The organism is Amycolatopsis sp. lyj-84, assembly GCF_046549075.1.
Classification (GTDB): Bacteria; Actinomycetota; Actinomycetes; order Mycobacteriales; family Pseudonocardiaceae; genus Amycolatopsis.
Map to the genome: position 1 here is coordinate 173,015 of NZ_JAJPWO010000006.1, position 56,940 is coordinate 229,954.

Here is a 56,940-nt window from a genome sequence, read left to right on the forward strand (position 1 = left end):
CGGCCGCGAGGGAAGAAAAGCCGGCCGGAAAATGCGGACGCGGCGGGCCCGTTCCGGGCCTGAGGTCACGGTGTCCCGGCGGATCGCCGGGCGCGGAATGGAATTTCACGGTTCGGGTCGAATCCGGTTTTCAGCATGTCAAGCCCCCAAAGCCGACTCACCCGCCCAGCGGCGGGTGATTGCCAATAACGCTGCCTTTTCATGAGTACCATCGCACGTCGGCCCGGGCAAGGATTCGTCCCTGATGCGCAATATGAGCCGATGGCATCTCGGGCCCGTCATCGAAATCGGCATTCCGATCGCCGCCCGCGCGGTCGGACATTTTCCGACAGAGCCGGAGCCCTTCAGTCCAGTTGGCGGTCTTCGCGCGTCTTCTTGGTGAGTGACCTGCCGACGTAGATCAGCCCGCCGGTCAGGACCACGATGTCGTCGAAGTAGACCGGGTCGGGCAACAGGTCGAACGGGAACACCGTGTAGGCCAGGGAAAGCCAGTAGGCGACCTTGGTCGGTACCGGCGTGTCCGGCTGATGCACCTGACGGTGTTTCCGGACCAGCTTGACCAAGAGGAACAGCGCGACCAGGACGAAGACGATGATCAGCACGACGGCCACGACACCGAGCGTCGTCCACAGAGACTCCACGCGACCCTCTCTCACCACGACGACAACCGAGCACGGCACCACCACGGTAGTGCACCGGCTCACCCGGCCGCCGGCTCACCGGGATTGGCGAGTTCATAGCGCGAGGTGGCGCCGGTTTTCCGCATGGAGTGGGCGATGTGTTGTTCGACCGTGCGAATCGACAGGCCCAGCCGGGTGGCGATCTGGGCGTTGGTGCGGCCGGCGCAGGCGAGCTGGGCGACCTCGGTCTCGCGCGGGGAGAGCGTGGAGCCGTAGCTCGGCCGCCCGCGGCGCCGGGGCTTGCGGGTGTCGAGTGTCTCCTGGGTGCGGCGCTCGGACACCGTGGCTCCCAGGGAACCGAAGATCCCGACGGCGACGGAGAGGTCATCGGTGTCCTGCCGCAGTTCGGTGTGGAGGTATCGGTCACGCCACACGTGTGTCGTCGCGATCCAGTACGGGCGGCCCACGTCGGTGAAGGAGTCCAGTGCGGTGTCGTAGCGGTTCAGCACGTCGTCGGGCGCACCGTGTCCCAGGTCGAGGTCTATCGCTTTGCCGAGGGCGAGGCTGGCCATCGCCGCGGGCGCGTCCTTGCCTTCGAGCCCGGTCTCCATGGCCGAGAGCAGGTCCGGGATCTGGTCGCGGTGTCCGGCGTTGTGCAGCAGTTCGACGGCGATGGGCGCGATTTCACTGGCCCATACCCAGATGCCGGTGTCGTGGATGACCCGCAACGCGGCGTCGAGTTCTCGTAGCGCCGCGGTTTTGGCTCCGCGGTGGTAGTGGTGACGGGCGAGCAGTGCCGCGGCGGTGGCGCCGACCGGCGGTGCGGCCGCCGCGCGGGGCCGGGCCGCGCTCACCTCCGAGAGCAGGGCGACCGCGGCCTGGTGGTCGCCGTGTTCCAGGGCGAGCGCTCCGGCGACGAGGCGGCATTCGGAGGCGACGAGGGGAAGCGAGTCGTACCGGTCGACGAGTGCTTCGGCGGTGATCCGGAGATCCCGCCAGTCGCCTCGTAACCAGTTCAGCAGCGCCGCCGCGACACGGAGTTGTTCGGACAGGTAGTCGGCCCCGAGCTGATGGGACCACGTGCGGCCGCGGGCGAGATAGCGCTTCGCGGCGGCGTAGTGGCCGAGCCAGCTGGTGCAGTCGGTGAGATTCAGGCAGCCGCGCATCCGCTGCCGGGCGAGGTGCGGGTCGTCGGTGTCGCCGGTGACGACTTCGGCGGCCTCCCACGCTTCGGGCGCGCCGATGGTCATCAGCGTGGTCAACCTGTTCACCTGGATGGTCGCGGCGGTCAGCGGATCGGGCAGGCAGGCCTGGCCGAGCCCGCCGTCGAGCCGCTCGAGCCAGCCGAGGTGCGTGTCGATGTGCCGGTGGCCGGTGTAGGGAATCGCGAGTGAGGACATCACTTTCAGCGCGAGGGACGGATCGCTGTCCTTGAGCTCGTCGGCGGCCTTCTCCAGCTCCCGGTAACCGTCCTCGTGTTCTCCGGTCTGGCTGAGCAGGAGAATTCCCAGGTTGTTGCGTAACTCGCCCCGGGTGGCCGCTGGTAGGGGGACCTCGGAGAGGATCTCGCGGACCGTGGAGACGATCTGGTCGCAGTCGAGACCGTCGAAGGCCGCGCGGCTCAGGGTGGTCGCGAGATGGACGCGGTCGGGGTCGCTGAGGTCGGCATGACGAAGCAGCGCCCGGAGCAACCGGACGGCGGTGCTCCAGTCGCCTTCGCTCAGCGCGATGTCGGCGTGATGACGGCTGTACTCGAGCCAGTGGCCGGTGTCGCCCGCTTGGCGGAGGTGATGAGCGGTGAAGACCGGGTCGTGCGGCCGTAGTGACGCGGCCGCACGGTGAAGTCCGCGTCGCAGGACGGGAGACGTCGACTCGTGGACGGCGCGCCGGGCCAGTTCGCGGTGCCAGCCGTACCGGTTCGGCCGTGTTTCCCGCAGGATCCCGATCTCGATCGCCTCCGGGAGTGCGACGCTGATCGCGCCTCGCCCCAGACCGGACAGCGTGCGCAACTCGTCCTCGGTGGCTCCCTCCGCGCAAAGGGCGGCGGCGCAGAGCACGGCTCGCACGTCTTTGCCGCACAACCGCAGTCGCTCGGCGTGGACGTCGAATACCGCCCTGGGCAGGCGTCCGCTCTTCTCTCGTACGAGAGCGCTGATCGCGTACGGCAGCCCTTCGGCCGAGGGCAGTGAACGGCTCAGCGAAGGGGAAAGCGGGCTTCGACCGGAAAGGGTTTCGGCCAGTTCGGTGGCTCGTGACTCGTCGAGCGGTCCGAGTGAAAGCGTTTCGACGGGAAAACCCGGACCGGCCAAGTGGGTCAGCCGAGGGGAATCGCCGTGAGGCCGATAGGTGAGCACCATCGACAACGCCGATGATCGCCGTGTGCACAGATAGCGCAGAAAAGCGCGGGTGGCGGAATCGCTCCACTGAAGGTCGTCGAGCAGCAATATCGTCGGCACCTTCGATGAGAAGAGTGCGCGCAAAGCGCGGAAACAGCGGGCGAGATCGGCTCGGGGATCGGGTAGGGGCGGAAGAGCGGCAGGCAGCCGATCGGCGAGTTCGGGCAGCCGCGGAGCCAGCGCGCCCAGAACGGCATCGCCTTGGCGGGGAACAAGTCTCGGGTCGCTGAGCGCGGCCTCCAGCAGCGGCTCGAGGTCGCCGGAAAAGGGCGCGCACCGTCCTGAGAGGACGAGCCGGGATTCCGCTGTGTACCGCGCGCGCAGCCGCTCCTGCAGACGGGTCTTGCCGACTCCCAGTTCCCCTTCCACCAGCACGACCGCGGACGCGCGAGCGACCAGGCCGGCGATCGCCTCCTCCGCCCGTCCCGAGTCCATCCCGACACCGTAAGCACGGGCAAGAGGGTGGGCAACCACAGAAAGTCTGCCGATCCGGCTGCCGTTTTAGTGCGTGGAACGAGACCTTTTCCTGCGTGCCGCCACGGATTGAAGTCCCCGCCCGCACTGCGGATCGTCAGGTGCCGAGATGAACGGACGTTTCATCGAGGAGGTTCCCCACCATGATCCGAAGTTCCCGGACGAGAATCGCGGCCACGATCGCGCTCGCCGTCGCGGTCACCGCCGTGTCCACCCAAGGGTCGTCCGCGGCATCGCTGACCGCCTCCGCGGCGAACGAGAGCGTGCGTGCTTACCTGGTGCTGACCACTCCCGGCGGCATCGACGCCGTCACCAAGGCGGTCACCGACAACGGCGGGCAGGTCCGGGCGGGCTACGCGCCGATCGGCGTCGTCCTCGCGCATTCGGGTGCCGACGACTTCGCCGCGAAGATGCGGAAGGTCTCCGGCGTCCAGAAAGTCGGTGACACCCGCGCCGGTTACGACGTGCCCGTCGAAGGCACCCGCCCGGCGGCCGCGGACCGGAACTCGGCCGCGCGCCGCTTCCTCGAACCCCAGCTGGGCAAGTCGATCGCCGCTCCCGCCGAGCCCGTCGACTGGAACATGCAGCAGATGGGCGCGGACAAGGCCTGGGCGATCAACCCGGGCAGCCGGAACGTCACCGTCGGCATCCTCGACACCGGCGTGCAGGGCACCCACGAGGACCTGCGGGACAACTTCGACGCCGCGAACTCGGTGTCCTGCCTCTACGGCAGGCCCGACACCAAACCCGGCGCGTGGGAACCCGATCCCGGTGCGCCCGCCGCCGGGCACGGTACCTCCGTCGCCGGAATCGTCGCGGCCGCGAAGAACGGCAAGGGCGTCGTCGGTGTCGCCCCGAACGTGCGGATCGCGGCGGTCAAGGTGATGGAACCGTCGGGGAACATGTTCCCGGAGAACGTGGTCTGCGGCCTGATGTGGTCGGCCGACCACGGTTTCGAGGTCACCAACAACAGCTACTACGTCGACCCGATCATGTTCAACAACCCCGGTGACCCCGACCAGGCCGCGGTGATCGAAGGCGTCCAGCGCGCCGTCGACTACGCCCGGGGCAAGGGCTCGGTCACCGTCGCGGCGGCGGGGAACTACTCGACCAACCTCGACAACGAGCCCGGCCTGTTCCTGCCCGGCGATCTGCCGAACGCCGTTTCGGTCACCGCCGACACGATCGACAAGAAGCTGGCGTACTACTCCAACTACGGCGTCGACACGGTCGAACTGACCGCTCCCGGCGGCGAAGGCTCCGCGATGGTCAACACCACCGCGCTGGGCGGCGGCTACACCACGTTCAACGGGACGTCCGCGTCTTCGCCGCACGCCGCCGGTGTCGTGGCCCTGCTGGCCTCGGCACATCCCCAAGCCACCCCCGACCAGCTGCGCACGATGCTGCTGACCCAGGCGATCGACACCCCCTGTCCGTCCGGCGATTCCCGCTGCACCGGCACCCCGGCGAAGAACTCGCACTTCGGTGAAGGCATCGCGAACGCCCTCGCCGCGGTGTCCGGCGGCACCAACCCCGAGCCGGAACCCGAGACTCCCGTCTACTCCACGGACTTCGAAACCGCGGGAGGCTGGAGCGTCAATCCCGCCGGCTCCGACACGGCGACCGCAGGCCGGTTCGAGGTGGCCGACCCCGCCGCGACGAACTTCAACTCGTTGACCATGCAGCGCGGTGACACCACCAGCGGCACACGCGCCCTCGTCACCGGCGCCGCGGCAGGCGCGGCGGTGGGGGACAACGACCTCGACGGCGGCGTCACCAGCGCGCTGTCCGCTCCGATCCAGTTGCCCGCCAACGGAAAGCTGTCCGTCTCCCTGTCGTGGTACCTCGGCTACCTGGCGAACTCAGCGGGCGCTGACTACCTCCGCGTCTGTGCCGTCACTGCTGAAGGCACGACCGTCCTGCTCGACAAGAAGACCGGTTCCGCCGACACCGCCGCGCAGTGGTCCACCGCGACCGCCGACCTGACCGCGCTGGCGGGCAAGACGATCCGGATTTCGGTCGAGGCCGCCGACGCCGCGGGCGGAAGCCTGGTCGAAGCGGGCGTGGACGACATCCGCATCACCCGCCGCTGACCGAGACCAGCGGGGTCCTCTCATCCCCGGGGACCCCGCTCCTTCCGCCCGCTCCCAGGAGACAACCATGCGCACACCCGCTCTCGCCGCGCTCCTCAGCGCAGCCACCCTCGCCCTGACCGCGCTACCGGCCGGGGCCGTGCTCCCCGCGCCACCGCCTGGTTCCCCGCCCGCCACGATGCTCGACGCGCTGTCCCGCGACCTCGGGATCAGCCATGACGCGGCCGCCTCGCGTCTTCTCGCGCAGGACGCGGCCGAAGAGATCAACCGCACCCTGCCCGCGTGGATCCGCGAACAGAGCCCCGGCTCGTGGCTCGACGAAGCGACCGGAAGGCTCCTGGTCGCCGTCACCGATGATCAGGCCGCGGCCCGGATCGCGGCGTCGGGCGCCACACCGGTGAAGGTCACCCGAGACCGCGCGGAACTCAAGCGGCTCAGCGCGGAAGTCGCCCGTCTCGCCGCCGGGGGAGTGCCGGGCCTGACCGGCTGGGGCATCGATCCGGTCACGGACACCGTCACCGTGCGGATCACCGCCGCCGCACGCGACCGGAGCAGCGAAAAGTTCGGCAAGGACGTCGCCGGGCTCGGCGACGGGGTGCGCATCACCTACGTGGCCGAACGCCCACGACCGCAAGGCGGCGACGTGCGGCCCGGCGGCCGGTGGCTTCCCGGCGGCGAAGCCAACTGCTCGATCGGATTCCCGGCCACCGACAGCGGAGGCGGCAGGCATTTCCTGACCGCCGGGCACTGCACCAACGACGTGGATCAGCCGGCCTGGGGCAATGACGGGCAACAGAACAGGATCGGCACGTCCAACGTCGGCGGCACACACAGCGTCTTCGGCCGCGAAGGAGACATGGGACTCGTCGGCGTCACCGAGTCGTCATGGCGGCTCTCGTCCTCGGTGAACACCTACGGCGGCCCCGCGGTCGATGTCACCGGCGCCACCGAACCCTTGGTCAACCAGGCCGTGTGCCACGCCGGTGTGACCGCCGGGTGGCAATGCGGCAAGGTGACCGCGGTCGACCAGACGGTCGTCTACACCGTGGCGACCCTTGAAGGAATCACCCACACCACCGCCTGCTCGCTCCCTGGTGACTCCGGAGGGGCCTGGCTCGCCGGGACCAGGGCTGTCGGGCTTCACTCCGGCGGCTACTCCTCCTGCTCGCCGGGAGGCGCCCGCGACCAATCCCTGTTCCAGCCGGTCGGCGAGGCACTCGGCAAATGGGGACTGACCCTGCACACCGCGGGCGGATCCGGGGACGGCCAAGCGCCCACGGCCCCGGCGTCCCTCCGCGCGAGTGGCATCACTTCGAGCACGGCGACCCTCGAATGGAACGCCTCCACGGACAACGTGGGCGTGGCCGGATACCGGATCTACAACGGCACCGCACTCGCCGGGACCAGCACGACCACCAAGGCCACCGTCGGCGACCTCGCCCCCGCGTCGAGCTACACCTTCACCGTCAAAGCCGTCGACGCCGCCGGGAACCTCTCGACGGCGAGCGCGCCGGTCACCGTGAAAACCAGCGCCGACGACACCGGCCGCACCTTCAGCGCCACCGCCAACGCTCCGATCCGCGATTTCCAGACCACGGCCAGCAAGGTGACTTCCACCGCCTCGGGAACGACCCGCGATCCGGTCACCGTGAGCATCAACGCGAGTCACAGCTGCATCGAAGATCTCGACATCACCCTCACCGGCCCCTCCGGCCAGAACCACGTGCTTCACCGCTACGGCGGCTACACGTGCCATCCCCTGACCGGCACCACCACCTATCGCGTCCAAACCACCGAACGAGCGGCCGGGACCTGGACGCTGTCCGTCCGTGACGGCGGCCCCGGCGACACCGGCACGCTCGAACGATGGTCTCTCGCACTCTGACCGACGGCGCGTGAACCAGGTGACCTGCGGCCCTAAGCGGCCGGACCGCGGTCCCTTTCCGGCTGCTTAGCCGTCGGACAGCGCATCGCGGGACCTTGATGCCGGTGTGCACGAGGCACGCCGGCATCAAGGAGGAGAAATGCGCACTCTTCGGTTCGTTTCCACGGCGTTGGGAGCCGCCGCCGTCGCGGCCCTGCTCGTCGCGTCACCGGCCTCGGCCGCTTCGGACGGGTCGGCGACGCTGAAGGCCGCCGGTGTCGACGCGGCGAAGCTCGCTCCGGGCTGGAAGGTCGCCGGGGACGAGGTCGTCTGGAACGGCGGTGAAATCACGCTGTCGCTCTCGGCCAAGGCACCCGGGGATTGCGCCGCGAACTACGTGTGCCTGTGGCAAGATCGTGATTTCGTCGGCAGGCGGCTGCAGTTCCAGTCGGCGGGCCTGAAGAATCTCGTCGATTACGGATTCAACGACCAGATGTCGTCCTGGTACAACCGGCGTGGGGTCGACGCCCGTTGGTACTACAACATCGGCAGCGGAACCAGCCGCTGCATGCAGGCCGGCGCCCGGTCGTCCTATGTCGGCAACGCCGACAACGACCAGGCGTCCTCGCTCAGGATCTACACTTCTGCCAGCGCCTGCTGAGCGCCTTTTCCTTCGAATGCCGGACGCTTCCCCCGGATATTTCTGACACTCTCGGTCAGGGGTGTTTCGAATAACGGGGGAGAAAAAGGTGAAGGAAATAGCATATTTCTATCGTTTGTTCGGTGAACCCGCGGCCGAGTGGCAGGGCACGGATCTGCCACTCGGCCCGCCGCAGGCACGCCGGGTCTTCGCGCTCCTGCTGATCGAGGCGGGCCGTCCGGTGTCCCGCGACAGGATCGTCGACGAGCTTTGGGGTGAAAATCCGCCGATTTCGGCGAAAGTTCAGGTCCAAGGGCTGATATCGGGCCTCCGCCGGGCTTTGCGTTCACCCAGGGGTGGTGGGCCGATCCTGACCAGGGGAGCGGCGTACCTGCTCGACGCGCGACCGGAGGAGACCGACACCGGCCGGTTCACCTGCCTCGCCGCCCAGGGCCGCGAACTCCTCGCGCGTGACTGCCATCGCGAGGCGGCCCAGCGGTTCCGGGACGCGCTCGAACTGTGGCGCGGGCCGGTGCTCGCCGGTATCCCGGCCGCGGCCGAGGTCGTCGCGCGCTGGGAGGAGGAACGTCTCGCAGCACTGGAGGGCCGGGCCGAGGCCGAACTCGAGCTCGGCGAGCACGATCGGCTGATCCCCGAACTCCGTGACGTGCTCGCCGAGGCGCCGTTCCGCGAGCGGGTCTGCGGGCAGCTGATGACCGCGCTCGCCCACGCCGGCCGGGTGGCCGAGGCGCTCGACGTCTACACCGGATGGCGCCGCAGGCTCGTCGACGAGCTCGGTGTCGAGCCGTCACCGGCGATCCGTGCGCTGCACTGCGAAATCCTGCGTGACGGCCAGGGCGGCGCGGCGCGTGAACATCCCGCGTACCAGGAGCCCGCGGTGCCCAGCCAGCTGCCGCCGGGCATCCCGGACTTCGTCGGGCGGGACGAGCTCATCGCGGACCTGCTCGCGGAACTGCGTCAGGACGACGGCCGCGACACCCCGCCGGTCCTGTTGCTGACCGGCGCCGGTGGGATCGGGAAGTCCACGCTGGCGATCAAGCTCGCGCACCAGGTCGCGGACGACTACCCGGACGGGAGGCTGTTCGCGGCCCTGCGCGGGACCACGTCCGAGCCGAGGTCGCCGGAGGCCGTACTCGCCGGATTCCTGCGCGCGTTCGGTGTTCCCACCGAGGTGATCCCCGGCGACATCGACGAAAGCGCCTGCCTGTTCCGCAGCCTGGTCCACGGGCGCCGTGTCCTGCTCGTCCTCGACGACGCCGCCGGTGAGGCCCAGCTGCGGCCGTTGCTGCCCGCCGGCCGTGGTTGCGCGGTGCTCGTCACGAGCCGGTTCGTCCTGGCCGGGCTCGAACTCGGCCGCCAGGTCCCGCTCGACGTCATGCCACCCTGCGACGCGAAGGCCCTGCTCGCGAAGCTCACCGAAATCGACGAGGATCCCGTTGCCGCTCAACGGGTTCTCGACCACTGCGACGGCCTGCCGCTGGCCTTGCGGATCGTCGGCAGCCGGATCGGCGACCACTCGGGCTGGCGGCTCGCCGACGCCGCGGGCGAGCTCTCCGTCGAACGGCGACGGCTGGATTGGCTGTGTGCAGGGGATCTCGCCGTTCGCGGCAGTGTTTCTCTCGGCTACCGGCAGCTCGCGCCGGATCGGCAGCGGCTGTTCCGCCGCCTGGGGTTGTTGCCCCCGGCCGATTTCCCCGCCTGGGCGGCCGCGCTGGCCGACAACGGCGAGCCCGAGACCGCGGCCCGCGCGCTCGAAGACCTGCGGCACCGGCACATGGTCCAGCCGGTCTCCCGGGAGACCGGCGTGCCCCGCTATCGCGTGCACGACCTCCTGCGCGCGTACGCGGTCGAGGAGGTCGCGGCCGAGCCGGAACGGGCCCGCGCGGACGCGACCGAACGGGTGCTCGGCGGATGGCTCTGGCTCGCGGAGAAGGCCGCGGATCGACTGTCCCGCAGCGTGTTGCGGCCGGAGCCGGGTGACGCGGCCAGGACCTCGCTCGACGAAAGGCTGGTGACCGAACCGCTTCCGTGGTTCCAGAGCGAACTTCCCGCGCTGGAGGCCGCCGTCTCGCACGCGGCGGACGCCGGGCTCGGGGAACTCGCCTGGGAACTCGCGGTCGTGACGGCGTCCTACTTCGACCACAGTGGACTGTACGCGGAATGGTCCCGGTGCCACCGGTGCGCGCTCGAGGCGGCGAGGGCGTCGGGCTGCGCACGTGGGGAAGCCGCGCTGCTGCGTGGAATCGGCCAGATCCACCTGTACCGGGACGACTTCCGGGAAGCGGGCGAGGCGTTCACCGAGTCGCGCCGGATCAGTGAACGGATCGGCGACCCGGCGGGGCGGGCAAGGGCGCTGACCGGGCTCTGCGTTCTCGCCCGCTCGGCCGGACGGCACGAGAAAGCGCGCGTGACCGCGAGGCGGGCGTTGGCCCTCTTCAGCGAGATCGGTGACGTCCTCGGCATGGCGCACGCCCACACGTCGCATGCTGTCGCGAGCGCCGAGCTCGGCCTGCTCGACGAGGCCGAAGCGGAACTGGACAAGGCGGCGCGGCTCTGCGCCGAACTGGGCGACCCGCATCGCACGGCGCTCGTCCTGCGCAGGCGGGGGCAACTGCATCTGCGGCGCCAGGACCGGCGGAGCGCGATGTCGTGCCTGCGCCGCGCGCTCGAACTGCTCGACTCGCTTTCCGACGAAATCTGCGCCGCGCGGGTCCGGCTCGATCTCGGGCGGGCCCGCGCGATGGCGGGGGACCGGCGGGCCCTCGGGAAGGTGCTGATCGGCACCCCGTAAGCTCCGTAGCGGCCCGCCGGTCCCCGGGCTCAGCCGCGCCAGCGCGCCGTCGGCAGCGCGGGGACCCGGTGACCCCGATGGCCGGTCATCTCCTCGTTCGCGAACAGGGCGTTGAGCACCGCCTCTTCGGTCGCCTGAACCACGGCCTCGAAGAACGGGTCGAGCCTGCCCCACGGAACGAACCGGAGGTTCTCGTACTCGGCCTCCTCCGTCCGCGGGAACCGGCTGGTGAGCGCGCCCGGGTTCGCCGTGCTGAACGCGAGGAAGAGGTCGCCGGAGAAATGCGAGCCCGTGGTGCCGGTGCGGGCGAGACCGAGCGGGACCCGGCGCGCGAGCGAGGTGCACTGGCTGGGCAGCAGGGGAGCGTCGGTCCCCACGATCACGATGACCGAGCCCGCCCCCGGCGGCGCCGTCCAGGCCTCCTCCAACGGATTGTCCGCGCTCAGTTCGAGCCCGACCCGCTCACCGGCGACGGTGAGTTCGCGGCGTGAGCCGAAGTTGGCCTGTACCAATACGCCCACGGTGTACTCGTCGTCTCCATAGGACACGACACGGGAGGACGTTCCGGTGCCGCCCTTGAAGCCGTAACAGGTCATCCCGGTGCCACCGCCGACGGAACCCTCGCTGACGGGACCGGCCGCCGCGGCGTCGATGGCGGCGATGGCGTGTCCGTTGTGGATGGTCGGTGCGGTGCTGTCGTTCAGGTAGCCGTCCCAGGTTTCGGCGACCACCGGCAGCAGCCATTCGGCGGCCACGTCAGGCCGTTCCCGCACCACCCAGTCGATCACGCCGCGGTGGCAGGCGCCGACGGCGTGCGTGGAGGTGATCAGCACCGGAAGGGTCAGCGACCCGGTCTCGGCCAGCCACGCGGTACCGGTCATCTCGCCGTTGCCGTTGAGGGCGTACGTCCCGGCCGCGCAGGGCACAGCGAAGTCCTCGTGCCCACGCGGCAGGACGGCGGTGACGCCGGTGCGCACCGATTCGCCTTCGACGAGTGTCGTGAAGCCGATTTCGACGCCGGGGACGTCGGTGAGCGCGTTGTGCTCGCCGGTCCGGCCGGGCAGGGGGACACCCAGATCGCGGGCGCGGGTCATGAACGGTCCTCCAGGGGATTCGTGGTGGCGGTGCGGACGTAGGACAGCAACATGGCTTCGGCGGTCGCGGTTTCGAGCGTCGGCACGGCCTGGGTGAGGTGCAGGCCGTAGCCGTCCTCCAGGGCGACCAGGTTCCGTGCGATGGCCACCGCGTCCGCGGTCAGGGTGAACTCGCCGGTGGCCGCGCCCGCTTCGAGGATGCCGGTGTAGATCCGCACCTGCTGCTCGTAGAGCGTGATGTGCCGGGCGGCGTACACGGGATCGCGGCGGGCGATGGTGCCGAGCTCGTAGAGCAGCACGCAGAGTTCGTCGCCGGGGCCGGTGGGCAGGCCGCTGCGGATCATCGACAGCAGCCGCTCGACCGGGCCCGCCTTCGCGCCCGCCGCCCGCTCCCTCTCCGAGCAGAACCGCGCCACCGCTTCGCGCTGCACCTCTTGGAGCAGGTCGGTGAGGGTGGGGAAGTAGTACAGGACCGAACCCGACGACAGGCCCGCGCCCTCGGCGATGTCCCGCAGCCGCAGGTTCAGCACGCCGCGTTCGAGGACGGCCCGTCTGGCCACCTCGATCAGTTCGGCCCGTCGTTCCGGTGCCTTGCTCGGTCTCGCCATGCCTCCATTCTTTGAATCTTCTTCAAAAAACGCAAGCCCTGAGCCGGATCAGGTCTTGACGTCACACGGTGAAGGGCCTTTGATGCGTGCTCAACAGTTCTTCGAAGGAGCTTCAAGGAACCCACCTTGTAGGAGGTCGGCCGTGTCCACTCCCGCCCTGCGCCGCGGTCTGCGCACCCTCGGCACACTGCTCATCACGCTCTCCGCGATCAGCCCCGCCTCGTCCGTCTTCATCATCGCGCCGGGGGTGATCTCCGGCGCCGGTACGGGTGCCTTCTACAGCTTCGTGGCCGCCGCGGTCGTCGGCGTGTTCATGGCCTTCGTCTACGCCGAACTCGCGTCCGCCTTCCCGCTGGCAGGCGGCGAGTACGCGATCGTCACCCGCACGCTCGGCCGCTTGCCAGGGTTCGCCGTACTGGGCCTGATGATCATCACGCAGGTGCTCATCGTCGCGGTGATCGCGCTCGGCGTCGGCACCTATCTCGGCGTGCTCCTGCCCGGCGTGCCCGGTCCGGTGATCGCCGCCGTGACCTGCGTGGTCGCGGCCGTCGTCGGGGTGTTCGACATCAAGCTCAACGCCTGGGTGACCGGCGTCTTCCTCGCCATCGAGATCCTCGCGCTGATCGTGGTCAGCGCGCTCGGGCTGTTCAACCCGGCGCGGTCGTTCAGTGAGCTGCTCGCGCATCCGGTCGCCTCCGACGGGAGCCCGGCGACGGTCGGTGCCATCGCGATCGCCACGTCGGTCGCGATCTTCGCCTACAACGGCTACGGCTCGGCGGTGTACTTCGGCGAGGAGACGCAGGACGCCTCCCGCGGGATCGCCCGCGCGATCCTGTTCGCACTCGGCATCACGGTGCTCGCCGAACTGATCCCGGTGACCGCGGTCCTGCTCGGCGCGCCCGACCTGAACGCGCTGTTCGCCTCGGAGAACATGCTGTCCTACTTCATCGACTCGCGCGGCGGCGGAACGCTCGACACCGTGCTCGGCCTGGCCGTCGCGCTCGCGATCATCAACGCGGTGCTGGCGATCGTGCTGATCAGCTCGCGGATGCTGTTCAGCAGCGGCCGCGACCGCGCGTGGCCGTCGCCGGTCAACCGCGCGCTGTCCGCGGTGCACCCGAAGTTCGGGACGCCGTGGGTGGCCACCGTCGGCACCGGCCTGGTGGCCGCGCTGCTCTGCTTCGTCGATCCGAAACTGCTGCTGGTGGTGACGAGTACGTCGATCGTGGCGGTCTACGCGGCGCTCTGTCTCGGCGCGATCGTCGGCCGCCGCACCGGGGCGACGGCGCACGCCAAGTACCGGATGCCGTGGTTCCCGGTCGCGCCGGTGCTGGCGCTGGCCGTCCTGGTGTTCGTGGTCTACCAGAACCTGCTCGACCCGGCGGTCGGACGGCCGAGCCTGATCGTCACGGCCTGCGTCGCCCTGCTGTCGATCGGGTACTACCTCCTGGTGCTGCGGCGGAAGGGCGGCTGGAAGCTCGCGGACGTCACCGAAGAGAAGGTCGCCGACGAGAAGGCGGAGGAGTCCGCCTGATCAGGTGTACTCCGCGATCTCCACGCCGTACGTCCCCGGCTCGAGCGCCTCGAAGATGTGCGGGATGTCGCCGGGGTAGCAGATGTAGTCGCCGGGCAGCAGTTCGACCGGTTCGTCCAGCGGTCCGACCTTGGCACGGCCGGCGCTGAGGATCACGTGCTCGACGATGCCGCTCATATGCGGATCCGAAAGCCGCGGCTTCCCGGGCTCGGCGCGAATCAGGTAGACGTCGCGCCGGGCTCCGGGCGGACAGGAACTGAGCAGCGTGCACGCGTAGTCGGCGTGTTCGGCGAACACCGTCGGCCCGCTGCCCGAGCGGATGACCTGCACGCGGGGGCGCTCGGGCTCGACCACCCGGGAGAACGGGACGTCGAGCGCGACGCACAGCGCCCAGATCGTCTCGACGCTCGGATTCCCCGAGCCGGACTCCAGCTGGGAGAGCGTGGACTTCGCGATGCCGGCGCGTTTGGCGACCTCGGTGAGGGACAGCCCGGTGCGGGCGCGTTCCCGGCGCAGTGAGGTGGCGATGACGTCCAGGGGTGCGCCGTCGGACGCGGTCGGGGACATGCGTTCGCTCCATCGGTCGTTTTGTTCGCCTTGACGAACACGGGTGCGTTCGTTCATTGTATGATGCTATGCGTTCGATATGGCGAACAACCACTCGTGTCCTGGGGCGCGATCTTCTCCGTGACATCGGGCTGGTCTGCCTCGCCGACACCATCGTCGGCATCTCCTACGGCGCGATCGCGGTCGGCTCCGGCTTCCCGATCTGGGCGCCGATGCTGCTTTCGGTGCTGGTCTTCGCCGGTGCCTCGCAGTTCATGTTCGTCGGCATCATCGCCGCGGGCGGCAGCCCGTTCGCGGCCGTCGCGGCGGGCCTGCTCGCCAACGCGCGGCATCTGCCGTTCGGCTTCGCGATCGGCGACGTCCTGGGGAAGCGGTGGTCGTCGAGGATCGTCGGCAGCCATCTGATGATCGACGAATCGGTGGCGTTCGCGCTGGCCCAGCGTGACGAAGAGCGGCGCCGGGCGGCGTACTGGGTGTGCGGGATCGGGCTGTTCGTCTGCTGGAACGTCGGCGTCCTCGCCGGGGCGTACGCCGGGACCGCGATCAGCGACACCGACGCCTTCGGTCTCGACGCGGCTTTCCCGGCGGTCCTGCTCGCGCTGGTCCTGCCGTCGCTGAAGGACCGCGCGACCCGCCTTCCGGTGTTCCTCGGCGTGGCCGTCGCGCTGGCCACGACGCCGTTCCTGCCCGCCGGGCTGCCCGTGCTGCTCGCACTGGTCGGCGTGCTGGCCGGAGTGGCCGCGAAGGAACCCGCCGAACGTGAACCCGAGGGAGTGCACTGATGGACCCGATGGACCTGATCATCGCGGGCGGCGTGCTCGCCGCCGGGACCTTCGCCTTCCGGTTCGCCGGACCGGTGCTGAAGGCGCGGTTCACCGTGTCGCCCAAGGCCGAGAAGCTGATGGCGCGTTCGGCCGTCGTGCTGCTGGCCGCGCTGGTCGCGGTCGCCGCGCTCACCGAGGGACACGAGTTCGCCGGATTCGCCCGGCCCGCCGGTGTCCTCGTCGGCGGCGTGCTCGCCTGGCGCAAGGCGCCGTTCGCGCTGGTCGTCGTCGCGGCCGCCGCGACCGCCGCCCTGCTGCGGCTCGCCGGGGTCCCCTGACCTGGCCGTTCCCCGGGACGCCTAAGCTGTCGGGAAGGTCTTTCGGGAGGTCGGGTGGCGATCGCGACGGGAGCACGGCCGGTGGTCGGCGTGCTCGCACTGCAGGGTGACGTGCGGGAGCACGCCGAGATGGTGGAGCGCGCCGGCGCGCGGGCCCTGCCCGTCCGCCGCGCGAGCGAACTGTCCGAAGTGGACGGTCTGGTGCTGCCGGGCGGCGAGTCGACGACCATGTCGAGGCTGCTCGAGAGCTTCGAACTGCTCGAACCGCTGCAGGAACGCATCGCGGACGGACTGCCCGCGTTCGGCTCGTGCGCGGGCATGATCCTGCTGGCCCGCCAGGCCCTCGACGGGCGGCCTGACCAGCGGCAACTCGGCGGACTCGACGTCGTCGTCCGGCGCAACGCGTTCGGGCGGCAGGTGGACTCGTTCGAAGCCGACCTCGACTTCACCGGTATCGAAGGCGGTCCGGTGCACGCTGTGTTCATCCGCGCCCCGTGGGTCGAAAAGGCGGGCGACGGGGTCGAGGTACTCGCCAGTGTCCCCGAAATGCCGGGGTCGGACGACGCGGCCGCTAGGATCGTCGCGGTCCGGCAGGGGGCGGTTCTCGCCACGTCGTTCCACCCCGAACTCACCGGGGACGAGCGCGTGCACAGGCTGTTCGTCGACCTCGTGCGGCAGGCTTAGTAAACCGACACTGTGCTCAGCGGCGGGCACAGGAGTAGATGGAGGAGAGATGAGCGGCCACTCCAAGTGGGCCACCACGAAGCACAAGAAGGCCAACCTGGACGCGAAGCGCGGCAAGCTCTTCGCCCGGTTGATCAAGAACATCGAGGTGGCGGGACGGACCGGCGGTGGCGACCCGGATGGCAACCCGACGCTCTACGACGCCATCCAGAAGGCCAAGAAGAACTCGGTCCCGCAGGACAACATCGAGCGCGCGCGCAAACGCGGCGCCGGTGAAGAAGCGGGTGGCGCCGACTGGCAGACCATCACCTACGAAGGCTACGGCCCGAACGGTGTGGCCGTGCTGATCGAATGCCTCACCGACAACAAGAACCGCGCCGCCATGGAGGTCCGGACCGCGCTCACCCGGAACAACGGCTCGCTCGCCGACCCGGGTTCGGTCTCCTACATGTTCAACCGCAAGGGCGTCGTGATCATGCCCAAGGGTGACGCCGCCGAGGACGACGTCCTCATGGCCGTGCTCGACGCGGGCGCCGAAGAGGTCAACGACCTCGACGAGAACTTCGAGATCGTCTCCGAGGCGACCGACCTCGTCCCGGTCCGGAAAGCCTTGCAGGAGGCCGGTTTCGAGTACGAGTCCGCGGATCTCACGTTCCTGCCGTCGGTCAGCGTCCCGCTGGACGTCGACGGTGCGAAGAAGGTCTTCAAGCTCATCGACGCCCTCGAAGACTGCGACGACGTGCAGAACGTATACGCGAACTTCGACGTGTCGGACGAGGTCATGGCCGAGGTCGGCTGACGGTCGTTCGTGACGACGTGCAGAACGTCTACGCACTGTGCCGGATTCCACGTCTCGGACGAGGTCATGGCCGAGGTCGGCTGATCGTTTTTCCCGCCATGCCGCGGAAAAATCGTCCCGGGACTAGGTGCGGACGCGGACGTGGGGCAGAATGTCGCCCGTGACGACCTTCGAAGCCGACGCCCTCACCGCCGAAGAAACCGAACTCGTCCAGTGGATCGAGTCGCAGGCGCAGGCCAGAGGGAACGCGGTCATCGCGGTCGAAGGCGACGAGAACGACGCGAACTTCTGCTTCACCACGTGCGCGTGGGCGCTGCACGGCGTCGCGGAAGCGGTCGTGATCGGACTGCCCGAGCACATGGGGCCGGTCCTGCTCGACGCCTACGTCGACCGCGCGGCCGCCGGCGAGATCTTCGAGGTCGGCAAGCGTTATGACGATTTCTTCGAGGGCGCGCCGGTGGTCTTCGAACGGGTCGCGAAGGGGCACTATCCCGAGTACTTCGGGAGCGCGTTCCTGATCTACCCGGACGGGGACTTCCCGGCGCTGCAGCTGATCGTCGCCACGCCGGACGGGCAGTTCCCCTGGCATCCGGACGCGCCGGAGGGGTTCGACCGGCACCAGCCGGTGCTGACCGAATCCGGTGACCCGGAGAGCTGGACGCCGGGCGTCGACGGTCCCTGAGGTCTCTCGCTCACGTGGTCGTGAGTGGCGATTCGGGTTCTAACCCGAATCGTCACTCACGACCAACCCGCCCCACTCGGCCCAGGCGGCCCTTGCTCACCCCGGGAAGATGCGAAGGTCGAGTTCCCGCGGCTTCGTCGTGGCTGGTGAGGTTGCTGAGGCAGAGGTGCGTTCCTGGCTCCCGAGGTTCCCGCTCCTGTTCCCAATGTCGCATTTGAGTCGCTGAGCGTCTCGAATGCGACATTGGGAACATCAGACGCTGAGAGATCACACGACTCGCCACTGGTGCCGTCGCCCCGGGGCAGACATCACGCAGGCCGTCCACGAACGCGTTACCTCGCAAAGAGACACCGTGGTCCGGCCCGAAAGGCGCATCCAGAGGACTGAACGCGCGCTCACCCCAGCCAGGGCGCCAGGTCCTCCGCCGCCTCCGGCCACTCCGCGGCAAGCGCCGCCGCGGAACGGAACTCCACGCAGTCGTCCGTATAGGGCGGCACCACCACCGTCCCGGCCAGGCTCCACTCGCCGGCGCTCACCGACGCCTGCCACACCCCGGCGGGCACCGCGACCTGTGGACGCTGACCGGCCGCGACGTCCGGCCCGAGCACCGGCCGCGAGATCCGCCCGTCCGGGAACAGCAACAGCATCCGCATCGGGGCACCAGCGTGGTGCGCGTAGATCTCCAGCCGGTCCAGCCGGTGCGGAGCCGAGGTCTCCGGCGAAACGAGCAGGTAGTAGATCGCGGAAGCGGTCTCGTCGCGCCAGCTCTGCGCAAAGCGGCCGCCTTCCACGGGAAGCGGCTGGAGGCCCAGATGGGCGGCGAAGTCGTCGAAGCTCGGCATGTCCTCATCTTGCCCGGAGGCAGCTCCGGGTAGCCTCGGGACCTCGAACTGATGTTCGCCAGGGAAGCCGGAGCAGCGGAGGAAAAGCGTGCGGGTACTCGGGGTCGACCCCGGTCTGACCAGGTGCGGGCTCGGGGTGGTCGACGGCGGCACGGGCCGCACCGTCCGCGCCGTGGCCGTCGACGTCGTGCGGACCCCTCCCGACGCGGATCTCGCCGTGCGCCTGCTGGGGATCTCCGACGCCGCCGAGCAGTGGATGGATCGCTACAAGCCCGAGGCCGTCGCGGTGGAGCGCGTCTTCGCGCAGCACAACGTGCGCACCGCCATGGGTACCGCGCAGGCGGGCGGTGTCGTCGCGCTCGCCGCGGCCAGACGCGGGCTGCCGGTCGTGTTCCATACGCCGAGTGAGGTCAAGGCGGCCGTCACCGGCTCCGGCCGCGCGGACAAGGCCCAGGTCACCGGTATGGTCATGCGGCTGCTCGGCCTCGAGGTCAAACCGCATCCGGCGGACGCCGCGGACGCGCTCGCGCTCGCCATCTGCCACCTGTGGCGCGAACCGATGCGGGTCCGGCTCGCCGAAGCCGAGGCCAGGGCGGCCGAGATCGCCAAGAACCACAAGGCCAGGCTCGCCGCCGCGGCACAGCGCGCCAAAAAACACGAAGCCAAAACGCAGGGAGCGGCTCGATGATCTCCTCGGTACGCGGAGAAATCCTCTCCATCGGCCTAGACCACGTCGTGATCGAGGTCGGGGGAGTCGGCTTCGCCGTCCAGGCCACACCCGCCACTCTCGCGACGCTTCGCCGCGGCGAGCAGGCGATGCTGCACACTGCGCTCGTGGTCCGCGAGGATTCCTTGACGCTGTTCGGTTTCGCCGACGCCGACGCCCGCGGACTGTTCGGTCTCCTGCAGACGGTCTCCGGGATCGGCCCGCGGCTCGCACTGGCGACGCTGGCCGTCCTCGACCCCGACAAGCTGCGGTCCGCGCTGGTCGAAGGCAACATCACCGTGCTCACCCAGGTGCCCGGCATCGGCCGCAAGGGCGCCGAGCGACTGACGCTCGAACTGCGTGACAAGGTCACCGCGCTCGCGGGCCCGACCGACGGTTCGCCGGTGGTCACCGCGCCCGGCGTGCTGCGGGGCGAGGTCGTCGAGGCGCTCGCGGGTCTCGGCTTCCCGGCCAAGCAGGCCGAACAGGCCGTCGACAAGGTGCTCAGCGAGGGCGATGGCCACACGACGTCCTCCGTGCTGCGCGCCGCGTTGGCCACCCTCGGGCGTAAGCGGTAGCTCGCCACATGGACTATGAGGCCGTGACGGATTTCGAGGCCGACGACGAGACGCTTTCGGCGCTGCCACAGACCGGCGAAGGCGAGGTCGAGACCACGCTTCGCCCGCGTAAACTCGATGAGTTCATCGGCCAGCCACGAGTCCGTGAGCAGCTCGAACTCGTCCTGGAGAGTGCACGCCGCAGGGGTGTCCCGCCGGACCATGTCTTGTTCTCCGGCCCGCCCGGACTGGGCAAGACGAGTATGGCGATGATCGTCGCCGCCGAACTCAACGCCGCCATCCGGATCACTTCGGGGCCCGCACTGGAACGCGCGGGCGACCTCGCCGCGATGCTGTCCAACCTGGCGCCCGGCGACGTCCTGTTCATCGATGAGATCCACCGGATCGCCCGGCCCGCCGAGGAAATGCTGTACCTCGCGATGGAGGACTTCCGCGTCGACGTCGTCGTCGGCAAGGGGCCCGGCGCCACCAGCATCCCGCTGGAGATCGCGCCGTTCACGCTGGTCGGAGCCACGACGCGGTCCGGCTCGCTGACCGGTCCGCTGCGCGACCGGTTCGGTTTCACCGGCCAGATGGAGTTCTACACCGACAGCGAACTCGACCTCGTCGTGCGCAGGGCCGCCACGATTCTGGAGATCGAGATCGACCGCGACGGTTCCGCGGAGATCGCCCGCCGGTCCCGCGGCACACCCCGGATCGCGAACCGGCTGCTGCGCCGGGTACGCGACTACGCCGAGGTTCGCGCTGACGGGCACGCCACCCGCAAGGTCGTGCGCGCCGCGCTGGAGGTCTACGACGTCGACGAACTGGGCTTCGACCGGCTCGACCGCGCGGTGCTGACGGCACTGGTCCGGTCCTTCGGAGGCGGCCCGGTCGGCGTGTCCACGCTGGCCGTCGCGGTGGGGGAAGAACCGACCACCGTCGAAGAGGTGTGTGAGCCTTACCTGGTCCGCGCCGGTATGCTCGCCCGCACTCCTCGCGGCCGGGTCGCCACAGCGGCCGCTTGGGAACACCTCGGCCTGCCGGCTCCGGCCGGTGCCACACGTGGTGAGCAGGGTGGCCCGAACCTGTTCGACCAGGAATGACCGGGCCGCTCACGCGGTCCGGGGCCCGTGGTGACGACGGGTGGTGGTGGAGTTTCCGCTGGCACCTGGCACACTCGGGTAGAGCACACCCCGCCAAATCGGACAAAACAGCGCACCGCGCGGCGTCCGCTCGAAATGGAGAATCATGAACCAGTTATTGCTGCCGCTGCTCCTGATGCTCGTTGTGGCGATTCCGCTCGTCATGGGCACCCGTAAGCAGAAGAAGGCGGCGGCAAAGCAGCAGGAGCTGCTCTCGAGTCTTGCTCCCGGTGACCGGGTGATGACCACCTCCGGTCTCTACGCGTCTGTCGCCGACGCCTCCGCCGACACCACGATCGATCTCGAGATCGCTCCCGGTGTCGTGACCACCTGGCTCCGCCAGGCCGTTCGCGAGAAGGTCGAGCCGGTCGTCGAGACCGACGACGAGACGATCGACGACGAGGCCGTCGTCGAGGAGCCTGCCATCGAGTCGAAGGACGACGAGCGCGTCGAAGAGAAGTCGGGCGCGCAGATCGCTCCTCCGCTGGAGCACGGCAAGAAGTAGCTCTTGTAAGGCCATCCCCGACACCAGACTTTCGTAGGTGCGGGGGCAACGCCGGGCTCACGCAGCACCGAGTAGTGTCTCGGTGCTGCGTGCGTGTCCGTCGTCATAGTCGTGCCCGTTCACCGGGCATCGTCGTCGAGGCAGGTTCGCGGTACCACCGGACTCCCGTCCGGTGAGTGAACAGCCAAGTCCATTGGGGAAAACCCAGTCCGTCCGAGGAGACCGAAGCACAGTGGCCGCACCGGCCGGGCATCTCCGCCCGGGACGCTATCTCGCCTTCTTCGCCCTGATCGTGGTGGCGCTGTACGCCCTGGTGTTCTTCACCGGTAGCGGCAAGCCGACGCCGAAACTCGGCATCGATCTGCAAGGCGGCACGAGGGTCACCCTGTCCGCCCGAAATCCCGACGGCGGCGACCCTCCGCGAGAGTCCCTCGAACAGGCCCGCTCGATCATCGAGCGCCGGGTCAACGGTATCGGCGTCGGTGGCACCGAGGTCGTCCTCGACGGCAGCAACGTCGTCATCACCGTCCCCGGCGAACAGGGCGACCAGGCCAAGACCCTGGGCAAGACCGCGAAGCTGGGCTTCCGGAAGGTCGTGACGTCGCAGCCGGTGACCCCGGTTCCGCAGCCGTCGGCCCCGCCCCAGTCTTCGGCCCCGCCCGCGTCTTCGGGCGCCCCGTCCGCGAGTGCTCCGCCGAGCAGCCCGGCCAACGGTGGCGGTGGTTCCGCCGGAGCGCCGCAGCAGCAGCCCGGCGACGCCGACGAGCAGACCAAGAAGGAGATCGAGGAGGCCCGGAGTCTCCGGCAGAACCCCGATCTGCTTTCGACGGACCAGGCGAAGCAGGCCGCGGCCGCCGAGAAGGCCTTCGCGGCCCTCAACTGCGACCCCAAGGTGTCGGATCCGCTGGTCGGCAACGACCTCACCGACAAGCCGCTGGTCGCCTGTGGTGACAAGAACACCGCGAAGTACCTGCTGGAGCCGGAGTTCCTCCCCGGAACCGAGATCTCCGACGCTTCCTCGGGCTACGACACCCAGAACTCCCAGTGGGTCGTCAACCTGAACTTCAAGAGCGACGGTTCCCGGATCTGGGGCGACTTCACCTCGAAGAACACCCAGAAGCAGGCGGCGTTCGTCCTCGACACGCAGGTCGTCTCCGCGCCGACCATCCAGTCCGCGATCCTGGGCGGCCAGACCCAGATCACCGGCCGGTTCAGTCAGGTCGAGGCGAAGGACCTGGCGGACGTGCTGAAGTACGGCTCGCTGCCGCTGTCGTTCGAGTCCTCGGACGCGACGACGGTGTCCGCGACGCTGGGTCTCGCCTCGCTGCAGGCGGGCCTGATCGCCGGCGGTATCGGCCTGCTGATCGTCTTCATCTACTGCTTGTTCTACTACCGCTTGCTCGGTGTGCTGACGATCTTGTCCCTGGTCTTGGCGTTCTCGCTCGTCTACGCGGTGTTGGTGTTGCTGGGGCGGTGGATCGGGTACACCCTCGACCTCGCCGGCGTGGCCGGTTTGATCATCGCGATCGGTATCACCGCGGACTCCTTCGTCATTTACTTCGAACGATTAAAGGACGAGATCCGCGAGGGCAGGACATTCCGCTCCGCGGTGCCGCGAGGCTGGTCCCGTGCCCAGCGCACGATCCTGGCGTCGGACGCGGTCAGCTTCCTCGCCGCGGCCATCCTGTACTGGCTGGCCGTCGGTGACGTGAAGGGCTTCGCGTTCACGCTCGGCATGTCGACGGTGCTCGACCTCGTCGTGGTCTACCTCGTGACGCATCCGCTGGTCGCGATGGTGTCCCGGTCGAAGTCGAAGTTCCTGTCCAACCCGAAGAACCTCGGCCTCGGTGCCGTCCAGCAGGTGGGCTCGGAGCGCAAGGCGGCCCGTCCGGCCGCCGGCCGCCCGAACGTCAAGGAGGCGTGACCGTGGTCGACGACAACACCACCACCGCGGGTAAGCGCGAGAGCATCTTCCGTCGCCTCTACGTGGGCACGGGCGCGTTCGACGTGGTCGGCAAGCGCAAGCGCTGGTACATCTTCTTCGGCGCGCTGGTACTGGTCTGCATCGCGTCGATGGGGATCAAGGGGTTCAACTTCGGGATCGACTTCGAAGGCGGCACCCAGATCCAGATGCCCGCCAACGGCAAGAACGGGCAGATCAGCGAGCAACAGGCGAAGGACGTCTTCGCCGAGGCACTCGGCCGTCCGGCCGACGAGGCGCAGAAGGTCGGCAGCGGCGTCTCGTCGACCATCCAGCTCCGTTCGGACACCCTGGACGCGGCCGAGGTCTCCAAGATCAAGCAGGCGCTGTTCCGGGACCTGGGCCCGATCGGCACCAACGGTCAGCCGAGCGTCCAGGCCATCAGTGACAGCGCGGTGAGCGCGTCCTGGGGCGGGGAGATCTCGCGGCAGGCGCTGATCGCGCTCGGGGTGTTCCTCCTGGCGGTCACGCTGTTCCTGGCGTTGTACTTCGACACCAGGATGGCCGCCGCGGCGCTGATCTCGCTCCTGCACGACATCGTGGTGACGGCGGGTGTGTACTCGCTGATCGGCTTCGAGGTCACGCCGGCGACGGTGATCGGTCTGTTGACGATCCTCGGGTTCTCGCTCTACGACACGGTGGTGGTGTTCGACAAGGTCCGCGAGAACACGCGCGGCCTGCTCGGGCTCACCCGCCGTACCTTCGGCGAGGCGGCCAACCTGGCGCTGAACCAGACGCTGATGCGGTCGTTCAACACCGCGCTGATCGCGATGCTCCCGATCCTCGGCCTGCTCGTGGTCGGGTACATCCTGCTCGGCTCCGGCACGCTGCAGGACCTCGCGCTGGTGCAGCTCACCGGCACCATCGTCGGCGTGCTGTCGTCGGTCGCGCTGGCCACCCCGCTGCTGGTCGACCTCAAGATGCGCGATCCGAAGTTCCGCCAGCAGGCCGAGCGGGTCGCCTCGCGGCGTGCGAACCAGGCCCGCAAGGCCGCCGATCGCGACGACGACTTCGACCCGACCGACGAGGACGCGCTGTCCGCCGAACTCCGCAAGGAGAAGGCGTACGCCGCCGCGGCGAGCGTCCCGGCGCGGAACCAGAAGGCGGCCCACAAGGGCCGTCCGCAGGGCAAGCGCAAGAGGTAACCGGCTCGCTCCAAGCGTGTAATGAACGGGACTTTCATTGCAAAATTTGCAATGAAAGTCCCGTTCATTGCGTCGGGGGACGGCCGAACACACAATCCGAGAGCAGGGAAGTACATGGAGCTGGACAAGGCACTCGACCTGATCGCCGACGTGCCGGACTTCCCGGAACCCGGCGTGTTGTTCCGGGACCTGAGTCCGATGTTCGCCGACGCCGCCGGATTCAAGGCCGTCACCGACGCGCTCGCCGCCACCGTCGATCCCGAGGCCGAGCTGCTGGCGGGCGTGGAAGCGCGCGGGTTCCTGCTGGCCGCGGCCGTCGGCTACGCCCGCGGTCTCGGCGTCGCGGTGATCCGCAAGCCCGGCAAGCTGCCCCGCGTCGCGGGCCGGGTCGATTACACGCTGGAGTACGGCACCGCGACGGTCGAACTTCCCGAAGGTGTCGTCGAGCCTGGTCAGCGTGTCGCGATCCTCGACGACGTGCTCGCCACCGGCGGTACGGTCGCGGCGACCTGCAAACTGCTGGAGGACGCGAAGGCGCAGGTCACCGGGGTTTCGGTGATCATGGAACTCGGCGCGCTCGGTGGTCGTTCCGTGCTTGAAGGGCATCGCGTGGAGGCTCTCCGGGTGTGTTGAGCGGGCGCACCCAGTGTGCCGCGAGGGGGAGCGGTTACCCTTGACGTCCGAAGGCCGCACGAAGCTGCAGGAGGTGCGGGTGAGCCAAGAGCTCGATGCCGCGGTGTCCTCGAAGGACGGCACCGAGCAGAACGGTGCGGCGCGCCAGGGGGCAGCGCCGACGCCATCCGCGACGCGCCGCGTCCGCGCCCGCCTCGCCCGCCGCATCACCGCACAGCGCGCCGCGCCGGTCAAGCAGGTCCTCGAACCGCTCGCCGTCATCCACCGTGAGCTGCACCCGAACGCCGATCTCGCGCTGCTGCAGCGCGCCTACGACGTCGCCGAAGAGCTCCACCGTGAGCAGCGGCGCAAGTCCGGCGACCCGTACATCACGCATCCGCTCGCCGTCGCGACCATCCTCGCCGAACTCGGCATGGACACCACGACACTGGTCGCGGCGCTGCTGCACGACACCGTCGAGGACACCGGATACTCGCTGGAGAGCCTCAAGGCCGACTTCGGCGAGAAGGTCGGCGAGCTGGTCGACGGCGTCACCAAGCTGGACAAGGTCAAGCTAGGCACGGCCGCCGAGGCCGAGACCATCCGCAAGATGGTCATCGCGATGGCGCGGGACCCGCGCGTGCTGGTCATCAAGCTGTCCGACCGCCTGCACAACATGCGCACGATGCGCTTCCTGCCGCCGGAGAAGCAGGCCCGCAAGGCCCGCGAGACCCTGGAAGTCCTGGCCCCGCTTGCGCACCGGCTCGGCATGGCGACGGTCAAATGGGAGCTGGAGGACCTGGCCTTCGCCATCCTGCAGCCGAAGAAGTACGACGAGATCGTCCGCCTGGTCGCCGATCGCGCGCCCTCACGGGACACGTACCTGCGGTCCGTGATCACCGAGCTGACCGGCAACCTCGAAGGCTCGCGGATCACCGCCAAGGTCGAGGGCAGGCCGAAGCACTATTACTCGATCCACCAGAAGATGATCGTCCGCGGGCGCGACCTCGACGACATCCACGACCTGGTCGGCGTACGGATCCTGGTCGAGGACGTCCGCGACTGCTACGCCGCGATGGGTGTCGTCCACGCGCTGTGGCAGCCGGTCCCCGGCCGGTTCAAGGACTACATCGCGCAGCCGCGTTTCGGCGTCTACCAGTCGTTGCACACCACGGTGATCGGCCCGGACGGCAAGCCGCTCGAAGTGCAGATCCGTACCTACGAGATGCACCGCACCGCCGAGTACGGCATCGCCGCGCACTGGCGGTACAAGGAGACCAAAGGCACCCACAGCAGCAACGGGGCCAACTCGGTGGACGTCGACGAGATGGCGTGGATGCGCCAGCTCCTCGACTGGCAGCGTGAGGCCGCCGACCCTGGCGACTTCCTCGAATCACTGCGCTACGAACTCGCTTCGCGCGAGATCTTCGTGTTCACGCCCAAGGGCGACGTGATCACGCTGCCGGTCGAGTCGACGCCGGTCGACTTCGCCTACGCCGTGCACACCGAGGTCGGTCACCGCTGCATCGGCGCCCGCGTCAACGGCAGGCTGGTCGCACTCGAGCGCAAGCTCGAGAACGGCGAGGTCATCGAGATCTTCACCTCGAAGGCCGAGACGGCCGGGCCGAGCCGCGACTGGCTGCAGTTCGCCGGTTCGCCCAAGGCGCGCGCGAAGATCCGGCAGTGGTTCGCCAAGGAACGCCGCGACGAGGCGATCGAAGGCGGCAAGGAGGCCATCACCAAGGAGGTCCGCAAGGTCGGCCTCCCGATCCAGCGGCTGGTCTCCGCCGAGTCCATGGGCGCGGTCGCCACGGAACTGCGGCACCCCGACATCAGCTCGCTGTACGCGGCCGTCGGCGAAGGCCACACCAGCGCGAAGCACGTCGTGCAACGGCTGGTCGCGCTCATCGGCGGCGTCGACGAGGCGGAAGAGGAACTCGCCGAGCGCGCGACCCCGTCCACGGTCACGCGCCGCCGCGGCTCGAACGACGTCGGTGTCGTGGTGAAGGGCGCCGGCGACGTCTGGGCCAAACTCGCCCGCTGCTGCACCCCGGTGCCGGGCGACGAGATCCTCGGGTTCGTCACTCGCGGCGGTGGTGTCAGCGTTCACCGGACCGACTGCACCAACGCCGACGATTTGACCGCGCAGCCCGAGCGTCTGGTCGAAGTCCAATGGGCACCGTCGGCTTCGTCGGTGTTCCTTGTCGCGATCCAGGTCGAGGCGCTGGATCGGCACCGCCTGCTGTCGGATGTCACCAAGGTGCTCGCGGACGAGAAGGTCAACATCCTGTCCGCGTCGGTGACCACATCGCGCGACAGGGTCGCGGTCAGCCGGTTCTCCTTCGAGATGGGCGACCCGAAGCACCTCGGCCACGTGCTGAAGGTGGTCCGAGGCGTCGAGGGCGTCTACGACGTCTATCGGGTGACTTCGGCTTCCTAACCGGTTCCTCGGGGGCTTGCCCACATCCGGGTGGTTCAGGGGGAGGCGCGCACTTAGGGTGCGGAACATGACTGACGGGTTCGAATTCACTCGCGACGGCGAGGTCGCGCGGCTGACGTTCACCAGGCCGGAGAAGATGAACGCGATCACCTACGGGATGTGGTCGGCGATCCCGGACGTGGTGGCGCGGGTGGAGGCGGACCCGGCGATCAAGGTGCTCGTGCTGACCGGCGCGGGCGCGCATTTCTCGGCGGGCGCCGACATCAGCGAGTTCCGGGACCTGCGGTCCACCGCCGACGCGGCCGAGACCTACGACAAGGCCGTCGATGAGGCCGTGGCGGCGCTGACGGCGTCACGGAAGCCGACGGTGGCGATGATCCAGGGGAACTGCATCGGCGGCGGTTGCCAGATCTCGGTCGCCTGCGACTTCCGCTTCGCCGCGGAGGGCTCGCGCTTCGGGATCACCCCGGCGAAGCTCGGCATCGTCTACCACTTCGACTCGACCCGGCGTTTGGTCTCGCTGGTCGGCCCGGCGCACGCCAAGTACTTCCTGCTCTCGGGCGAACTCGTCGACGCGCGGCGGGCCAGGGAGATCGGGCTGCTCAACGACGTCTTCCCGGTTGACGAGCTGGAGTCCTCGACGGCGAAGTTCGTCGAGACGCTCGCTTCGCGATCGCAGGCGTCGGTGCGCGGGATGAACCGGATCATCGAGAAGATCGTGGCCGGTCAAGAGGAATCCGACGCCGAGGTGGACGAGATCCGCCTCGGCGCCCTGCACGGTGAGGACTACGCCGAGGGCGTGGCCGCTTTCCTCGCGCGCCGACCGCCGAAGTTCACCTACCGCTGAGGTCGAATGCCCCGCATTCAGTCCTCTGAATGCGGCCTTCGGACTTCCGGCATGTCGATGATCACCGGTTTCGGCAGGGGCGCGGTCATCACGGTGACGTTGACGCGCGCGTCCGCGGGGACGGCCGCGATCAGCTGGGTGTCGGCCATGCTCAGGAAGAAGTACGAGTGCCCATCGGGAGCACCGGGCAGCGGCATCCAGTCCCGGATCGGACCGGTCTCCTCCAGCCGGTGTTCGGCGGGCAGGTCGAGCGTTCCGGTACTGGGCGGGAAGTCGAGCGGATCCGGCTCGGGAGTCGACGGCGTGCGTCGCACCCACGAGCGCCGCAGCCTGAGCCCGCCGAGCAAGCCCAGCAGCACGCCTCCGATCCCGGTCGCCAGCGACGCCACGAGGCTCCCCGACGTCGCCGACGCGGCCGGGGCGACGGCCTGCGCCGGCCGGGGCGGGGGAGCGGCCGGCGCGGCGGGCAGCGGACCGTCGATCGCGCCGTGGGCGTCGGCGGGGAGTTGCAGGACCTGCCCCGGCTGGATCGAGGCCGGGTTGGTGAACGCGGTGCCGTCCGGCCGGAGCCTGCCCGCGTTGAGCCGGAAGATCTCCTGGTAGCGGGCACCCGCGCCGAGGGTCTGCTCCGCGATCCGGAACAGCGTGTTCTCGTCCGGGCTCGCCGAGAACGGGACCACGAAGTACTTCACGACCGCGCCGGACGGCTGTTCCTGCGCGTGCGCAAGACCGCCCATCGAGCCGCCGAACAGCACGGCGAGGACGAAACTGGTGCGAACCCGGTGAGCGGCCAAGGGTCCTCCCTTTCCGGACGGCTACTCACTACACGTGCCGTCGCGGAGGAAGGTTCGAGCTGGTGACAAGTAAGTCAAACGTGCGGTCCCGGACGTTCCGGCTAGATTTCGTCCCAGGGGTTGCTCTCGTAGGCCTCGGTCAGGATCCGGCCGGTCTCGGGCGCGAACGGCAGGACGACGTCGTCCACCGACGCCACCGGCCAGCCGACCGACTCCGAGTTGGTCAGGAACATCGCGTCGAACTCCGGCAGATCGGCCGGACGGACCTCGCGGATCTCCTGCGGGATCCCGGTGAGTGTCAAGCCGCGCCGTACCAACTGCTGGGTGATCCCGTCGAGCACCGGCGCCTGCGGCCAGACCACCGTGCCGCCGTCGAGGAAACCGACGTTCCAGATCGACGCCTCGCTGACCCTGCCCCGCTGGTCGACGAACAACGCGTCGTCGTAACCGGCCATCATCGCCTCACGCGTGTGGTGGACCAGGCCGAACGTGCCGACGTGCTTGACCTCGGGCAGCACCCGTTCGTAGCGCACGGACCGCAGGCGCAGCGGCGTCAGCTCGTGTTCTTTCGGCGGCCCGGTCCGGACGAGGACGTCCGGGGCCGCGGGGGCGCCGGGATCGGACCAGTCCATCGCGCGGGAGAAGATCAGCACCCGCACGGACAGCGCGTCCTCGCCCCGAACGGCCTGCCGGACGTATCCGCGCACCGCGTCGGTATCGAGTCCGGTGGCGAACATGCGCCGGGTGCTCGTCGCGAGCCGGTGCAAGTGGGCGTCCAGGCCGCGGACCTTGCCGTCGCGGACCTGCATCGCGGTGAAATGACCGTAACCGAACGCGCCCACCAGGTCTTCCGACCTGGCGGGCGCGCCGTTGAGCTCCAGCTTCACGTCAGGGGCTGACCGTGACGCCGGTGAACTTGACCTCGGTGTTGGGCGGGCCGGTGCCGTCGCCGTTGCCGGCCTGGGCATTGGCTCCCGCCTTGGCGACCTTGTCGAGCACCTTCAGGCCGTCGTCGGTGATGCTGCCGAAGACCGAGTACTCCGCGGGCAGTTCGGCTTCGCCGTAGACCATGAAGAACTGGCTGCCGCCGGAGTTCGGCTGCTGCGTCTTCGCCATCGCGAGGATGCCGCGGCCGTACTTGATCTCGGGGAACGCCTCGTCCGGCATCGTGTAGCCCGGACCGCCCATGCCGCTGGCCTCGGGGTCACCGCACTGCAGCATCTGCAGGCCGGTGGTGCCGAGCCGGTGGCACTTGGTGTCGTTGAAGTAGCCCTGCTGCGAGAGGCTGATGAAGCTCTGCACGGCACACGGGGCGAGCGCCCGGTCCAGGCTCAGCGGGATGTCGCCCGCGGTGCTCTTCAGCACGACGTTGACGGTCCCGTTCGAAGAGACGCCCTTGCCTTCCGGCTTGTTCACCTTCTTCGAGGCCTGCTTGGCGGCGTCGTCCTTGAAGTCGCAGGCCACCGGGTTCGCCAGCGGCGTCGCCCGCTTGGGCAGCGGCGCGCGTTCCGTGGGGATGGTGACCTCGGGGGTCGGAGGAGCCGAGCTCGGGGAAGCGTCGGAGGCGGCGTCGTCACCACTGTTACTGCTGACGATCCACCAAACCGCGCCCGCCACGATCGCGACGACGCCGACGACCGCCACCGAGCCGACGATCTTGCGTCGCTTGGCCTTTTCGGCCCGATGCACGATCTGTCGCTCGAGCTTGCGCTTCGCGGCTTCGCGGCGCTGCTGGTTGGTCGGCACCCGCCCTCCCGGTTTCCACTCGATGTCACACGTCTGAGGTAGCGGAAGTCTATGGGCACAGCCTGTGAGACCCCCGTACAGGGGCCGCTAGGCTTACTTGATCGTGATCAGGGCCATCCTGTCACCTGTTCGGCGGAAGATCTGAGGAGGCGTTTCGTGCTGGTTGTCGGTTTTCCGGCAGGCCCCCTCGAAGCCAACTGCTATCTGCTCGCCGCGGACGGCGGCGAGGAGTGCGTGATCGTCGATCCCGGCGAGGACGTCGTCGAGCGGCTCGAGGCCGCGCTCGCCGAACACGGCTTGACGCCGGTCGCGATGCTCGCCACCCACGGCCACCCGGACCACGTCGCCTCGGCGGCCGTGATCGGCGCGCGCCACGGGATACCTCTTCACCTGGACGAGGCGGACCGGCCACTCCTGGTCTCGGACGCCGGGGAACGGAAGGACGGGATCGTGCCACTCGTCGATGGCCCGCTCAGGCTGGCCGGGCTGGAGATCTCGGTGTCCCGCACACCGGGGCACACCGCCGGTTCGGTGATCTTCGGGCTGACCTCCGCCGAGGGCGGCCGGATCGTGCTCACCGGGGACAGCCTGTTCGCCGGTTCGATCGGCCGGTCCTCCGGCGACGGCGGCGAACTCGTGCGCTCCCTCGGCGCCAAGGTGATGACGCTGCCCGACGACACCGTCGTCCTGCCGGGCCACGGCCCGGCCACCACGATCGGCCAGGAACGCGCGGGCAACCCGTTCCTGGCGGGGACGGGCGTGTGATGGCCGAGCCGACCGGTACGCCGGAAACCCCCGAGCGGCTGCCGCTGTTCCACGACGATCCCAAGCTCCGCCGCAGGCGTGGCTGCTCCGGTATCGCGGGCGTCGTGATCTTCGCGGCCGCGTTCGGCGGGATCGCCGGGCTGATCGGCGGTGAGATCGCCGGGCTCGTCGTCGCCGCGGTGATCGCGCTGCCGCTGCTCTACGTCATGTTCTACAACCTGCGGCGCCGCGTCTGGCTCGAAGGCGAAACGCTCATCGTGCGGACCTGGGGCTTCCGACGGATCGATCTGACCGCGGCCGAGCGCATCGACCTGGTGATCAGTGACGTGCGCGGCACCCGCACGGTCAGCCTGCTGGTCAACGCGGGCAAACGCCGCAAGGTGGCGAAGGTCGACTTAGCCGTCTACTCGGGTGCGGGCGGCCGTGAACTCGGCATCCTGCAACTGCGCAAGCTGGCCAACGCGCTGCTGAACAACACCGAGGCGAACGGCCTGGTGTTCTCGGAACTGCTGGTGGCACAGCTGAAGTCGGAGGCTCGCGGGGACGCGGCCGCGGAACGGCCGCTGTACCGGCTGGCTTCGGCGGCGCCCGCCGGGAAGTACATCCAGCGGTTCACGATGGAAGCGGTCAGCCGGTTCGTGGCGACGCTGGACTGAGTCACGGAGTCCCGCCGCGTGTCATGAAAGGGGCTCTTGAGGCTCCCGCGAGGCGATCAGCGCGGCCAGCACCGTCGTGACCGGCACCGCCGCGACGATGCCGACGCTCCCGGCCAGCGTCCGCACGATCTCCTGCGCGATGTCTTCCGCGCCGAGGATCGAACCGAGGCCGACACCCGAAAGCGACGTGTACAGCAGCACCGGCAACGCCGCGCCCGCGTACGCCATCACGAGGGTGTTGACCGCCGAACCGACGTGGTCGCGCCCGATCCGCAGGCCCGCGCCGTAGAGCTCACGCCAGCCGAGCGACGGGTTCGCCCGCCGCAGTTCCCATACGGCGCTCGTCTGCGTCACCGTGACGTCGTCCAGCACACCGAGCGCGCCGATCACGACACCGGCCAGCAGCAGCCCTCGCGCGTCGATCCCGTGCCCGAGCGAGCCGATCAGCTGCGAGGTGCTGTCGTCCAGCCCGGTCAGCGACGCCGCGGCCGAGAAGATCGCCGAAAGGACGCCGATCAGGACCAGGCTCACCAAGGTGCCCAGTACCGCCACCGAGGTTCTCGCGGACAGCCCGTGGGTCAGGTACAGCGCGATGAACATGATCGCGCCCGCGCCCGCGATCGCCACCAGCAGCGGGCTCTCCCCGGCGAGGATCGACGGCAGCACGAACAGCGCGAGGATCAGGAAGCTCAGCCCGAGCGCGATCAGCGCGGCGAGACCCTGCCAGCGGCCCAGCACGATCACCGCGAGCGCGAACAGCCCGGCGAGCAGCAGTAGCGGCATCCCGCGCTGGAAGTCGACGATCTGGAACGACGCGGGGTCCGCGACGTCGCCGCCGTTGTAGGACAGCACCACCTTGTCGCCCGCGGCGAACCGCGGCGTGCTCGGCTCGATCGGAAGGGTCAGCTTCAGCGGCTTTCCGACGGCGGGACCGTCGGTCATCGTCAGTGCGCTGGTGAGGCACGGTTTCGCGTCCGGCGGCGGCTCGCCGACCTGGACCTGGCCTTCGGCGAGGCACGGCCCGGTGATCGTCGTGGAGATCGTGGCGTTCACCGGAGTTCCCTGGGGGAACACGCTTTTGGCCGGATCCTTGCCCCACGGGTAGAGCAGGACCATCCCGGCGACGGTCGCGACGGCGAGCGGGATCAGGAGCCACATCAACAGCTTCCGGACACGGTGCGACGCGGGCGCCGCCGGTCCGTGGCCGTGCGAGTGCCCGTGACCGGCCGGTTTCGGCTCGGGCTTCGGTTCCGGCTCGGGCTCGGCGGCGCGACGTCTGCCCGGTTCGGCCTGCCGCGGCCGCTGAGCGGGGGGACGCGCGCGCCTGGTGCCCTCGGGCGGGGTCCGGCGCGGCGTACGGGACGTTCCGTGCGAGCGATCGGACGGAGTGTCCGTAACCCGGCGAATCGGGCCGGTGTCGTCGTCGGAGATGTCGCGGCGGTTCACCCGCACATCCTCCACAGCCCCGATCGCGGCCCGCATTCGGCCTAGCCGAAGGACTGCCTCAGATGGACGCGGCGATAAGCGGACGGCGGTGTGTCGAAGTGGTCGAGGAAGGCCTGGCGAAGGGTTTCGGTCGAGCCGAAACCGCATCGCCGCGCGATCGAGGTCAGCGGGAGTTCGGTGCCGCACAACAGTTTCGCCGCGTTCTCGGTCCTCGCCGCCCGGACGTACCTGCTGGGCGTAGTGCTCAGGTGCGCGTCGAACAGCCTGGTCAGCTGCCGGGTGCTGATGCCCGCCCGTTCGGCGAGCACGGTGGTGCCGAGATCGCCGGCGAGATGTTCGGCGACGTACGCGGTGATGTCGCGGACCAGCCGGTTCTCCGGCGGCGGCCCGGACAGGAACATGCTCACCTGCGCCTGGTTGCCCGGCCGCTGCAGGTAGGTGACCAGCATGCGGGCGGTCTCCCTGGCGAGGCTGGGGCCGTGGTCCTCCTCGACGAACGCGAGGGTGAGGTCGATACCGCTGGTGACGCCCGCCGCCGTGTAGACGTTGCCGTCGCGCACGTACAGCGGCACCGGGTCCACGTTCACCTGCGGGTAGTTCGTCGCGAGCCGGTTCGCGAACCGCCAGTGGGTGGTCGCGCGGCGCCCGTTGAGCAGCCCGCACGCGGCGAGCACGGTGGCGCCGGTGCACACCGAGGCGACGCGGCGGCTGTGCTGCGCGAGCCTGCGGATGTGGGAGACGATCCTCGGGTCCGCGGCGGCGGTCTCGTGCCCGGTGCCGCCCGCGACGATCAGCGTGTCCAGCTCGCCGGTCACCTGGTCGAGCCGATGCTGCGCCTGCAAGGTCAACCCGGACTCGCAACGGATGCCGCGGCCGTCGACGCTGGCGAGCATGATCTCGTACCCGGGTTTCCCGCCGAGTTTGGACGCGACGTCCAGCACGTCCGCCGGACCGGCGATGTCGAGCATCTCGGCATTGCTGTAGCCGACGATCAACACTCGTCTGGGTGAACCCGGCATGATCGAACGCTAGCAGTACCGCCCGGCCGTCGGACGTAGTTCGCAGGAATCCGGACATCCGGCTCACCGCGGCCGCAGACCTGCGACACCGTTGTCCCCATGACAGAGGACAAGAAGACCATCGCGTTCGTGGTGTACCCGGGGATGACCCCGCTCGACATGGTCGGGCCGCTGACCGTGCTGGACGGCATGGCGAGCACGGCGCAGGAGTACCGGACGGTCGTGGTCGGCGCGACGAAGGAGCCGATCACCACCGACAACCCGCTGAGGCTCGCGGCGAGTCACACCTTCGACGAGGTCCCGTCGCCGTACGCGCTGCTCGTGCCCGGCGGCGCCGAACCGACGCTGAAGGCGCTCGCCGACGAGCAGCTGATCGAGTACCTGCGGCACGCCGGGGCGAACGCGGAACTCGTGACGTCGGTGTGCACGGGATCGCTCCTGCTGGGGCAGGCCGGTCTGCTGAAGGGCCGCCGGGCCACGACGCACTGGATGTTCCGCGAACTGCTGCGCGCGTTCGGGGCGGAGCCCGTCGCCGAGCGCTGGGTCGAGGACGGGAACGTGATCACCGCCGCCGGGGTGTCGGCGGGGATCGACCTCGCGCTGCACCTGGTCGAGCGGCTCGTCGGCGCCGAGATCGCGCGGACGATCCAGTTCGTCATCGAGTACGACCCGAAGCCGCCGCAGGGTCCGCTCGATTGGTCGAAGCGGCCGTACGGAGACCTCAAGCCGCTGCTGGACCACTCGGTGAACGAGGCACTCGCCGACGAGCCCGCGTTGCGGGACCGGCTGCTCGCTCACACCGGCGGGTAAGGGGGACGGCCATCCGGGTGAGAAGCGGTAACCCTGGGGCGGTGCCGGGTTAGATTCTGCTCATCCGTCCAGGTGAAAGGTGGTTCGTGGAGTTCAAGGTGCTCGGCCCGCTCCGGGCCTCGGTCCCGTTGCCGTCGGCGGCGCAGCCCCGCCGGGTGCTCGCGGTGCTTTTGGCCAGGCCGGACGAGTTCGTCCACCGGGACACCCTCGTGGACGAACTCTGGCCCGAGGGACCGCCGTCGAGCGCCGCCGCGGTCGTGCAGATGGCGGTTTCCAAGCTCCGCAAGGCGTTGTCGCCCGGCTTGCCGGTGGACGACGCCCGGCAGCGGCTGTGGTCCGGCAGGGGCGGCTACCGGCTCGCGGTATCGGAAGGGGAACTGGACGCCACCGCCTTCTCCGCGCTGACCGCGGCCGCCGCGACGGCGACCGACACCGAGCGCAGGGCTCTGCTCGAACGGGCGCTGGGGTTGTGGCGCGGCCGGGCATTCGCCGACGTCCCGGCCGGCCCGCTCGTGGAGGCACACGTCCTGTGGCTCGAAGACCAGCGGTTTTCGGCACTGGGCAAGCTGGTCGAGCTGGAGCTCGCGGCCGGTGACCACAAGGCGGTCGCCGACCGGCTGGGCCCCGAACTGGCCGCCCGGCCGGGCGACGAACGCCTCGCCGGGTGGCTGGCCGAGGCGCTCCACGGGCTCGGGCGGCGGGACTCCGCGCTGGCCGTCCTCGACCGATGCCGCCACGCGCTTTGGGAACACGCCGGGATCTCACCGGGGGAGGACCTGCTCGAGGTCCACCGCCGCATCGCCGGAACCGGCTGGTCGGCCGGCGGCTCGCCGTGCCGTCTTCCGCCCGCGACGCCGGATTTCACCGGCAGGGCCGGGGAACTGACGGAGGTGGGACGTGCGCTGAGAGGTCCCGCGCCCGTCGTGCTGCACGGCGCGGCGGGAACGGGGAAGAGCGCGCTGGCCGTCCAGGCCGCTTGGCGGGTACGCAAGCGGTTCCCGGACGGTCAGCTCGTCGCCGACCTGCGTGAACCCGGCGACGTACTCGCCGGATTCCTCCGCGCGCTCGGCTTCGCGGAATCGGAACTCCCCGCCGACCGGGACGGGCTGGTCTCGTTGTGGCGGAGCCATACCGCGGACAAGCGGCTGTTGGTGATCCTGGAGAACTGCCGGTCCGAGGCCGAGGTGCGGCCCTTGCTGCCGAACGGCTCCGGCTGCGCGACGATCGTCACGACGCGGCGACGGCTGGCCGGGCTCGTCGGCGCCAAACCGGTCGAGGTCGGCCCGCTGTCCGCCGCGGATTCGCTGACCCTGCTCGGCGCGATCGCCGGGGAGGACCGGCTGTCCGCCGAAACCGACGCCGTCCGCCGGGTGCTGGCCTGCTGCGACGGGCTCGCGCTGGCTGTCCGGGCGGCCGGTGTGAAGCTGCTGCAACGGCCGAGACTGAGCATCGCGGAGTTCGCGACGCGACTGGAGAACGAGCGGTTGCGGCTCAACGAACTGGCCGCCGGTGACCTCGCCGTCCGCCCGGTCCTCGCCGATGCCCTCGCCGAGCTTTCACCGCGGCAGCGAAATTCGTTGCGGCTCCTCGGTTTCCCGGGTGCTGCAGACATCGCCGACTGGTTCGCGACGGCCCTGCTGGGCTGTTCACCCCGCGAGGCGGCCGAACTGCTCGACGAACTGGTGGACGATCACCTGCTCCACGTCGAGCAGGATCGGTCCGGCTTCCTCCGGTACCGGCTGCCCGGACTGGTCCGTCTCGCGCTCCGCGAACCCCCGGCGCCCGGTGCTCTCAAACGCGCGCTGACGGTCACGGCGGCTTTGGCCGAACACGCTTCCGCCGCGCTCGACGCCGAGTACCCGCCCGCTCGCCGGGCGGATGTCCCGGCGGCGGTTTCGGACCGCGTCGCCGCCGATCCGATCGGCTGGCGCGCGACGGAAACCGCGAACCTCGCACTCGCCGTCCGAACCGCGAAGAACCACGGCTGGACCGAGTTGACCGCGCGGCTGGCCGAGGCCTACAGCGACCTCGTCGGTCCCAGGAACGGCGGTTCGCCCGCGCTTGTCGGGTTCGACATCGTCCGCGATCGCGTCGATCTCCCGGCGGAGGCGGAGAAACTGCTGAAGCTCGGCCACTCTCATGCCGATTCGGGGGATCTGGCGCGGGCGAGGACGTGTTTCGCGTTGGCAGAGGGCCGATTCCGCTCCTCGGGCGATCAACGGGGGACCGGTGCCGCGCTCGTCGCACTCGCCGACGTCGACGCGGACTCCGGCCGGACCCGATCGGCGGTCGAAGCGCTGCGGGAGGCGCTGGACCTGTTGCGGGACTGTGGTGACCTCGCCGGGCAGGCGATGGCGTCGGCCCAGTTCGGCTCGCTCTGGGACGACCTCGGCGACTTCCGGCGGGCGACGGAATGCTTCGACGCGAGCCTGCTGCTTTCACTCCATTGCGAGGACGGGCAGCAGCACGACAGATCCGCCAAGCGGTATGCCGACGTCCTGCGACGGCACGGCCGCGTGGACGAGGCAGGCGAACTGCTGACGAGTGCTCTGATCGGCACCCGGAGTTCGCGTGAACGCCATTGGGAGGCGCACGTCCTTCGCAGCTTCGGCGATCTCCACGCGAGAGCGGGAGACCCGGAGGAGAGCGAACGATGCCTATCGCGGTCACTGGAGCTGTTCGAGCATGTCGGGCACCGGCACGCCGCCGCGTACACGCATCGGAGTTTCGGCGAATCCCTGCGCCTTGCGGGCGAGCACGTCCGGGCCGCGGAGCACCTGGGACTCGCCATGACCACGTTCCGCGAACTCGGTGACCGCCGGGGAGGCGGATACGCCTTGCTCAGCTTCGGGCGTCTCCGCGCGGACGAAGGTGTCGCGACCGAAGCCGCCGAGGGGCTCCGCACGGCGGCGGGGCTGTTCCGGGAGCTGGGATTCCCGGTGTGGGAATTGCGCGCGCTCAAAGACCTTTCCGCCGTCGACAGTGACGGACGGCAGCGGGATCGTGCTCGTGAAGCTTTGACGAAGATCGGATTCGGAGCGGGCCGGGGCTAGTCCCGCGTGGGATCGCGGGCGGTGGCGTTTGGCGAACTTATGGGGACGGCGTGTTGACTCCTGCTCGGTTGAGAGACTTCGCGCCGTCCCGGAATCGTGGAACTGGGGGTGACGGCGCGTGCTCGTGGCCGGGTGACGCCTTCCGAGGGCAGGAGGCGTCACCCGGTTCGACTAGGCCACGACGTGCAGGATCGCCTCCGCGTCGTCGAGGATCGCTTGGTCGAGCGGGAAGTAGCCCTGCCGCGGAACGGGATCGGTCCGGACGCGGGCGGGCGGGATCTCGGAGGCGGGGAGCAGACCCCAGGCCGTGGTGACGTGCTTCTGCAGGAACCCTTCGTAGGTATCGGCCTCGGGCTCCTGAAGCGCGATGGCATCGCTTCGGCCGAGGCTCGTCGCGACGAAGGCGTAGCGATCGCCGAGCAGCGGTGCCACCAGCGCGCCCGCGGGGAACCAGTGGGTCTCCGTCCCGGCCACCCGCATCGTGCTCGGCTGGCGCCGTAGGTGGAGATTGTGGGCGAAGACCAGCGTCCGGCCGCGATCGGCTTCGGCGGCCCGGATGTCCAGCAGATTTCGCGCCATGATGGCGTCCCTGACGGCGCTCAGGGGTGCGTAGCGTTCTTGCGGCTCAAGAGGTTCGGCGCATTGCCGGTGGTAGCGCAGCAGATCGATGCCCGCCATGAGGTGGATCTCCGCCCTCGCCCACGCTTCCGTGACCGGCTTGCGGGATCGGAGCGCGGCGTGCAACTCGGCCGCGATCGCGCGGAGCCGGTAGGCGTCGGCCGTGGCACCGACGGAGGAAGCCGCGTCGAGGACCGCCTCCGTGCGGCCCCAGCGTTCGTCGTCACCGGCCGGGCCCGCGATGTCCACGTCGCTGCCCAGGAAGTCGCGGGCGTATTCGAGATAGCGCCGAGGGCTGGGCGCGGAGGTGTTCTCGGTCTGGGTGTCGAAGCCGTGGAACGAAAGGCGCTCTTCGGGCGGGCGATTCTCGTTGTACTCGCGCATCCACGCGATCAGCCGCCGGTTCGCGTCCAGGGCGCCGAAGGTGTGCGTGAAGCCTTCGCTCATCGCGATGTCGAGGGTGCCGGTGCCGTCCCGGACGAAGTCGTTCGCGACGAGCGCGGCCACACGATCGGTTTCGAGGGCGATCGAGCGAAAGCCGCGATCGACCAGCTGGGCGAACAGCTCGTTGCGGACCTCCGCGAAGACCGGGGTCGCGTGCGTCGGTTCGCCCAGGCCGAGCAGGTCGCACGAGGGGGTCACGAAGTCTCGGATGTCTTGACTCATGAGGTTCAAGCGTATCGTTGATACACCGATTGAAGCTTTGGGTGACGTGGGCTGGAGTGGAGGCGCGAAAGCTTCAAAGCGGTGTCAGGGGTGACCTGGGTCTCGTGAGTGGTAAGGGCGGTTCTGGGACCCGTATTTGCCTACCTGCGCGTGACCAGGGCGAAGGTGAAGTGTCAGCGGCGGCGCGGTCGAGCGTGAAGGAATCGAGACGTCGAGCGTCACGGACCGCCGATCGGAGTGGTGCCCCTCGCCCGGCTCCGCAACATTTCCACTTCCGAATAACTCGACCCCATTCCTTTCTTCCGCTATAAAGTTAAAGAACCCTTCGCGAGCGAAGCTGCTTCGCTCGCGAAGCAGCGCTTCGCAGGAATGCGCGAGCGCAAGTTATCAGCAGTTGAGGTGAATTACCGCGTGGCAATCACTGCGCGGCCGGAGTTCGGCCCTACTTTGGCCCGCATGGTTGAGAAGGATTCGACGGCGCGGACCCGGGAACTGGGCCACCGCATGAAGGCGTTCAGGCAGCGCGGGCACTTCAGCGGAGCCGACGTCAGCCGCCGTAACGGCTGGTTGCAGAGCAAGGTCACGAGGTGGGAACAGGGGCTGCGCGAGCTGTCCGTGGTGGACGCGGCGCTGTATCTCGCGACCTGCGGCGAGGCGGAGCCCGAGCGTGACCTGCTGCTGGAACTGACGCAGCCGGGCAGCGACCTGTACTGGGTACGACCGTACTTCGACGAACTCGTCGATCCGATGAAATCCCTGGCTATCCAAGAGAATCTCGCACATACGGTGGTGCGCTACGAGTCGTTGACGCTCCCCGGGCTGCTGCAGACCGAACAGTACGCCCGCACCACCTACGAACTGATCGGCAACCGCGGCCAGGCCCAGCTGGACCAGGTCGTGAACGCCCGGATGGAGCGGCAGAAGCTGCTGCGGCGGGATCGTCCGCCCCAGTGCCGGTTCTACGTCCACGAGCGCGCGCTGCGGTCGGTCATCGGCGGGCCGCGGATCATGCACGAGCAACTGCTCCACCTCGTCCTGTCGGCGAACCTGCCCTATTGCTCCATTCGCATCGTCCCCGAAAGCAACGAAGTGAGCAGAACAATCGAGAGTTCCTTCACCATCATGGAATTCACGGAACATCCGGCGGTGGTGTACACGGATTCCTATGCGGCCGGAGTGTTCATCGACGACCGGGTGGCGGTCGAGGCGTACTATTCGCTCGTCGCGCGTCTGGAAAGCGATACCCTGACCGCGGAGAGGTCGCGCCAAATGCTCGCCGAGTGGGCGGACCGGTACGACCGGATGGACGAATGACCCGATCGGGGTTTCCCGCCGCCTCTTCGCGGGGTAATCCTTCCTGGTAGCCGAAGAGGAGGAGTTCGTGGTGACGAAGACGCAGGACGGCGCCCCGGTGGCCGAGGCGGAGATCGAGCGGAAGTACGACCTGGCGGCCGACAAGCCCATCCCGCCGCTGGTCCCGGCCGGTCCCGTGACGAACCAGGCCGATCCGAGGATCGACGTCCTCGATGCCACGTACTTCGACACCGCCGACTTCCGGCTCGCGCAGGCGGGCATCACGCTGCGGCGGAGGCTCGGCGGGAGCGACGAGGGCTGGCATCTCAAGCTCCCGGTCAGCGAGGACAGGCGTGAGGAACTCCGCCTCCCGCTGTCGGGCAAGCCGGACAAGGTGCCCGGCGCGCTGGCGAGACTGGTCCGCGCGCGCACTCTCGGCGCCAAACTCGTCCAGGCCGCGCACCTGCGCACCGAACGGACTTCGTACGCCCTCCTCGACGCGGAGGGCCGTGAGGTCGCGACGCTGACCGACGACGTCGTCACCGGCGAGGCGGGCGGAGAGAAGGCGCACCTAGACCGCTGGCGGGAGATCGAGATCGAACTTTCGCCCGGGACCGATCCCGACGTGCTCGACAGCCTGGATCGGGCCGTCGTGAACGCGGGCGCGAAGCGGTCGAGGTGGCCGTCGAAGCTCCGGCGGCTGACGGACGAGCTCGTGCCGTCGGCCGCGGGCGCGTCCGGTTCGGTACTGGCGGACTACTTCGCGGAGCAGCTGGACGCGCTGCGCCGCAACGACATCGGGGTTCGCCGGGACGTCGAGGACTCGGTGCACCAGATGCGGGTCGCCGCCAGGCGGCTGCGGAGTGCGCTGAAGACGTTCCGGCGTTCGCTCGACGCCGACGTCGCGAACGGGCTGGCCACCGAGCTGCGGTGGCTCGGTGGCGAACTCGGGCCGGCGAGGGACAACGAGGTGATGGAGGAGCGGCTGCACGAGGAAGTCAAGGCGCTTCCGTCCGAGTTGGTACTCGGCAACGTCGGGCAGCTGATGACGCGGCACTTCTCGCGCGAGGCCGAAGAGGCCAAGGCCCGGGCCATCCGGGCGCTCGACAGCAAGCGGTACACGGATCTGTTGCGGGCGCTGGAAAAGCTCGTCGCCAAGCCCAAGAAGATCAAGGACGGCAAGAAAGAGCTGCGCAAGGCGGTCGCTCGTTCGGACCGGAAGCTGCGCGACGCGGTCGCGGTCGCGGCGGCCTTGCGGCCCGGTCTGGAGCAGGACGCCGCGTTGCACGAGGTGCGCAAGAAGGCCAAGCGCGCCCGGTACGCCGCGGAGACGGTCCAGCCGGTGACAGGCAAGAAGCTTCGAAAATGGCGAAAGAACGTCAAGGCGGTGCAGACCACTCTCGGTGTCCATCACGACGTCGTGGTCACCCGGGAGGTCTTGCGGCTTCTCGGCCTCCGCGCCTACGCCGAGAGTGAAAACGCTTTCACTTACGGCCTCCTGCATGGTCGTTCGGTCGCGACGGCCGAGGCCGCGCACCGGCGTTTCGCCGGAGAATGGCAAACGGTGCGTAAAGGTTCCCGCCCGAATTGGCTTCGATGAGGTACCAGGGTTGACCTCTCGCCGCCGCTGAGTACCGTCAGTGGGAACTTGGTGGTCTGGAGAGAGGCGCCCCCATGTTGCCTGGCCAGCGCGTACCCGGCGAACCGCAGCCCCTGGCCGTGACCACCACCCGCCGCAAGGACGGCGTCGTCATCCTCACCGCGGTGGGGGAGATCGACGCGGCCACCGTCGGCCGGTTCCGCGTCGAACTCAGCGGTGCTTGCGTCACGGAAAAGCACGTGATCCTCGACCTTTCCGGCGTTGGTTTCCTCAGTTGCGCCGGATTGCACGCGCTGGAAGAGGCCAATGCCGCGTCGCGGCGGCTCTCGGTGATCGTGAAGACCGCCTTGGTGTCGCGGATTCTGGACGTCAGCGGGGTCGGAGCCGACCTCGACGTCCGGTGGGACGTCGAGGACGTCCGTATCTAGCCGTCGAGTTCGACCTCGTCGGCGGCGACGTCCGGCAGCAGGCCACGCCAGCGCGGATTGCGCAGGCAGCCCCCGTCGGTCCAGCCGCCGAAGACGACCTCGCCGACGATGGTCGGCCGCGACCAATGCGCGTCCCGCGCCTGTTTCTCCGGTACGGAGCGAAACGGGGATGTCTTGCGCTCCAAGCGGAACAGCCGCTGTGACAGCTCCTCCAGCTCGTCGCCCGCGAAGCCGACACCGACGTTCCCGATGTACCGCAGGCCATCCTCGTGCGGGACGCCGAGCAGCAGCGAACTGAACGTGCCCGCCCGGCTGCCGCCACCCGGCCGCCAGCCGCCCAGTACCACCTGCTGGACCCTGGCGCCGGTGATGGAAAGCCATTCCCCGGTCCGCCTTCCCGGGTGGTACGCGGAGTCGGCGCGTTTCGCGATGACGCCGGCGAGCCCGTGTTCGCGGGCGGCCCGTGCGACCGCGCCACCGTCGCCGCGGTAATAACGGGGGACCTGCCAATGCGGTCCGGCGAGACCGAGTCCATCGAGTAGTTCTCGACGTTCGACATAGGGCGACTCGACACAGGAACGGCCGTCCAGATGCAGGAGGTCGTTCACCAGGTAGAACGCCGGAAACCGGGGGACGAGCCGTTTCGCGGAGCTCTTCGTGGCCCGCGCGCGGTGCCCGAGCCCGTCCGGGCTCGGCTTCCCGCCGTCGAAGACGACGATTTCCCCGTCGAGAAAAGCATCGGCGGCACCGAGTTGCTCGCCCAGCCCGCGGAACTCGGGGTACAGCCCGGTGATGTCGTCGCCCGAATCGTCGTAGGCGGTGATCCGGCCGCCGGACACCCGGATCAGGGTGCGGCGCCCCGACCAGTCGAATTCGTAGGCCCATTCCGCGTCTTCGCCGGTCGAGGGAAGGCGCCCCGGTTTGGTCAGCATCGGAGCGAGGAACGGAGGCAGTTCCGTGCGGCCGGGATCGGCCGGATCGAGTCGTTTGAGCAGCCAGCCGCGGTCGTTCCCGTCCTTCTTCACGTTCAGGAACAGGTATTTCCCGCGCGCCCGTTTCCCGTGGAAGACGATCTCGACCTTGTGGTCGTTGAAGTGCAGCGTTTCGTACCGGCCGGTGTCCCAGATCGTCATGGTGCCGCCGCCGTATTCACCGGCCGGAATCTCGCCTTCGAAGGTGAGATAGTCCATCGGGTGGTCTTCGGTGTGCACGGCGAGGCGTTCGAGATCCGGTGACATCGGCAGGCCTTTCGGCACCGCCCAGGAGACCAGCACCCCGTCCCGTTCCAGCCGGACGTCCCAGTGCAGGCTGCTCGCGTGGTGTTCCTGGATGACGAAGAGATCGTTCGCCCCCGCCGGGGTTCCGCCGTCCCCGTCGCGTTCCGGAATGGGTTCGGGAGTCCGTCCCGGTTTGCGCTTACGGCGGTATTCGCCGAGTTTCTCCGCCATGGTCGGCCAGCGCACCCCTCTCCGGATCCGTTCACGCAAGCCTAGCGCCGTTCACGGTCCGGACGGGTGACGAAGGCCCCTTTTCCTCCGATGAAAGCAGGAAAAGGGGCCTTCGATTCACCGCGGTTCAGTCGGTCTCGGCCAGCGCCTCCGCGAACTGGGCCGCGTAGAGCCGCGAGTACGCACCACCGGTGAGCAGCAGCGTTTCGTGATCGCCCTGCTCGACGATCGAGCCGTTCTCCATCACGAGGATGACGTCCGCGTCGCGGATGGTGGAAAGCCGGTGCGCGATGACGAAACTCGTCCGCCCCTCGCGCAGCGAATTCATCGCCCGCTGGATCAGCACCTCGGTCCGGGTGTCGACCGAACTGGTGGCCTCGTCGAGGATGAGGATCGCGGGTTTCGCCAGGAACGCCCGCGCGACGGTGATCAGCTGTTTCTCGCCGGCGCTGACCGTGCCGCCCTCGTCGTCGATCACCGTTTCGTAGCCCTCCGGGAGGGTACGGACGAACCGGTCGACGTGGGTCGCCTTGGCCGCCGCGACGATCTCCTCCTGCGTGGCGCCCGCGGAACCGTAGGCGATGTTCTCCGCGATCGTGCCGCCGAACAGCCACGCGTCCTGCAGCACCATGCCGGTCTTGGACCGCAGGTCCTCGCGGTCCATCTCGGCGATGTCGACACCGTCGAGGGTGATCCGGCCGCCGTCGAGTTCGTAGAACCGCATGAGCAGGTTGACCAGGGTGGTCTTCCCCGCGCCGGTCGGGCCGACGATGGCGACGGTGTGCCCCGGCTCGACGGTGAGCGACAGGTCTTCGATGAGCGGGGTGTCCGGGGTGTACCGGAACGACACGTGCTCGAACTCGACCTGTCCGCGCACCTCGCCCACCCGCGCGGGTTCGGCGGGCTCGGGCTCCTGCTCGTCCGCGTCGAGCAACGCGAAGACCCGCTCCGCGGACGCGATCCCGGACTGCAGCAGGTTCGCCATGCTGGCGATCTGGGTGACCGGCTGGCTGAACTGCCGTGAATACTGGATGAACGCCTGGACGTCGCCGAGCGACAGCGTCCCGGAAGCCACCCGCAGCGCGCCGATCACGGCCACCAGCACGTAGCTCAGGTTGCCGATGAACATCATCGCGGGCTGGATGGTGCCCGAGATGAACTGCGCCCGGAAGCTCGCGCCGTAGAGCGTGTCGTTGTGCTCGCGGAAGACCTCCTCGGCCTCCTCACGGCGGCCGAACACCTTGACCAGCGAGTGCCCGGTGTACATCTCCTCGATATGCGCGTTGAGCCGCCCGGTGGTGGACCACTGCTTGATGAACTGCGGCTGCGCCTTCTTGCCGATCTTCGCCGCGACGATCACCGAGGCGGGCACCGAGAGCAGTGCGACCAGCGCCAGCAGCGGCGAGATGACGAACATCATCGCGAGCACGCCGACCACCATCAGCAGCGAAGACACGATCTGCGCGAGCGTCTGCTGCAGCGATTGCGCGAGGTTGTCGATGTCGTTGGTGGCCCGGCTCAGCACCTCACCACGCGGCTGGCGGTCGAAGTAACTCAGCGGGAGCTTGGCGAACTTCTCCTCGATCTTCTCCCGCAGTTCGAACACCGCGCGCTGGACCAGGTTCGTGGTCAGCCTCGCCTGCAGAAGCGCGAAGAACGACGCCACGATGTAGAGCAGCAGCACCCACATCAGGACCTGGCCGACGGCGTCGATGTCGATGCGCTGGCCAGGCACGAAGTCGATCGCCGAGAACATGTCGGCGAGCGTGTTGTCGCCCTTCGCCCGCAGTCCGGCGATGACCTCTTCCTTGCTCACCCCTGCGGGCATGTCCTTCGCGACGACCCCCGCGAAGATGAGGTCCGTCGCCATGCCGAGGATCTTCGGGCCGATGACGCTCAGCGCGACGCTGGCGACACCGAACGCCAAGATGCCGTACAACACGGCGCGTTGCGGCTGCAGCAGCCGCAACAGCCGTTTCAGGGATCCCTTGAAGTCCAGTGCCTTCTCGACGGACGGTCCGCCCATGAAGGCGGCGGGACCGCGGCCGAAGCCGCCACCGCCGGGCCCGGGGCCTCGTGCCGCACTCGCGCGCTCGCCCGCGGGTTTCGCCGGGGTACTCGATTCTGTGGTGGATTCGGGCGCGCTCATCAGGCGGCCTCCTGCTCGGTCAGCTGGGACAGCACGATCTCCCGGTAGGTTTCGTTGCTCTCCATGAGTTCGGTATGGGTGCCGTTGCCGACGACGCGGCCCTCGTCGATGACGACGATGCGGTCGGCGTGGCGGATCGTGCTGACCCGCTGCGCGACGATGACCACGGTCGCCTCGGCGGTCTCGGCCACCAGCGCCCGCCGCAGCGCGGCGTCGGTCGCGTAGTCGAGCGCGGAGAAGGAGTCGTCGAACAGGTAGATCTCGGGGCGCCGCACCAGCATCCGCGCGATCGCGAGCCGCTGCCGCTGGCCGCCCGAGACGTTGGTCCCGCCCTGGGCGATGGGGGAGTCCAGTCCCTCGGGCATCCGCTCGACGAAGTCCTTGCCCTGCGCCACTTCCAGCGCGTGCCACAGTTCCTCGTCGGTGGCGTCGGACTTGCCGTACCGGAGGTTGCTCGCGACCGTCCCGGCGAACAGGTACGGCTTCTGCGGCACCAGCCCGACGGCGTCGGACAGCACGGTCGGATCCAGTTCCCGGACGTCCACGCCGTCGACGAGCACCGAGCCGTCGGTGGCGTCCATCAGCCGGGGGATCAGGTTGAGCAGCGTGGTCTTTCCGCTGCCCGTGCTGCCGATGATCGCGGTCGTCTCACCGGGCCTGGCCAGCAGCGAGATCTCCTGCAGCACCGGCTTTTCCGCACCGGGGTAGCGGAACTCCACATCGGACAGTTCCAGCCGCCCGTGCACCTCACCGGGGCTGACCGGGTTCGCCGGCAGGACGACGCTTGTGTGCGTGTCGAGCACTTCGGTGATGCGCTCGGCGCTGACTTCGGCGCGCGGCACCATCATGAACATGAAGGTGGCCATCATGACCGCCATCAGGATCTGCATGAGGTAGGACAGGAACGCGGTCAGCGCGCCGATCTGCATGCTGCCGTCGTCGATGCGCAACCCGCCGAACCACAGCACGGCGACGCTGGAGGCGTTCATCACGAGCATGACGATGGGGAACATCAGCGCCATGAGTCTGCCGACGATCAGGGAGACGTCGAGCAGTTCGGTGTTCGCCTTGGTGAACCGCCGCCGCTCGTGGGTGTCCTTGACGAAGGCCCTGATCACGCGGATGCCCATGATCTGCTCGCGCAGGATCTGGTTGATCTTGTCGATCCGCTCCTGCATCAGCCGGAACGCGGGCCGCATCCTCGCGATGATGATCCCGACCGAGACGCCGAGGATCGGCACGACGACCACCAGCAGCCACGAGAGCGTGACGTCCTGGTTGAGCGCCATGATGATGCCGCCGAAGCACATGATCGGCGCGGACACCATCAGCGTGAACGCCATCAACGTCAGCATCTGCACCTGCTGGACGTCGTTGGTGGTGCGGGTGATCAGCGACGGCGTCCCGAACTGGCCGACCTCGCGGGCGGAGAAGTCCTGGACCCGGTGGAAGATCGCGCCGCGGACGTCGCGGCCGACGGCCATGGCGGTGCGGGCGCCGTAGTAGACGGCGCCGATGGAGCAGGCGATCTGCACCAGCGACACCAGCAGCATCACGCCGCCGACGCCGAGGATGTAGTCGATGTCGCCCTTGACCACGCCGTCGTCGATGATGTCGGCGTTCAGCGTGGGCAGGTAGAGCCCGGCGAGGGTCTGGACGAACTGCAGCAGCACGATCAGCCACAGGTCTCGCCGGTAGGGGCGCAGGTGAGTGCGCAACAACTTCGTCAGCACAACGGTTTCTCCCCAGTGGTGGGTAGGGTGTTACTGCTTCTTCGGTTTCTTCACCGGTTCGGGTCCGGTGAGTGACGGGACACCCGCGGCCGCCTCGCGCAGAAGGACGTCGAGCGTTTCCAGGAACGGTCCGGACCCCTCGTTGACCAGCCAGCTGAAGAACGCCGTCTTCACCGCGGACTCCACGATCGCCGCCATGAGCCGCGAGTTCAACGCGTTTTCCGCGCTCGCGCCCGCACGTTCGAGGATGGCGTCGGCCAGCACCTGTTCGACCTTGGCGTGCGCCTTGAGGAACTCGCCCTGCATCGACGGGTGCAGGAGCAGCGACCGTGCCAGCTCCACTGAACCGCGATCCGGTTCTCCCAGCTTGCTGTAGGCCTCCAGCGTCGCGGCGCCGACCGCTTCCCACAAGGACTCTCCCGAAGGCCGCTCGCGCAGCGCCTCCCGCAGGAGTTCCTGCCGTTCGACGATGAACGAGCAGATCGCCTCTTCCTTGCTGGAGAAGTAGTTGTTGAACGTGCGCGGTGACACCCCCACGGCGCCGGCGATGTCCTCGACGCGAACCTGCTCGACGCCCTTCTCCATGGCGAGCTTGAGCGCTGCCTCGCTCATCGCGCGCCGGGCGGCGCGCTTCTTGCGTTCGCGCAGTCCGAGAGGGGCGGCCGAGTCGGTGGTCACGACGGCAAGGGTAGGCAAAAGTTGCGGGGCACGCAAATTTATGCGCACTCCGCACTTTTCGGACACCACCCTGGGTGAGAGACCGGGAAATTGAGCCGAATGGCCTAGTGCGCACCGCTCACCAGCCGCAACGCTTTCGTTACCACGTCACTGCCAGCGGTTGAACGGAAACCGGTTGTGGACACCGATTGTTCCGTCTGCTTGCATGTCGGACGTTGTCACTGGGGAGTTGCAGACGAGTCCGGGTACGCGAAGAGAAAGAAGTGGAAGCACATGGTGACGCGGGCTCGAGGCTTGCTTGACCGCTCACGGGTTCTTCTGGACCGCTCCCGGGTCGCCGCGGCTCAGTTCCTCGCCGCGCCGCCCCGACACGCCCCCTCCGGGGCACCCGCCGCCGAACCGGTGGTGGAACAGCGGCCGGCCGTGGAAGCGCCGGACGCCGGCGCGCTCGCCGGTGTCTGCTCCAATGTCGCGTTGCGCGACCTCAATCTGCTCGACCAGCTGCTCGCGCAGCTGGAGACGATGGAGGCGGGGGAGGAGAACTCCGACCGCCTCGCCGAGCTCTACCGGCTCGACCACCTGGCGACCCGCCTGCGGCGCAACGCCGAGAACCTGCGCGTGCTCGCCGGCCGGGACGCCGACGACACGGCGGCCGGGATCTCGTCCGTGCTGGACGTGATGCGGGCTGCGATGTCGTCGATCGACCACTACTCGCGGATCACCATCGGCCGCGTCGTTTCGCTCGGCGTCGTCGGCTTCGCCGCCGAAGACGTCAGCCGGATCCTCGCGGAACTGTTCGACAACGCGGCGAACCAGTCGTCGCCGAGTTCGCCGGTCAGCGTCAGCGCGCACCTCACCGAACAGGGGAGCGTGCTGATCCGCATCGAGGACGAAGGCATCGGCATGCCGCCGGAACGCCTCGCGGTGCTGAACGAACGCCTCGCCGCCGGTGCCGTGCTCGACGACGATTCGGTGCGGCACATGGGACTCGCGGTCGTCGGCAGGCTCGCCGACCGGCACGAGATCACCGTCAAGCTCGACCGCCGCACCCCGCACGGCACGGTCGCCACCGTGCTGCTGCCGGTGCCGGTGGTCTCGGAACTGGCCGAGAAGCAGTGGTCCGGTTCGCAGACGGTGGTCCTGCCGCAGACCAGGATCACCAACGGAACACACGTGGGAAGCCCCGCCGCGACGACGTCCACGCTGCCGAGGCGGCGCCCGGCCGCGCCGACGACGTCGGAACCGGAACGCAAGCCCAGCCCGCGTCCGCGCGCGGCCTTCCCGCCGCCCACCGACGGCGGGACCACGGCGAGCGGCCTGCCGCGCCGGGTTTCCCGCAGTATCAGGACTTTGCCCGACGAACCGGCCCCGCCGACCACCCCGCCCGTCGACGCGGCGGACGGGCACTCGGCGCTGCTGGCCGACCTCGATGCCTTCTCCGACGGCGAGCGCGCCGCCCTCGACGACCGGCACGAGCGCGAGACCGGAGGAAACACCCAGTGACCGCCCAGGACGCGACCACGGATTTCACGTGGCTGCTCGACGACTTCGTGCGCAAGGTGCATGGTGCGAGCCACGCGCTGATCATGTCCGTCGACGGTTTCCCTTTGACCGCTTCGGAATCGGTGTCCAGTGACGACGCGGAGCAGCTCGCCGCCATCGCGAGCGGCCTGCTCAGCCTCGCGGGCAACAGCGCCGCGCTGTTCGGCAAGGGCAACTGCGAGCAGATCATCATCCGGCTCACCCGCGGGTACTTCCTGTTCATGGGGATCGGCGCCGAGGCGGGGCTCGCCGTGCTCACCGAACCCGACTGCGACATGAAGGTCGTCGCCTACGAGATGACCCAGTTCATCACCAACGCCGGCCACGCCCTCACTCCCGAGGTGCGAGCGGGACTCCGGCAGGTCCTGACCGCCCGACGGCCGCAGGCCTGAGAATCCGGAGAAGGAAGGGATGACCGTGTCCAGCGACCAAGCTCCGGACCGGCCGGTCAAGATGCGCAGCCGCAGAATCCGGCCGTACGCGCTGACCGGCGGCCGCACCAAGAGCAGCCATCTGCTGCTGGTGGAGACCCTGATCTCGGTCCCGCGCTACGACCCGGCGCTGTCCGAAGCGCTGATGCCCGAATCGCGCTCGCTGTACGAGCGCGCCCGCGAACGCTCGTCGATCGCCGAGCTTTCGGTGGGACTGGACCTGCCACTGGGCGTGGTCCGCGTGCTCATCGGCGACCTCGCCACCCAGGGCGCCGTCTTCGTGCACCCGACGGCCCACGCCTACAACCACGATACGAACGTGCTCGAGAGGATCCTCGATGGACTCAAGCGCCTCCCGGTCTGACGCCGACCTCTTGGCGATCTCCGCCAAGATCGTCGTCGCCGGTGGATTCGGCGTGGGCAAGACGACGTTCGTCGGCGCCGTCTCCGAGGTCCCGCCCCTGAGCAACGAGGCTTGGATGACCGAGGCGGGCGCCGGGGTCGACGAGCTCGTGCCGCCCGGAACCAAATCCACCACCACGGTCGCGATGGACTTCGGCCGGATCACCCTCCGCGAAGACCTGCTCCTGTACCTGTTCGGCACCCCCGGCCAGGCCCGGTTCTGGTTCCTCTGGGACGACCTCTCGCGCGGCGCGCTCGGCGCCGTCGTGCTGGTCGACACCAGCCGGATCGACCAGTCGTTCGCGGCGATCAACTACTTCGAGAACGACTCCGACCTGCCGTTCATCGTCGCGGTCAACCAGTTCGAGGGGATGCCGGTGCACGACCTCGAAGAGGTTCGCGACGCCCTCGCGCTGTCCCCGGACATCCCGCTGGTCACCTGCGACGCCCGCGATCCGAAGTCCACGGTCGCGACCCTGCAGGAACTCGTGACGCACACGTTGTCCCTCGCGGTGGTCTCCGGGCCGGGCCGCGAGTTCGCACTCAGCTGACGGTTCTGGGAGGAATGTCGAGGATGCGCAAGGTTCTGATCGTCGGTGCCGGGCAGTCGGGGTTGCAACTCGCCTTGAGCCTGCTGGACCACGACTACGACGTCACGGTGATGTCGGCGAGGACGCCGGACGAGATCCGGTCCGGCAAGGTGATGTCGACCCAGTGCATGTTCCACTCCGCCCTGCAGCACGAGCGGGACCACAAGCTGAACCTGTGGGAGGACGAGACCGTCCGGGTCGAAGGACTCGGCGTGTCCATCGCCGGACCGGATTCCAGCCGGGTGCTGGACTGGTTCGCCCCGTTGGAGCACTACGCGCAGTCGGTGGACCAGCGGGTGAAGATGGCCGCCTGGCTGGAGCTGGTGGAGGACCGCGGCGGCAAGGTCGTCATCCACGGCGTCACCACCTCGGACCTGGCGCCGCTGGCGAAGCTGTACGACCTCGTCGTCATCGCGGCGGGCAAGGGCGAGCTGGTCCAGCTGTTCGACCGGATCCCGGAGCGGTCGCCGTACACGGAGCCCCAGCGCGCTCTTTCGCTGGCTTACGTGCACGGTCTGGAGCCCCGGCCGGAGCATCCGGACAAGGCGGCGGTGCGCTTCAACATCATCCCGGGCGTCGGCGAGCTGTTCATGATCCCCGCGTACACGCTGAGCGGGAACTGCGACATCCTGTTCTTCGAGGGCGTCCCCGGCGGCCCGCTCGACTGCTGGGGCGACCGGCCGTCGCCACAGCAGCATCTCGACCGGATCCTTTCGCTGATGAAGCAGTTCCTCCCGTGGGAGTACGAGCGCTCGCGCAACGCCGTGCTGACCGACGAGAAGTCGACGCTGGCGGGCGGGTACACCCCGGTCGTGCGGAACGCGGTCGGCAAGCTGCCCTCGGGCACCGTGGTGCTCGGCATGGCCGACGTCGTGGTGGCCAACGACCCGATCACCGGTCAGGGCTCCAACAACGCGAGCCACTGCGCGGCGTCCTATCTGGACTCGATCCTCGATCGCGGGGACAAGCCGTTCGACGAGGAGTGGATGACCGCGTCGTTCGAGAAGTACTGGGAGTACGCCCAGCACGTGACGACCTGGACCAACGCGATGCTGCAGCCGCCGCCCCCGCACGTGCTCCAGATCATCGGCGCGGCGGGGGAGAACCCCGCCGTGGCGAAGCGATTCGCGGACGGGTTCTCCGATCCGACCGACTTCCAGCACTGGTTCTTCGATCCGGCGAAGGCGGAGAAGTACCTGGCCGAAGCGTGATTCCGGGACCGCGGTAGTCCCGCGATCGGGTTGGCGGGACTGTCGCGGTGCGCCGTTTCGGGCTACCGTTGTTACCGAGCGTGAGTACGGTCGGTGACGGCGGTGGAGGTGCGGCGCGATGCGTTCGATGTGGAAGGGCTCGGTGTCCTTCGGGCTGGTGAGCATCCCGATCCAGCTCTATGCGGCCACCGAGAACAAGAACGTCTCGCTGCGCCAGGTGCACGAGGCCGACGGCGGCCGCATCCAGTACAAGCGGTTCTGCACGATCGACGGCGAGGAAGTGCCCTACGCCGAGATCGCCAAGGGCTACGAACTGCCCGACGGCGAGATGGTCGTGCTCACCGACGAGGACATGTCGGAGCTGCCGCTGGCGTCGTCGCGGGCGATCGACGTGCTCGAGTTCGTGCCGCTGGAGTCCATCGACCCGATCCACTTCGACAAGACCTACTACCTCGAACCGCAGAAGAACGCCGTCAAGCCGTACGTGGTCCTGCGTGACGCGCTGGAGAAGGCGAGCCATGTGGCGATCGCGAAGGTCGCCATCCGGCAGCGGGAGACGCTCGCGATCCTGCGGGTGCACAGCGACGTCCTGATGATGACGACGATGCTGTGGCCCGACGAGGTCCGTGTCCCGGACTTCGGCTTCCTGCACGACGATCCTCCGCAGGTGAGGCCCCAGGAACTGACGATGGCGGGCTCCCTGATCGACTCGCTTTCGGAGCCTGTGTTCGAGCACGAGAAGTACAACGACTCCTACCGCGAGGCGCTGGAGGCCATGATCGAGGCCAAGGCCGCCGGGAACGAGACGGCCAAACCGAAGGCCGTCGGGGCGAAGGCCGACGTCGTCGACCTCATGGAGGCCCTGCAGGCCAGCGTGAGCGAGGCGAAGAAGAGCCGGAAGCCGACGGCGGCCAAGAAGGCCACCGCGGCCAAGAAACCCGCCTCCGCCAAGCGAACCCCGAAGAGCGCCTGACTCTCCTTTGTGGACTGTTGTGCCCGGTGTCACCCGGCCGGGTCCGGCGACACGCCGTCGTCATGCCAGGATTTGTCGCCCCTCGGTGGTAGTAAGGCAACCGAGGAGAACTTTTCCGAGAGGCGGCATGAGCATGGAGTGCGCGTTCTGCGCCGGCGGACTCGACCACTGCCACGGAACCCTCGTGGTCCACCTGGACGGTGGTTTCACCGAATGCAGCGAAGACGGCTGCGTCGACTTCGACTTCGCCCGGCACACGCTGACGATCGACTGTTTCGACGTCGACGGGGGCTGCACCTGCGCCGTGGTGGAGGCCCGGCAGTTGCTGCGGGCTTCTTGACCAGCGGTCAATACACCAGTCCGGCCCGATTCGGAAGATCGGGACCGATTGCCACTCGAAGGTGTATGCATTCGTGTACATCGTGGCCGGAAATGTGTTAACTATGACGGGGTCCTCCGGCTCTCCCTCCCCCTCGGAGCCGGGGGGCCCCTTCATGTCGTAGTGCTTCCCTCGTGGGTGCCCAGCGCGTCCCACACCCCATCTCCATCCGCGTAGTCACTCGCGGGAAGAGCTCCCAGTGGGCCGAGTACGTCGTCGCCCGCTCCGGCCGCCGCGGCGGCCCGCAAGAGTTCGTCACGTCCGCACGGGTAGTCCACCTCGGTCAGATACGGGCGAGGATCCGTTCCGGCCATCGATTTTCCTCCTTCGTCTCGTCCCGAGTGGATACCCGGCGGGCCGAGAACGAAAACAGACCGGGCACCCGGCGTGAGGGGAACGCCGGGTGCCCGGTCTGTCTCAACGCTGGTACCGGGGGCTCGGTATCAGCTGTGGTCCGGTGCTCAGAACCAGTGGGCGCGACCGCCGATGGCCTTCCCGGTGTTCCCGAGAACGGCCAGGATGATGCCGATGACCGCGAGCGCGATCCCGATCGAGTACAGAACGGGGATGCTGGCGATGACACCGATGACAATCAGGATGACGCCGAGAATGATCACGGGGGCACCTTCTCCTTCGTAGTCGCCCGGCCAAGGTGATGCCGGGGTGTGGCTACATAAGGGATTCCCGGTTCACGCCACGGGAAACAGGTCCATCCGGCCGTAGTTTTCACGCATTCGGCCTAGTGCTCCGGTGCGGTGCGTCAGGTGTCACAGAAGGGGTTGAAGGCGGACGGCGGTTCGCGATCGGCGCCGGGCCTCGTGAGTGGTAGGTGCGGTTCTGGTGGACCCGTTTTGCCTGCCTGCCGGCTGTGTGAGTGGGGAGGATTCGGGACGTTGAACGTCCCGAATCCTCCACGCTCGACCGTGTCGTCGCGGACACCACCTTCGCCCTGGTCGCGAGTAGGCAAGCAATAACGACGGTTAGAACCGTCCTTACCACTCACGAGCCGTACCGGACCTCAGTAGCGGTAGTGGTCCAGCTTGTACGGGCCTTCGACGTCCACGCCGATGTACTCGGCCTGGCGCTTGGTCAGCTTCGTCAGCCGGACGCCCAGTGCGTCGAGGTGCAGGCGGGCCACCTTCTCGTCGAGGTGCTTCGGCAGCACGTGGACGTCGGTGGCGTACTGGCCCTGCTTCGTGAACAGCTCGATCTGCGCGATCGTCTGGTTGGTGAAGGAGTTCGACATGACGAAGCTCGGGTGGCCGGTGGCGTTCCCGAGGTTCATCAGCCTGCCTTCGGACAGCACGAGGATGGAGTGCTGCTCGCGGTCGGCCGTCGCGGGGAAGACCCACTCGTGCACCTGCGGCTTGATCTCGATCTTCTCGATGCCCGGGATCTTCGCGAGCCCGGCCATGTCGATCTCGTTGTCGAAGTGGCCGACGTTCGCGACGATCGCGTTGTGCTTCATCTTGGCCATCTGGTCGGCCATGATGATGTCGAAGTTGCCGGTGGTGGTGATGAAGATGTCGCCGCGCTCGACGACGTCGTCGAGCTCCACGACGTCGAGGCCCTCCATCGCCGCCTGCAGCGCGCAGATCGGGTCGATCTCGGTGACGACCACGCGGGCGCCCTGGCCCCGCAGCGATTCCACCGCGCCCTTGCCGACGTCGCCGTAGCCGCAGATGACGGCGACCTTGCCCGCGATCATCACGTCGGTGCCGCGGTTGAGACCGTCGATGAGCGAGTGACGGATGCCGTACT

Annotated in this window: 52 protein-coding genes (1 of these 52 running past the window's edge); 33 read left to right on the forward strand and 19 right to left on the reverse strand. The window is 68.8% G+C overall.

The features are described from left to right. Positions 1-344 precede the first annotated feature (344 nt). Both ACLJRM_RS20345 and ACLJRM_RS20350 read right to left on the reverse strand, forming a co-directional pair. Positions 345-641: a YkvA family protein gene (locus ACLJRM_RS20345; protein WP_101607346.1), complete on the reverse strand. Its 297-nt coding sequence runs from the start codon at positions 639-641 to the stop codon at positions 345-347. A 59-nt stretch (positions 642-700) separates the two neighbouring features. Further along, positions 701-3,451, reverse strand: a complete 2,751-nt coding sequence (locus ACLJRM_RS20350) for an AAA family ATPase (RefSeq protein ID WP_410663965.1) — start codon at positions 3,449-3,451, stop codon at positions 701-703. A gap of 182 nt (positions 3,452-3,633) precedes the next feature. Here ACLJRM_RS20350 and ACLJRM_RS20355 point away from each other — a divergent pair, with 182 nt between their 5' ends. From ACLJRM_RS20355 to ACLJRM_RS20370, 4 genes are all read left to right on the forward strand, one after another. Further along, positions 3,634-5,583, forward strand: a complete 1,950-nt coding sequence (locus ACLJRM_RS20355) for a S8 family serine peptidase (RefSeq protein WP_410663966.1) — start codon at positions 3,634-3,636, stop codon at positions 5,581-5,583. A 67-nt stretch (positions 5,584-5,650) separates the two neighbouring features. Beyond that, positions 5,651-7,468 (forward strand): proprotein convertase P-domain-containing protein, encoded by a 1,818-nt coding sequence (locus tag ACLJRM_RS20360; RefSeq protein ID WP_410663967.1) that lies wholly within the window; start codon positions 5,651-5,653, stop codon positions 7,466-7,468. Between the two features lie 139 nt (positions 7,469-7,607). Continuing rightward, positions 7,608-8,108, forward strand: coding sequence for a peptidase inhibitor family I36 protein (locus ACLJRM_RS20365; protein WP_410663968.1), 501 nt, complete (start codon positions 7,608-7,610; stop codon positions 8,106-8,108). 88 nt (positions 8,109-8,196) lie between these two features. Further along, positions 8,197-10,899: a BTAD domain-containing putative transcriptional regulator gene (locus tag ACLJRM_RS20370; protein WP_410663969.1), complete on the forward strand. Its 2,703-nt coding sequence runs from the start codon at positions 8,197-8,199 to the stop codon at positions 10,897-10,899. Positions 10,900-10,928: 29 nt separating this feature from the next. Here ACLJRM_RS20370 and ACLJRM_RS20375 read toward each other — a convergent pair whose 3' ends face one another. Both ACLJRM_RS20375 and ACLJRM_RS20380 read right to left on the reverse strand, forming a co-directional pair. Then, on the reverse strand, positions 10,929-11,993 hold the full coding sequence (locus tag ACLJRM_RS20375) for a P1 family peptidase (protein WP_410663970.1): 1,065 nt from the start codon (positions 11,991-11,993) through the stop codon (positions 10,929-10,931). Beyond that, positions 11,990-12,601 (reverse strand): TetR/AcrR family transcriptional regulator, encoded by a 612-nt coding sequence (locus tag ACLJRM_RS20380; RefSeq protein WP_410663971.1) that lies wholly within the window; start codon positions 12,599-12,601, stop codon positions 11,990-11,992. Before ACLJRM_RS20380 ends, ACLJRM_RS20375 begins: the two co-directional genes overlap by 4 nt. Positions 12,602-12,743: 142 nt before the next feature. Between ACLJRM_RS20380 and ACLJRM_RS20385 the strand changes: the two genes are divergently transcribed. After that, entirely contained in the window at positions 12,744-14,135 is a 1,392-nt protein-coding gene (locus tag ACLJRM_RS20385; RefSeq protein WP_101607354.1) for an APC family permease, read from the forward strand. On the opposite strand, the gene ACLJRM_RS20390 is transcribed toward ACLJRM_RS20385, so the two are convergent. Next, a complete protein-coding gene (locus tag ACLJRM_RS20390) occupies positions 14,136-14,702 on the reverse strand; it encodes a helix-turn-helix domain-containing protein (protein ID WP_101607355.1) in 567 nt (188 codons plus the stop codon). It abuts the gene before it with no gap. A 68-nt stretch (positions 14,703-14,770) separates the two neighbouring features. Here ACLJRM_RS20390 and ACLJRM_RS20395 point away from each other — a divergent pair, with 68 nt between their 5' ends. The 5 genes from ACLJRM_RS20395 (at position 14,771) to ACLJRM_RS20415 (ending at position 17,969) form a co-directional block, all read left to right on the forward strand. Further along, entirely contained in the window at positions 14,771-15,484 is a 714-nt protein-coding gene (locus ACLJRM_RS20395; protein ID WP_410663972.1) for an AzlC family ABC transporter permease, read from the forward strand. Further along, the gene (locus ACLJRM_RS20400; protein ID WP_101607356.1) at positions 15,484-15,804 is read left to right on the forward strand and encodes an AzlD domain-containing protein; all 321 of its coding nucleotides are present in this window, start codon (positions 15,484-15,486) and stop codon (positions 15,802-15,804) included. Before ACLJRM_RS20395 ends, ACLJRM_RS20400 begins: the two co-directional genes overlap by 1 nt. Before the next feature lie 54 nt (positions 15,805-15,858). Further along, positions 15,859-16,488, forward strand: a complete 630-nt coding sequence (gene pdxT / locus ACLJRM_RS20405) for a pyridoxal 5'-phosphate synthase glutaminase subunit PdxT (protein WP_101607357.1) — start codon at positions 15,859-15,861, stop codon at positions 16,486-16,488. Positions 16,489-16,537: 49 nt separating this feature from the next. Then, complete coding sequence (locus ACLJRM_RS20410) at positions 16,538-17,287, forward strand: YebC/PmpR family DNA-binding transcriptional regulator (RefSeq protein ID WP_101607358.1); 750 nt, start codon at positions 16,538-16,540, stop codon at positions 17,285-17,287. Between the two features lie 151 nt (positions 17,288-17,438). Continuing rightward, positions 17,439-17,969 carry a DUF4262 domain-containing protein gene (locus tag ACLJRM_RS20415; protein WP_410663973.1) on the forward strand — a complete coding sequence of 177 codons (531 nt, stop codon included), beginning with the start codon at positions 17,439-17,441 and terminating at the stop codon, positions 17,967-17,969. Positions 17,970-18,364: 395 nt separating this feature from the next. On the opposite strand, the gene ACLJRM_RS20420 is transcribed toward ACLJRM_RS20415, so the two are convergent. Beyond that, entirely contained in the window at positions 18,365-18,811 is a 447-nt protein-coding gene (locus ACLJRM_RS20420; RefSeq protein WP_410663974.1) for a cupin domain-containing protein, read from the reverse strand. An 88-nt stretch (positions 18,812-18,899) separates the two neighbouring features. On the opposite strand from ACLJRM_RS20420, the gene ruvC reads away from it, so the two are divergent. The 9 genes from ruvC (at position 18,900) to ACLJRM_RS20465 (ending at position 28,749) form a co-directional block, all read left to right on the forward strand. Continuing rightward, on the forward strand, positions 18,900-19,499 hold the full coding sequence (gene ruvC / locus ACLJRM_RS20425; protein ID WP_101607361.1) for a crossover junction endodeoxyribonuclease RuvC: 600 nt from the start codon (positions 18,900-18,902) through the stop codon (positions 19,497-19,499). Then, positions 19,496-20,095 carry a Holliday junction branch migration protein RuvA gene (ruvA, locus tag ACLJRM_RS20430; RefSeq protein WP_410663975.1) on the forward strand — a complete coding sequence of 200 codons (600 nt, stop codon included), beginning with the start codon at positions 19,496-19,498 and terminating at the stop codon, positions 20,093-20,095. Before ruvC ends, ruvA begins: the two co-directional genes overlap by 4 nt. Positions 20,096-20,103: 8 nt before the next feature. Further along, complete coding sequence (gene ruvB / locus ACLJRM_RS20435; protein ID WP_101607363.1) at positions 20,104-21,180, forward strand: Holliday junction branch migration DNA helicase RuvB; 1,077 nt, start codon at positions 20,104-20,106, stop codon at positions 21,178-21,180. 145 nt (positions 21,181-21,325) lie between these two features. Continuing rightward, a complete protein-coding gene (gene yajC, locus ACLJRM_RS20440) occupies positions 21,326-21,724 on the forward strand; it encodes a preprotein translocase subunit YajC (RefSeq protein ID WP_101607364.1) in 399 nt (132 codons plus the stop codon). 232 nt (positions 21,725-21,956) lie between these two features. Further along, positions 21,957-23,648: a protein translocase subunit SecD gene (gene secD, locus ACLJRM_RS20445; protein WP_168214301.1), complete on the forward strand. Its 1,692-nt coding sequence runs from the start codon at positions 21,957-21,959 to the stop codon at positions 23,646-23,648. Beyond that, complete coding sequence (gene secF, locus ACLJRM_RS20450; protein ID WP_101607365.1) at positions 23,645-24,850, forward strand: protein translocase subunit SecF; 1,206 nt, start codon at positions 23,645-23,647, stop codon at positions 24,848-24,850. Before secD ends, secF begins: the two co-directional genes overlap by 4 nt. Positions 24,851-24,964: 114 nt before the next feature. Then, positions 24,965-25,483, forward strand: coding sequence for an adenine phosphoribosyltransferase (locus ACLJRM_RS20455; RefSeq protein ID WP_101607366.1), 519 nt, complete (start codon positions 24,965-24,967; stop codon positions 25,481-25,483). Between the two features lie 79 nt (positions 25,484-25,562). Then, positions 25,563-27,902 (forward strand): RelA/SpoT family protein, encoded by a 2,340-nt coding sequence (locus ACLJRM_RS20460; RefSeq protein ID WP_101613148.1) that lies wholly within the window; start codon positions 25,563-25,565, stop codon positions 27,900-27,902. A 67-nt stretch (positions 27,903-27,969) separates the two neighbouring features. Next, positions 27,970-28,749, forward strand: coding sequence for an enoyl-CoA hydratase/isomerase family protein (locus ACLJRM_RS20465; RefSeq protein ID WP_168214302.1), 780 nt, complete (start codon positions 27,970-27,972; stop codon positions 28,747-28,749). A 17-nt stretch (positions 28,750-28,766) separates the two neighbouring features. Here the strand turns inward: ACLJRM_RS20465 and ACLJRM_RS20470 are convergent, their stop codons facing one another. The 3 genes from ACLJRM_RS20470 to ACLJRM_RS20480 all read right to left on the reverse strand — a co-directional run bounded on the left by ACLJRM_RS20470 (position 28,767) and on the right by ACLJRM_RS20480 (position 31,289). Next, positions 28,767-29,543 (reverse strand): LysM peptidoglycan-binding domain-containing protein, encoded by a 777-nt coding sequence (locus tag ACLJRM_RS20470; RefSeq protein ID WP_410663976.1) that lies wholly within the window; start codon positions 29,541-29,543, stop codon positions 28,767-28,769. 101 nt (positions 29,544-29,644) lie between these two features. Next, positions 29,645-30,430: an aminotransferase class IV family protein gene (locus tag ACLJRM_RS20475; RefSeq protein ID WP_101607369.1), complete on the reverse strand. Its 786-nt coding sequence runs from the start codon at positions 30,428-30,430 to the stop codon at positions 29,645-29,647. A gap of 1 nt (position 30,431) precedes the next feature. Further along, on the reverse strand, positions 30,432-31,289 hold the full coding sequence (locus tag ACLJRM_RS20480) for a peptidylprolyl isomerase (protein WP_101607370.1): 858 nt from the start codon (positions 31,287-31,289) through the stop codon (positions 30,432-30,434). 156 nt (positions 31,290-31,445) lie between these two features. Here ACLJRM_RS20480 and ACLJRM_RS20485 point away from each other — a divergent pair, with 156 nt between their 5' ends. Continuing rightward, positions 31,446-32,054 (forward strand): MBL fold metallo-hydrolase, encoded by a 609-nt coding sequence (locus ACLJRM_RS20485; RefSeq protein WP_410663977.1) that lies wholly within the window; start codon positions 31,446-31,448, stop codon positions 32,052-32,054. Continuing rightward, on the forward strand, positions 32,054-32,710 hold the full coding sequence (locus ACLJRM_RS20490) for a hypothetical protein (RefSeq protein ID WP_101607372.1): 657 nt from the start codon (positions 32,054-32,056) through the stop codon (positions 32,708-32,710). The genes ACLJRM_RS20485 and ACLJRM_RS20490 overlap by 1 nt, the downstream gene beginning before the upstream one ends. A 21-nt stretch (positions 32,711-32,731) precedes the next feature. Here ACLJRM_RS20490 and ACLJRM_RS20495 read toward each other — a convergent pair whose 3' ends face one another. Next, a complete protein-coding gene (locus ACLJRM_RS20495) occupies positions 32,732-34,156 on the reverse strand; it encodes a YibE/F family protein (RefSeq protein WP_410663978.1) in 1,425 nt (474 codons plus the stop codon). A 41-nt stretch (positions 34,157-34,197) separates the two neighbouring features. After that, entirely contained in the window at positions 34,198-35,175 is a 978-nt protein-coding gene (locus ACLJRM_RS20500; protein ID WP_410600863.1) for a GlxA family transcriptional regulator, read from the reverse strand. Positions 35,176-35,274: 99 nt separating this feature from the next. On the opposite strand from ACLJRM_RS20500, the gene ACLJRM_RS20505 reads away from it, so the two are divergent. Together ACLJRM_RS20505 and ACLJRM_RS20510 are read left to right on the forward strand one after the other, a co-directional pair. Beyond that, positions 35,275-35,985, forward strand: coding sequence for a DJ-1/PfpI family protein (locus tag ACLJRM_RS20505; protein ID WP_410663979.1), 711 nt, complete (start codon positions 35,275-35,277; stop codon positions 35,983-35,985). An 86-nt stretch (positions 35,986-36,071) separates the two neighbouring features. Next, positions 36,072-39,038 (forward strand): BTAD domain-containing putative transcriptional regulator, encoded by a 2,967-nt coding sequence (locus ACLJRM_RS20510; RefSeq protein ID WP_410663980.1) that lies wholly within the window; start codon positions 36,072-36,074, stop codon positions 39,036-39,038. 171 nt (positions 39,039-39,209) lie between these two features. Here the strand turns inward: ACLJRM_RS20510 and ACLJRM_RS20515 are convergent, their stop codons facing one another. Then, positions 39,210-40,322 carry an erythromycin esterase family protein gene (locus ACLJRM_RS20515; protein ID WP_101607377.1) on the reverse strand — a complete coding sequence of 371 codons (1,113 nt, stop codon included), beginning with the start codon at positions 40,320-40,322 and terminating at the stop codon, positions 39,210-39,212. A gap of 456 nt (positions 40,323-40,778) precedes the next feature. On the opposite strand from ACLJRM_RS20515, the gene ACLJRM_RS20520 reads away from it, so the two are divergent. From ACLJRM_RS20520 to ACLJRM_RS20530, 3 genes are all read left to right on the forward strand, one after another. After that, entirely contained in the window at positions 40,779-41,636 is an 858-nt protein-coding gene (locus ACLJRM_RS20520) for a helix-turn-helix domain-containing protein (protein WP_101607378.1), read from the forward strand. Between the two features lie 67 nt (positions 41,637-41,703). Continuing rightward, positions 41,704-43,215, forward strand: coding sequence for a CHAD domain-containing protein (locus ACLJRM_RS20525; RefSeq protein ID WP_410663981.1), 1,512 nt, complete (start codon positions 41,704-41,706; stop codon positions 43,213-43,215). A gap of 74 nt (positions 43,216-43,289) precedes the next feature. Next, complete coding sequence (locus ACLJRM_RS20530; protein ID WP_410663982.1) at positions 43,290-43,643, forward strand: STAS domain-containing protein; 354 nt, start codon at positions 43,290-43,292, stop codon at positions 43,641-43,643. Here the strand turns inward: ACLJRM_RS20530 and ACLJRM_RS20535 are convergent. The 4 genes from ACLJRM_RS20535 to ACLJRM_RS20550 form a co-directional block, all read right to left on the reverse strand. Continuing rightward, the gene (locus tag ACLJRM_RS20535; protein ID WP_410663983.1) at positions 43,640-45,091 is read right to left on the reverse strand and encodes a DNA polymerase ligase N-terminal domain-containing protein; all 1,452 of its coding nucleotides are present in this window, start codon (positions 45,089-45,091) and stop codon (positions 43,640-43,642) included. The genes ACLJRM_RS20530 and ACLJRM_RS20535 overlap by 4 nt on opposite strands. A gap of 127 nt (positions 45,092-45,218) precedes the next feature. Beyond that, a complete protein-coding gene (locus ACLJRM_RS20540) occupies positions 45,219-47,240 on the reverse strand; it encodes an ABC transporter ATP-binding protein (RefSeq protein ID WP_410663984.1) in 2,022 nt (673 codons plus the stop codon). Then, the gene (locus ACLJRM_RS20545; RefSeq protein ID WP_410600870.1) at positions 47,240-48,973 is read right to left on the reverse strand and encodes an ABC transporter ATP-binding protein; all 1,734 of its coding nucleotides are present in this window, start codon (positions 48,971-48,973) and stop codon (positions 47,240-47,242) included. Before ACLJRM_RS20545 ends, ACLJRM_RS20540 begins: the two co-directional genes overlap by 1 nt. A gap of 30 nt (positions 48,974-49,003) precedes the next feature. Then, positions 49,004-49,651, reverse strand: a complete 648-nt coding sequence (locus tag ACLJRM_RS20550; protein WP_168214304.1) for a TetR/AcrR family transcriptional regulator — start codon at positions 49,649-49,651, stop codon at positions 49,004-49,006. Between the two features lie 273 nt (positions 49,652-49,924). Here ACLJRM_RS20550 and ACLJRM_RS20555 point away from each other — a divergent pair, with 273 nt between their 5' ends. From ACLJRM_RS20555 to ACLJRM_RS20585, 7 genes are all read left to right on the forward strand, one after another. Continuing rightward, the gene (locus ACLJRM_RS20555) at positions 49,925-51,154 is read left to right on the forward strand and encodes a sensor histidine kinase (protein ID WP_410663985.1); all 1,230 of its coding nucleotides are present in this window, start codon (positions 49,925-49,927) and stop codon (positions 51,152-51,154) included. Next, on the forward strand, positions 51,151-51,585 hold the full coding sequence (locus ACLJRM_RS20560) for a roadblock/LC7 domain-containing protein (RefSeq protein WP_005159022.1): 435 nt from the start codon (positions 51,151-51,153) through the stop codon (positions 51,583-51,585). Before ACLJRM_RS20555 ends, ACLJRM_RS20560 begins: the two co-directional genes overlap by 4 nt. Before the next feature lie 19 nt (positions 51,586-51,604). After that, entirely contained in the window at positions 51,605-51,988 is a 384-nt protein-coding gene (locus ACLJRM_RS20565; RefSeq protein ID WP_101607385.1) for a DUF742 domain-containing protein, read from the forward strand. Next, positions 51,963-52,577, forward strand: coding sequence for a GTP-binding protein (locus ACLJRM_RS20570; RefSeq protein ID WP_101607386.1), 615 nt, complete (start codon positions 51,963-51,965; stop codon positions 52,575-52,577). Before ACLJRM_RS20565 ends, ACLJRM_RS20570 begins: the two co-directional genes overlap by 26 nt. A 23-nt stretch (positions 52,578-52,600) precedes the next feature. Beyond that, positions 52,601-53,827 (forward strand): styrene monooxygenase/indole monooxygenase family protein, encoded by a 1,227-nt coding sequence (locus tag ACLJRM_RS20575; protein WP_101613150.1) that lies wholly within the window; start codon positions 52,601-52,603, stop codon positions 53,825-53,827. A gap of 118 nt (positions 53,828-53,945) precedes the next feature. Continuing rightward, on the forward strand, positions 53,946-54,800 hold the full coding sequence (locus ACLJRM_RS20580; RefSeq protein WP_410600873.1) for a Ku protein: 855 nt from the start codon (positions 53,946-53,948) through the stop codon (positions 54,798-54,800). 127 nt (positions 54,801-54,927) lie between these two features. Continuing rightward, a complete protein-coding gene (locus ACLJRM_RS20585) occupies positions 54,928-55,140 on the forward strand; it encodes a hypothetical protein (protein WP_410663986.1) in 213 nt (70 codons plus the stop codon). A 152-nt stretch (positions 55,141-55,292) separates the two neighbouring features. Here ACLJRM_RS20585 and ACLJRM_RS20590 read toward each other — a convergent pair whose 3' ends face one another. The 3 genes from ACLJRM_RS20590 to ahcY all read right to left on the reverse strand — a co-directional run. Further along, positions 55,293-55,493, reverse strand: a complete 201-nt coding sequence (locus ACLJRM_RS20590) for a DUF2795 domain-containing protein (protein ID WP_410663987.1) — start codon at positions 55,491-55,493, stop codon at positions 55,293-55,295. Between the two features lie 147 nt (positions 55,494-55,640). Next, positions 55,641-55,796, reverse strand: coding sequence for a DUF6131 family protein (locus ACLJRM_RS20595; protein WP_167480014.1), 156 nt, complete (start codon positions 55,794-55,796; stop codon positions 55,641-55,643). Between the two features lie 401 nt (positions 55,797-56,197). Continuing rightward, on the reverse strand, positions 56,198-56,940 hold the 3' portion of the coding sequence (ahcY, locus tag ACLJRM_RS20600) for an adenosylhomocysteinase (RefSeq protein ID WP_410663988.1). The gene runs 733 nt beyond the window's last position; the window shows 743 of its 1,476 coding nt (coding positions 734-1,476); its start codon lies beyond the right edge, outside the window; the stop codon is at positions 56,198-56,200.

Excerpts from the sequence above, each read along its gene's own strand:
- ACLJRM_RS20350 (WP_410663965.1), bottom strand. The coding sequence starts at position 3,451 with ATGGACTCGGGACGGGCGGAGGAGGCGATCGCCGGCCTGGTCGCTCGC.
- ACLJRM_RS20355 (WP_410663966.1), top strand. The coding sequence starts at position 3,634 with ATGATCCGAAGTTCCCGGACGAGAATCGCGGCCACGATCGCGCTCGCC.
- ACLJRM_RS20360 (WP_410663967.1), top strand. The coding sequence starts at position 5,651 with ATGCGCACACCCGCTCTCGCCGCGCTCCTCAGCGCAGCCACCCTCGCC.
- ACLJRM_RS20365 (WP_410663968.1), top strand. The coding sequence starts at position 7,608 with ATGCGCACTCTTCGGTTCGTTTCCACGGCGTTGGGAGCCGCCGCCGTC.
- ACLJRM_RS20375 (WP_410663970.1), bottom strand. The coding sequence starts at position 11,993 with ATGACCCGCGCCCGCGATCTGGGTGTCCCCCTGCCCGGCCGGACCGGC.
- ACLJRM_RS20380 (WP_410663971.1), bottom strand. The coding sequence starts at position 12,601 with ATGGCGAGACCGAGCAAGGCACCGGAACGACGGGCCGAACTGATCGAG.
- ACLJRM_RS20390 (WP_101607355.1), bottom strand. The coding sequence starts at position 14,702 with ATGTCCCCGACCGCGTCCGACGGCGCACCCCTGGACGTCATCGCCACC.
- ACLJRM_RS20395 (WP_410663972.1), top strand. The coding sequence starts at position 14,771 with ATGCGTTCGATATGGCGAACAACCACTCGTGTCCTGGGGCGCGATCTT.
- ACLJRM_RS20400 (WP_101607356.1), top strand. The coding sequence starts at position 15,484 with ATGGACCCGATGGACCTGATCATCGCGGGCGGCGTGCTCGCCGCCGGG.
- ACLJRM_RS20410 (WP_101607358.1), top strand. The coding sequence starts at position 16,538 with ATGAGCGGCCACTCCAAGTGGGCCACCACGAAGCACAAGAAGGCCAAC.
- ACLJRM_RS20415 (WP_410663973.1), top strand. The coding sequence starts at position 17,439 with ATGTCGCCCGTGACGACCTTCGAAGCCGACGCCCTCACCGCCGAAGAA.
- ACLJRM_RS20420 (WP_410663974.1), bottom strand. The coding sequence starts at position 18,811 with ATGCCGAGCTTCGACGACTTCGCCGCCCATCTGGGCCTCCAGCCGCTT.
- ruvA (WP_410663975.1), top strand. The coding sequence starts at position 19,496 with ATGATCTCCTCGGTACGCGGAGAAATCCTCTCCATCGGCCTAGACCAC.
- ruvB (WP_101607363.1), top strand. The coding sequence starts at position 20,104 with ATGGACTATGAGGCCGTGACGGATTTCGAGGCCGACGACGAGACGCTT.
- yajC (WP_101607364.1), top strand. The coding sequence starts at position 21,326 with ATGAACCAGTTATTGCTGCCGCTGCTCCTGATGCTCGTTGTGGCGATT.
- ACLJRM_RS20455 (WP_101607366.1), top strand. The coding sequence starts at position 24,965 with ATGGAGCTGGACAAGGCACTCGACCTGATCGCCGACGTGCCGGACTTC.
- ACLJRM_RS20465 (WP_168214302.1), top strand. The coding sequence starts at position 27,970 with ATGACTGACGGGTTCGAATTCACTCGCGACGGCGAGGTCGCGCGGCTG.
- ACLJRM_RS20490 (WP_101607372.1), top strand. The coding sequence starts at position 32,054 with ATGGCCGAGCCGACCGGTACGCCGGAAACCCCCGAGCGGCTGCCGCTG.
- ACLJRM_RS20500 (WP_410600863.1), bottom strand. The coding sequence starts at position 35,175 with ATGCCGGGTTCACCCAGACGAGTGTTGATCGTCGGCTACAGCAATGCC.
- ACLJRM_RS20505 (WP_410663979.1), top strand. The coding sequence starts at position 35,275 with ATGACAGAGGACAAGAAGACCATCGCGTTCGTGGTGTACCCGGGGATG.
- ACLJRM_RS20515 (WP_101607377.1), bottom strand. The coding sequence starts at position 40,322 with ATGAGTCAAGACATCCGAGACTTCGTGACCCCCTCGTGCGACCTGCTC.
- ACLJRM_RS20520 (WP_101607378.1), top strand. The coding sequence starts at position 40,779 with ATGGTTGAGAAGGATTCGACGGCGCGGACCCGGGAACTGGGCCACCGC.
- ACLJRM_RS20530 (WP_410663982.1), top strand. The coding sequence starts at position 43,290 with ATGTTGCCTGGCCAGCGCGTACCCGGCGAACCGCAGCCCCTGGCCGTG.
- ACLJRM_RS20535 (WP_410663983.1), bottom strand. The coding sequence starts at position 45,091 with ATGGCGGAGAAACTCGGCGAATACCGCCGTAAGCGCAAACCGGGACGG.
- ACLJRM_RS20540 (WP_410663984.1), bottom strand. The coding sequence starts at position 47,240 with ATGAGCGCGCCCGAATCCACCACAGAATCGAGTACCCCGGCGAAACCC.
- ACLJRM_RS20555 (WP_410663985.1), top strand. The coding sequence starts at position 49,925 with ATGGTGACGCGGGCTCGAGGCTTGCTTGACCGCTCACGGGTTCTTCTG.
- ACLJRM_RS20565 (WP_101607385.1), top strand. The coding sequence starts at position 51,605 with ATGACCGTGTCCAGCGACCAAGCTCCGGACCGGCCGGTCAAGATGCGC.
- ACLJRM_RS20570 (WP_101607386.1), top strand. The coding sequence starts at position 51,963 with ATGGACTCAAGCGCCTCCCGGTCTGACGCCGACCTCTTGGCGATCTCC.
- ACLJRM_RS20575 (WP_101613150.1), top strand. The coding sequence starts at position 52,601 with ATGCGCAAGGTTCTGATCGTCGGTGCCGGGCAGTCGGGGTTGCAACTC.
- ACLJRM_RS20580 (WP_410600873.1), top strand. The coding sequence starts at position 53,946 with ATGCGTTCGATGTGGAAGGGCTCGGTGTCCTTCGGGCTGGTGAGCATC.
- ACLJRM_RS20585 (WP_410663986.1), top strand. The coding sequence starts at position 54,928 with ATGAGCATGGAGTGCGCGTTCTGCGCCGGCGGACTCGACCACTGCCAC.
- ACLJRM_RS20590 (WP_410663987.1), bottom strand. The coding sequence starts at position 55,493 with ATGGCCGGAACGGATCCTCGCCCGTATCTGACCGAGGTGGACTACCCG.